This window comes from Sphingomonas sp. (assembly GCF_017745215.1).
Lineage (GTDB): Bacteria > Pseudomonadota > Alphaproteobacteria > Sphingomonadales > Sphingomonadaceae > Sphingomonas.
Genome location: NZ_JAGHZV010000015.1, coordinates 1 through 54,631 on the forward strand (window position 1 = coordinate 1; position 54,631 = coordinate 54,631).

A 54,631-nucleotide genomic window follows, 5' to 3' on the forward strand; every position below is an offset into this window, starting at 1 on the left:
ACCAAAATGTTCGACAAGAAAACTGTATCGATCGAGTGGGGCGGCAAGACGCTGACTCTCGAAACGGGCAAGGTTGCCCGCCAGGCCGACGGCGCGGTGATCGCGACGTTGGGCGAGACCGTGGTGCTCTGCGCGGTCACGGCCGCCAAGAGCGTGAAGGAAGGCCAGGACTTCTTCCCGCTCACCGTCCACTATCAGGAGAAGTTCTCGGCCGCGGGCCGCATCCCCGGCGGCTTCTTCAAGCGCGAGCGCGGCGCGACCGAGAAGGAGACGCTCGTCTCCCGCCTCATCGACCGCCCGATCCGCCCGCTCTTCCCGGAGGGCTTCTACAACGAGATCAACGCGATCGCGCAGGTCCTCTCCTATGACGGCGAGAACGAGCCCGACATCCTCGCGATGGTCGCCGCTTCCGCCGCGCTCACCATCTCGGGCGTGCCCTTCATGGGCCCGATCGGCGCCGCGCGCGTCGGCTATGTCGACGGCGAGTATATCCTCAACCCGACCGACGAGCAGGTCGCCGCGGGCGATCTCGACCTCGTCGTCGCCGCCACCTACGACGCGGTGATGATGGTCGAATCCGAAGCCAAGGAGCTTTCGGAAGAGGTCATGCTCGGCGCGGTGCTGTTCGCGCACGACGCGTGCCGCGAAGTCGTCAAGGCGATCGTCAAGCTCGCCGAGCAGGCCGCCAAGGATCCCTGGGAGATCGCCGCGTCGGACGACAACGCCGCGCTCAAGGACAAGCTCAAGAAGCTGATCGGCAAGGACATCGCCGCCGCCTACAAGCTGACCGACAAGTCGGCCCGCTCGAACGCGCTCAACGAGGCTCGCGCCAAGGCGAAGGCCCAGTTCGTCGAGGACGGCCTGACCCCGCAGCAAGTGATGGCCGGCATCAAGCTCACCAAGAAGCTCGAGGCCGAGATCGTCCGCGGCGCCATCCTCAAGGACGGCAAGCGCATCGACGGCCGCACCACCAGGCAGATCCGTCCGATCGAGGCCGAGGTGCACTTCCTCCCCCGCGCGCACGGCTCGGCGCTGTTCACCCGCGGCGAGACCCAGACGATCGCCACCGCCACGCTCGGCACCAAGGACGCCGAGCAGATGATCGATGGCCTGAACGGGCTCAGCTACCAGCATTTCATGCTGCACTATAACTTCCCGCCCTATTCGGTCGGCGAAGTCGGCCGCTTCGGCGCGCCGGGCCGCCGCGAAGTCGGCCATGGCAAGCTGGCGTGGCGCGCGCTGCACCCGGTGCTGCCCACCAAGGAAGAGTTCCCCTACACGATCCGCCTGACCAGCGACATCACCGAGTCGAACGGCTCGTCGTCGATGGCGTCGGTGTGCGGCGGCAGCCTGGCGATGATGGACGCGGGCGTTCCGATCAAGCGCCCGGTCTCGGGCATCGCGATGGGCCTGATCCTCGAGGGCAAGGACTTCGCGGTCCTCAGCGACATCCTCGGCGACGAGGACCACCTCGGCGACATGGACTTCAAGGTGGCGGGCACGTCCGAAGGCATCACCACGATGCAGATGGACATCAAGATCGCCGGCATCACCAAGGAGATCTTCGAAGTCGCGCTGATGCAGGCCAAGGAAGGCCGCGCGCACATCCTCGGCGAGATGGCCAAGGCGCTCGACCACACCCGCGAGGAGCTCTCCGCCCACGCGCCGCGGATCGAGACGATCACGATCGACAAGACCAAGATCCGCGACGTCATCGGCACGGGCGGCAAGGTGATCCGCGAGATCGTCGCGACCACCGGCGCCAAGGTCGACATCGACGACGAGGGCGTGATCAAGATCTCGTCGTCGGACGTGAACCAGATCGAGGCCGCCAGGAAGTGGATCCTCGGCATCGTCGAGGAGCCCGAGGTCGGCAAGATCTACTCGGGCAAGGTGGTCAACCTCGTCGATTTCGGCGCGTTCGTGAACTTCATGGGCGGCCGCGACGGCCTCGTCCACGTCTCGGAGATCAAGAACGAGCGTGTCGAGAAGGTCTCGGACGTGCTGAGCGAAGGCCAGGAGGTCAAGGTCAAGGTCCTCGAGATCGACCAGCGCGGCAAGGTCCGCCTGTCGATGCGCGTGGTCGACCAGGAGACCGGTGCTGAGCTCGAGGACACCCGCCCCGCGCGCGAGCCGCGCGAAGGCGGCGACCGCGGCCCGCGCGGTGACCGTGGCGACCGCGGCGGCGACCGTCGTCGTGACGGCGGCCGCGGCGGCGATCGCGATCGTGGCCCGCGTCGCGAGGGCGGCGGTGGCGGTGATCGCGGCCCCCGCGGCGACCGCGGTCCGCGCCGCGAGCGCTCGGAAGGCGGCAAGGACGAAGGCGGCGAGGACATCGGCCTGCCCTCGTTCATCACCGAGAATTGATCGGCGGGATTCGCTAAAGGCTAAGGAAACGGGGTCCGGGAAACCGGACCCCGTTTTTGTTTGGGATTTAGCGCGGAAAAGGCGGCCGATAGAATTTTGCGAAACGTATGATATCCTCGACCAGAGGGAGATCTGTCTTGGATGGGTGGTGGTGGGCTATTTTGATTTATCTAGGAGCGGCCCTCCTAACGCTCATTCCTACCCTGAGAGCTCTATTTTCCGGCATTAAGCCCAATCCGGGTGGAGCATCCTTTGAGAAAGCCACCTTCTTCTCAGAGGAGAATCGCGACAAGCTTGCGCAACATTATTCGCGTTTGGCTGGAACGCTGGGCTTCTGGAAGGATCGGGCGGAGACTTATACGGCGTTTCACTATTATTGCGTCGTTTGGACGATCTTATCGGCGTGGGCGGTTCCGCTGGTAGGTTCCATGGCTCCCCAGGTAGAGGGTTCTCCCTCGAAGTGGTTGATCGTCATTATTTCCAGCCACGTTGCGCTGGCACTCAGTTTTCATCGCGGGCTAAAAGTGGCGGAAGGCATGAAGGCGTTTCGACACGGGGAGTCGGAGTTTTACGATCTGTATCGCCGCTTACTGGATCGACCGCATTTGTTCGGTAATTCCGAAGAAAGTCAGATGGATGCGTACTTTGCGGAAGTCGAGCGCATTCGCAGACTCGTTAGGCACGCTGAGACGGAAACCATACCTACGATCGACGATCTACGATCGACGAACAACCAGAAATCTTAGCAACGATCCCTAATTTCCGTGACTGTGAAACGGAGTGATGGCGAATTCAGCGCCGCCTCTATCACAGGAGTCAAATGCTAATCCGGCCCAATTCCTCTCTCGTGACGACGCCCCAGCCGACACATCCGACCGGGGGACCATCTCCACGTCACCCAATCGTCACCCCCACCACGCACCAAACACCCTCCTCGCGATCCAGCGTAACCGTCTCCACCGCGTCCGCCTTGTTCGCGAAGCTCGTGCGGAACTTCACCACCTCATAGCCGTGCGGCGGAGCCGGGAGGTTCTCCTGCCCGAGCAACGTCCGCGAGACCACCGCGCCCAGCGGCACGCGCACCTTCTCCGATGTCGTCGCCCACACCCGTGCCGTATTCAGCTTGCGGAACGCCGCACCCGTCGCGCGATAGCTTTCGTCCCAGCGGCCCTGGTCGACCAGCGCCAGCCATTGCAGCGCCGCATCGACCACCGCCGCGTCGGGCGCCGCGCGAGCGGCAGTGGCCGCCGGCTGGGGAACCGCGGCGATAGGGGGCACGGCAGTGAGCGCCAGCAGGCCGAGAAGAAGCGTCATGAGCAAACCTCCGATGAGGATCCAGGGACGGCGGTTACCCCGCCCCGCGCCGCCGATCGGCGCGGCTCCCTGATCCACGCCGGCGCGCGCCGCGGCTTCCCCGATTCGCATGTCCCCAAGCAATTCGGGGGTCGGTGCACCCAGGCCCAGGCCCGCTCCATCGCTCTCGGCCGCCAGCAGCAGCCGCGCCGCCTCGCGGCTGCTCGATACCGCCATCTTTCGCCGCGCGTCGCGGAGCCGCTCGTTGATCGTGTGGACCGAAAGGCCGAGGCTGCGCGCGATCGACTTGGCGTCGTGGCCGCGGACGATCAGGCGGAGCGTCTGCTTCTCCTTCTCGGTCAGCGCCCAGCCGGCTTCGTTCGCGCGTGTGCCCATGGGGCCAAGGCCTAGGCCCGGCGCCCCGCCCCGGCCACCCCGAAAAATTCGTACCCCGCCCGGCAGGCGAACCCCGCCAAACCGGCCCCATCCCCACCCCGGCGCTAACCCAGATTGCTTGCCACCGTGCGCCCGCGCGTCCACACATGGAAACAATGTCCGGGGCACCATCCGCAAGCGACGCCAGCTGGGTCGAGCGCCTCCCCATCGTGCCCCGCAATCCCTGGGTCGGGCCCGCGGCGACGCTGGCGATGCTGTTCCTCGCCTTCTGGCTCCGCGTGCTGCTGCTGCCGGTGATGCCGCGCGGGAGCATGGGGTTCGTCACCTTCTTTCCCGCGATCCTGCTGGTCACCTTCCTGCTCGGCGTGCGGCTGGGCGTGATCGCCGCGCTCGGCAGCGTCGCGATCGGCTGGGCCTTCTTCCTCACCGATCCGATGCGGCCGGGCCTGCTGCTCCCCGGCCTGCCCGCGGTGGTGCCCTTCGTCATCCTCGTGAGCCTGACGCTGCTGATTTTCCACCGCATCCAGCGCGCCAACGCCAAGCTGCTCGTCGAGCGCGAGCGCAGCCAGGCGCTTGCCGCGACGCGCGAGGCGCTGTTCCACGAGCTCCAGCACCGCGTGTCGAACAACCTCCAGGTCGCCGCCGGGCTGCTCGCGCTGCAGAAGAAGCACCTTGCCGACGAAGCCGCGCGCGCCGCGATCGACGAGGCGGCGCAGCGGCTCGGCGTGATCGGGCGGATCAGCCGCCAGCTCTACGCCTCGGACGGCGAGCCCAAGGGCATGCGCGACTTCCTGGTGCCGCTCTGCGCCGACGTCATCCAGATGAGCGGCGCGCGCAGCGTCGCGCTGATCGTCGAGGGCGACGAGACGCTGCGCCTGCCCCCCGACGCGGCGCTGCCGGTGGCGCTGATCGTCGCCGAATCGATCGCCAATGCGATCGAGCACGGCTTTGCCGGCAAGGACGGCGGCAGCATCACCGTGACGCTCGCGCATGCGGCCGATGGCGCGCTCGGCATCGACGTCGCCGACGACGGTAGCGGCCCGCCCGCGGGCTTCGAGCTGGCCGTGCACGCCGGGCTGGGACTCGGCATCGCGCGCACGCTGGCGGGGCAGCTCGGCGGCCGGTTCGAGCTGGTCCGCGGCGAGGCGCAGACGATCGCGCGGCTCACGCTCCCCACCTGAGCGATTTTTCTCGCCGTCCCTCTGGCGACGGTACGGCAGCGCACCAATATGCGGGAGCGCGGGCGATCGACCCGCAGCCTCACAGATCAGGGAAGACCCCCATGCCGAGCCAAGCCAAGGCCTATGCTGCGCAATCGGCCACCACGCCGTTCGCGCCGTTCAGCTTCGAGCGCCGCGACCTGCTGCCCGACGACGTCGCCATCGACATCCTCTATTGCGGCGTCTGCCATTCGGACCTGCACACCGCGCGCAGCGAATGGGAAGGCACGCAATTCCCCTGCGTCCCCGGCCACGAGATCGTCGGCCGCGTGACCGCGGTGGGCCGCAACGTGACCGGCTTCGCGGTCGGCGACCTTGCCGGCGTCGGCTGCATGGTCGACAGCTGCGGCCATTGCCCCTCCTGCGCGGTGAGCGAGGAGCAATATTGCGAGACCACCGGCTTCGTCGGCACCTACAACGGGCCCGATTCGGTGCTCGGCGGCTACACCTTTGGCGGCTATTCGAGCCACATCGTGGTGAAGGAGAGCTTCGTGCTCCGCATCCGCCACGACGAGGCCGACCTCGCCGGCGTCGCGCCGCTGCTCTGCGCGGGGATCACCACTTATTCACCGCTCAAGCACTGGGGGGCGGGGCCGGGCAAGAAGGTCGGCATCGTCGGGATCGGCGGGCTCGGCCACATGGGGATCAAGATCGCCGCGGCGATGGGCGCGCATGTCGTCGCCTTCACCACCTCGCCCGACAAGATCGAGGACGCCAAGAAGCTCGGCGCGCACGACGTGATCGTCTCGCGCAACGCGGACCAGATGGCCGCCCACGCCAACAGCTTCGACTTCATCCTCGACACGGTGGCGGCGAGCCACGACCTCGATGCGCTGACGGTGCTGCTCAGGCGCGACGGGACGCTCACGCTGGTCGGCGTGCCCGAGCATCCGCATCCCTCGCCCAACATCTTCCCGCTGGTGTTCCGCCGGCGCGCAATCGCGGGCTCGCTGATCGGCGGCATCGCCGAGACGCAGGAGATGCTCGATTTCTGCCACGAGCACGGCCTCGTCGCGGACATCGAGATGATCGCGATGCAGGAGATCGATGCGGCCTACGACCGGATGCTGAAGAGCGACGTGAAGTACCGCTTCGTGATCGACATGGCCTCGCTGGAGGGCTGACCGCCGGCCTCACCCCCCGTCATGCTGATCTGGGCGTGTACTCGAGGGGCGGGTTTGGCCGCTCAACCGTCATCCCGGCTTTCGCCGGGATGACGGTTAAATATGCTGGGGGCCCCGCTGCCCAGCACATGGCTGCAGAGCTGCGCTTCAGGCGTGTCGCCCGGTTCGAGCGCCGCGACGGTGACCCAGCCTTCGGCCCGCAGCTTCGCGCCCGTCTCGGGGGGCGTGCCGAACGGCAGGAACAGCCGCCGCCGCTCGCCGGTCGCCAGCCCCGCGTCGAGGATCGCGTCGACGAACAGCGAGAAGCCCACTGCCGGCTCCTCGCGGCCGTCCTCGTGGAGCACCGCATAGGTGCCGCCGCGGCCGATCTCGTCGCGCACGCCGGCGGCGAAGATCGAGAAGCCGAGCCAACTCTGGTATTCGAAGCCGTGCCGCTCGGTCGGGTCGAGCGTCAGCGCCGCCTCGCCCGCAAGCGTCGCCGCGACTTGCTCGAGCCCGTCGAGCCGGCTCGCGATCGCGCCGTCCGCGTCGATCGCGCGGAGCCGAGCGAGCGCGCTGCTGAACGGTCCGGCCGCTTCGATCAGCGGCAGGTAGCGCGCATCGATCGCCGCGACACCGCCGGCATCCTTGGCGTCGAGGCGCTCGCGCAGCAGCTCGAGCGCCTCGGGCGCGAGGCTGTCGCCCGCGATGAGGTCGACGAGGTCGGGCAGGGTGAAGTCGATCGCCACGCCCTCGACGCCTGCGGCGCCCAACGCCTCGACCGCGATCCGTACCACCTCGGTCGCCGCCGCGACGCTGTCGAGTCCGATCAGCTCGCAGCCGATCTGGCGCAGCGCGCGCTTGGGGCGAAGCTCCGAGGCGCGCAGCTTGAGCACCGGCCCGGCATAGGACAGCCGCACCGGGCGCGGGTGGTGCCCCATCCGCGTCGCTGCGATCCGGCCGATCTGCGCGGTGATGTCGGGCCGGATCGCGAGCGTGCGCTGCGAGTCCGGATCGACGAAGCGCACGGCGTCGTGCATCCGCGCCGCCTTCAGCCGCGTGGCGAGCTCGTCGGCGAATTCGGCGAGCGGGGGATCGGCGCGCTCATAGCCGTAGAGCCCGGCGACGCCGAGCACGCGTTCCTCCAGCCGCGCCGCCGCGTCGGCGAGCGGGGGCAGGCGATCGTGGAAGCCTTCGGGGAGCAGGCCGGTCATGCCTGGGGATCCTTGACGTAGAGGTTCATCGCGACCGAGATGCGGTCGCGAGTGCCACGGTGGGGGCTCACGCCGTGGCGCATGTAGCCGGGGAAGAGGATCAGGTCGCCGGGGGAGACCGTCAGCCGGTGCTCGACTTCCTGCGGCTGGCCGTCGGGGCCGAGCATGCGGAAGCCGGGGAAGGTCATCAGCGGCACCGGGAAGCGCGGATCCTCGAGGAACAGGTCGCCGCCGCTGTCGGGCTCGCCCGCATCGACGTAATAGACCGCCGCCCAGAGCACGCCGGGGTGCGCATGGCTCATGTTGAGCCCGCCGGGATGGAGCACGTTCGCCCACATCCGCGTCCACCAGTGAAGCTTGGCCGGGTCATGCCCGTCGAAGTGCGAGAGGCGCTTGGCGACGCGGATCGCGGCGTCGGCCAGGCGTGCGGCAGGCTCGCCGCCCCAGGCCAGCATGTCGGTCTTCGAATGCCAGCCGCCCACGTTCGAGCGGCCGATGCCCGGCTCGGCGGCCATCTGCGCGCGGATCGCCTCGCCGAGCGCCGTATTGAGCGCTGCGGCGTCGGCGACCTGGCCGTGGAGCACCGGGGTGTCGAACAGCCCGAGCCGCTCGGCGCGGACGCGCAGCATGTCGGGATTGGGCGGGGCGGAGGCCATGGCCGCCGCCTAACGTGGGAGGCGCGCGGAATCCACTGCCCGCGCGGAGTCTGTTCGGAAATGCGCCTCACGGCGCATGGCGGTGCCAGCCCGCTCCCCCTCCCGGCCACCCATAGAATACACTGGCGTTGGGTGGCCGGGAGGGGGAGCGGGCTGGCACCGCCCAAAACGCGCTCTTCCGCGCGTTTTCAAACCGGCTCTCAGAACTTCAACGCCATCGCGGTCTTCACGCCCGGGAGCGTGCGGACCTTGGCGATCAGCTCGGGGGTCACCGCATCGTCGAGCGAGAGCAGCAGCACCGCCTCGCCGCCCGCGGTGCGGCGGCCGAGGTGGAAGGTGCCGATGTTGACGCCCGCCTCGCCCAGCGTGGTGCCGAGCCGGCCGATGAAGCCCGGCGCATCCTCGTTGACGATGTAGAGCATGTCGCCGGCGAGATCGGCCTCGACCTTGATCCCGAACAGCTCCACGAGCCGCGGCTGGGCATTGCCGAACAGCGTGCCCGCCACCGAGCGGTCGCCGGCATCGGTCTTCACGGTCACGCGGACGAGCGTGTGATAGTCGCCCTCGCGGTCGTGGCGAACCTCGCGGACGTCGAGCCCGCGCTCCTTGGCGAGGAACGGCGCATTGACCATGTTCACCGTGTCCGAATGGACGCGCATCAGCCCGGCGAGCACCGCGCCGGTGATCGGCTTCTGGTTGAGCTCGGCGGCAGCGCCCTCGGTCTCGATCGCGATCTCGCTCAGCGCACCGTGGGCGAGCTGGCCGACGAGGCTGCCGAGCTTCTCGGCGAGCGCCATGTACGGCTTCAGCCGCGGCGCTTCCTCGGCCGAAAGGCTCGGCATGTTGAGCGCGTTGGTGACGCCGCCCGAGACGAGGAAATCGGCCATCTGCTCGGCGACCTGGATCGCGACGTTGACCTGCGCCTCGCTCGTCGACGCGCCGAGGTGCGGCGTCGAGATGAAGTTGGGGGTGCCGAACAACGGGCTCGCCTTGGCCGGCTCCTCGACGAACACGTCGAGCGCCGCGCCGGCGACATGACCGCTCTCGAGCCCTTCCTTCAGCGCTGCTTCGTCGATCAGCCCGCCGCGCGCGCAGTTGATGATGCGCACGCCCTTCCTGGTCTTGGCGAGATTCTCCTTCGAGAGGATGTTGCGTGTCTGGTCGGTCAGTGGCGTGTGGAGCGTGATGAAGTCGGCACGCGCGAGCAGCGCGTCGAGCTCGACCTTCTCGACGCCCATCTCGACCGCGCGCTCGGGGGTGAGGAAGGGATCATAGGCGATCACCTTCATCTTGAGGCCCAGCGCGCGGTCGGCGACGATCGAGCCGATGTTGCCCGCGCCGATCAGGCCGAGCGTCTTCGAGGTCAGCTCGACGCCCATGAAGCGGTTCTTCTCCCACTTGCCGGCCTGGGTCGAGGCATCGGCCTCGGGCAGCTGGCGAGCGAGCGCGAACATCAGCGCGATGGCGTGCTCGGCGGTGGTGATCGAATTGCCGAAGGGCGTATTCATCACCACCACGCCCTTGGCCGAAGCGGCAGGGATGTCGACATTGTCGACGCCGATGCCGGCGCGGCCGATCACCTTGAGGTTGGTCGCGGCCTCGAGGAGTTCCTTGGTCGCCTTGGTCGAGCTGCGAATCGCGAGGCCGTCGTAATTGCCGATGATCGCCTTGAGCTCGTCGGGCGTCTTGCCGGTGATCTCGTCCACTTCGACCCCGCGCGCGCGGAAGATCTCCGCGGCCTTGGGGTCCATCTTGTCGCTGATCAGTACCTTGGGCATTTGATGTTCCTCCACCCCGCCATCCCGGCGAACGCCGGGACTCGGGGTCAAAAAAAGCAATGTGCTGCGTGACTCTGGGGGCCGGCTTGCGCCGGGGTGACGATCAGGCTTGGCGGGCGGCCGAATAGGCCCAGTCGAGCCAGGGGCCGAGCGCCTCGATGTCGGCGGTGTCGACGGTCGCGCCGCACCAGATGCGCAGGCCCGGCGGGGCGTCGCGATAGCCGGCGACGTCGTAGGCGGCGTCCTCCTTCTCGAGCAACGACGCGAACTTCTTGATGAACGCCTCGTCGGCGCCCTCGACCGTGAGGCACACGCTGGTCTTCGAGCGGATGCCCGAATCGACCGCGAGATGGCCGAGCCAGTCGCGCTCCGCGACGATCTTGTCGAGCGCGGCGGCATTGGCGTTCGAGCGTGCGATCAGCCCGTGGAGGCCGCCGAGCCCCTTGGCCCATTCGAGCGCGAAGATCACATCCTCGACCGCGAGCATCGAAGGCGTGTTGATCGTCTCGCCCTTGAACACGCCCTCGGCGAGCGCGCCCTTGGAGACGAGGCGGAACACCTTGGGCAGCGGCCAGGCGGGGGTGTATTCGGTGAGCCGCTCGACCGCGCGGGGGCCGAGGATCAGCACGCCGTGCGCGCCTTCGCCGCCCAGCACCTTCTGCCAGGAGAAGGTGGCGACGTCGATCTTGTCCCACGGCAGGTCGTAGGCGAACACCGCGCTGGTCGCGTCGGCGAAGCACAGGCCCTCGCGGTCGGCCGGGATCCACTCGCCGTCGGGCACGCGCACGCCCGAGGTGGTGCCGTTCCAGGTGAACAGCACGTCGTCCGACCAGTCGACGGTGTCGAGGTCGGGGAGCCGGCCGTAATCGGCGCGGATCACCGTCGGCTCGAGCTTCAATTGCTTGACCGCGTCGGTCACCCAGCCTTCGCCGAAGCTTTCCCAGGCGAGCGTGGTCACGCCGCGCGCGCCGAGCATCGTCCACATCGCCATTTCGAAGGCGCCGGTGTCCGAGCCCGGCACGATGCCGATGCGGTGCGTGTCGGGCAGGCCGAGCATCTCGCGCATCAGGTCGATGGCATATTGGAGGCGGGCCTTGCCGATCTTCGACCGGTGCGAGCGGCCGAGTGATTGGCAAGCGAGCTTCGACGCATCCCAGCCCGGAGGCTTGGCACAGGGACCCGAGGAGAAGAAGGGGCGAGCCGGCCTGGTGGCGGGTTTGGCGGACACAGAGGTGGCGTCGGCGGCAGTCGTATCAGTCATTTAAGACTCTCCTTGCAGAGAGCACGCGCGGCGTTGGGACCGCGTGGCCCGCCGACGGCCCTAGCGGCGGTTGCGCGAAAGTCAATTGCGCGGATGCCCCGGCACCACGCACTAATGCTGCCGGGGTCGGGAGATCGAAGTCGATGTGGCGTAGCTGGCTTGTAGGTTTGGCGGTGGTCGTGGCGCTGGGGACCGGCGCCTTCGGGCTGACCCGCGTGGCGCGCAGCGTCGTCTTCCAGCCGCCGCGCGGGCACGCCGTGCCGGCATGGCCCGGCGAGGAGCCCCAGCTGGTGACCGCCACCACCGAGGACGGGCTCGAGCTCCAGGGCTATTATTGGCCGGCGACCACCAGCAACGACCTGCTCCTCGTCTTCCACGGAAATGCCGAGAGCCAGCAGGGCATGGCGCTCGCCGCCCAGCCCTTGCTCGCGGGCGGGCACGGGCTGCTGATCGCCTCGTACCGCGGCTATGGCGGCAATGCCGGCAAGCCGAGCGAGGAAGGGCTTTACGCCGATGGCGAGGCCTGGATGACGGTCGCGCGCCAGGCGATGCCGCCGGGCGGGCAGCTCTATCTCTTCGGCCATTCGCTGGGCGGCGCCGTCGCGCTCGAAATGGCCGAGCGGCACAGCGTCGACGGCGTCGCGACGCTCGGCACCTTCACCAGCGTGACCGACATGGCGCCGTGGTTCGCGCGGCCCTTCGTGCTCGACAAGTTCGACAATGCGAAGGCGATCGCCGGCATCCACAGCCCGATCGTGCTGTTCCACGGCACGCGCGACGAGACGATCCCCTTCGCCAGCGCCGCGAAGCTCCGGGCCGCCTCGGGCAACCGGGCGAAGGTCGTGCCGATCGAAGGCGGCGGGCACAATGTGCCGATGGACCGGGTCGCGCCGCTGCTCTGGAAGGAATTTCATTAGTCGCGGGTTCAGCGCGATGCTGCTAGCGGGACGCCATGCGACTGCGGCGTCTCCCGGCAGTGCTGCTGCCCCTGCTGCTCTCCGGCTGCCTGTTCGGAGGCGATGAGCAGCGGCCGACGCCCGCCCCAGCGCCGATCCGGCCGCGCGCTTCGGGCCCGGTGACGCTTCATCGCCCGACCCCGCCCGAGATCCAGGCCTGCTTCACCGACCTCGTCCGCGAGCAGGTCCGTTATTCGCCGCTCCCCGATCGCGATTACGGCGGCGGCTGCGTGGTGACCGATTCGGTCCAGCTGCTCGATATCGGCGTGCCGGTCGCGGGGCTGAAGGCGATGCGCTGCCCGCTCGCCGAGACCTTCACCGGCTGGGTGCGCTACGCGGTGGCGCCGGCGGCGCACCAGATCCTCGGCAGCGATCTCGTCAGGATCGAGAGCTTCGGCACCTATGCCTGCCGCGGCGTGATCGGCCGCGGCGAGGAAGGCGCCAGGACGATCTCCGAGCATGCGCTCGCCAATGCGGTCGACGTCGGCGCCTTCATCCTTGCCGACGGGCGGCGGATCAGCGTGACCACCGGCTGGCGCTCGGACGACCCGGCGGTGCGCGAGTTCTTCGAGGTGATCCACCGTTCGGCCTGCAAGCGCTTCAAGACCGTGCTCGGCCCCGACTACAACGCGGCGCACCACGATCACCTGCACCTCGACATGGGCAAGGGCCCCTTCTGCCGCTGAGGCATTCCATCGGGGCCCCGATTCGGCTAAGCGCGACGAAATGACAGACGAGACCCGCGTACCCTCGCGCGTCTTCCGCCCGGCCAAGCAGGATGCGGAGACCGCGAAGGACATCACCAGCTCCCCCCAGACCGAGCATCCGGCCTACCGCCTCGCCTTCCAGGACATGGACTTCCTGCTGCGCGAGGATCTTCGCCCGGTGCGTTTCCAGCTCGAATTGCTGAAGCCCCAGCTGCTGCTCGACGAGGCGCATATCGCCTCGACCTTCGTCTTCTACGGCTCGGCGCGCATCCCCGAGCCCGACAAGGCGGAGGCGCTGCGCGCGCTGGCCGACACCGACCAGTCGAAGCGGATCGCCGAGCGGCTGATCGCCAAGTCGAAATATTACGACGTCGCGCGCGAGCTCGCTGCGATGACGAGCAACTTCCCGCAGGACGCGAGCGGCAAGCGCCACTTCGTCGTCTGCTCGGGCGGCGGCCCTTCGATCATGGAAGCGGCGAACCGCGGCGCGGCCGACGTCGGTGCCGATTCGGTCGGCCTCAACATCGTCCTCCCGCACGAACAGGCCCCCAACCCCTATGTGACTCCGGGCCTGAGCATGCAGTTCCACTATTTCGCGCTCCGGAAGATGCACTTCCTGCTCCATGCCCGCGCGGTGGCGGTGTTCCCCGGCGGCTTCGGCACCTTCGACGAAGCATTCGAGCTGCTGACGCTGATCCAGACCGGCAAGGTCAGCCCGATCCCCGTGCTTTTCTACGGCAAGGAATTCTGGAGCCGCGTCGTCAACTTCGAGGCGCTGTGCGAGGAAGGCGTGATTTCGCCCCGCGACCTCGACCTTTTCCACTTCGTCGAGACGGCGCAGGAAGGGTGGGACATCGTCCAGGACTTCTGGCGCGACAAAACCCCGACGACGAGCGGGCGCCCGCGCAGTTGATCCGACGGACGGGCGCTCTCGGAGCCTGTTTGGAAATGCGCCTCAGGCGCAGGGCGCACCGCCCTGGAAACTCGCTCTTTCGCGAATTTCCAACCAGACTCTCAGATCGGCGCCCGGCATTTGCGCGTGACATAGACCCCACGCAGGAATCCGCGCCGCGCGATTCCCGCGTCGGTCGCCGAGTCGAGCTCGCGCTGGGCGGAGGCCGCGCCGCTGACTTCGCGGACGACGCCGCGGAAGGGGACGATCAGCCCCGCCACCGTGCCGCCGGTCACGCGGATGCGGCGGCTGCGCCTGGGGTCCGGATCGGGCATGAGGTCGGGGCCCAGCACGTCGTTCAGTTCGCGGATCGCCGCGGCGAGATCGTCGCACGAGCGCAGCCCGTCGAGGCCATAGGGGTCCTGCTGCGCGTCGAGCAGCAGCGGCGGGACGCGCGTCTTCACCGCGCCCACGTCGCGCGCGGGCTGCGCGGCGATGTCCTTCGCCTGTTCGACCGTCTGGCGGTCCTGCGCCGTGGCGGGGGTGCAGGCCAGCAGCCCCGCCGCGCCGATGATGATCAATCGTGCCATTGCGTCGCCCCCTCTCATTCGGCGGCGAGCAGGGTCTCCGCGCCGCCCAGGTCCACGCTCACCAGCCGGCTGACGCCGCGCTCGACCATCGTCACGCCGAACAGCCGGTGCATGCGGCTCATCGTCGCGGCATTGTGCGTCACGATCAAGTAACGCGTTCGGGTATCCTGGGTCATCACTTCGAGCAGGTCGCAGAAACGCTCGATGTTCGCATCGTCGAGCGGCGCGTCGACTTCGTCGAGCACGCAGATCGGCGCGGGATTGGTGAGGAACAAGGCGAAGATCAGCGCCACGGCGGTCAGCGCCTGTTCGCCGCCCGAGAGCAGGGTGAGCGACTGGAGCTTCTTCCCCGGCGGCTGCGCCATGATCTCGAGCCCCGCCTCGAGCGGATCGTCCGAATCGACGAGCGCGAGATGCGCCTGGCCGCCGTTGAACAGCGTCGTGAACAGCCGGCGGAAATGCTGGTCGACCGCTTCGAACGCCGCGAGCAGCCGCTGGCGGCCCTCGCGGTTGAGCGTGCCGATCGAGCCGCGCAGGCGATTCACCGCCTGCGACAGCTCGTCGCGCTCCTGCGCATTGGCTTCGCTCGCGCTGGTCAGCTCGGCGAGCTCGCTCTCGGCGACGAGGTTCACCGGGCCGATCCGCTCGCGCTCGGCCATCAGCCGCTCGTGCCCGGCCGATTCGTCCTGAGGGGTGCGGACCGATTCGGCGGCGAAGCCCGCGCGCTCGGGAAGCAGCGGCGGCGGGCATTCGAACCGCTCGCCCGAGAGCCGGCCCATCTCGACGCGGCGGAGGTCGTGGTTCTCGGCGCGCGCGACAGCGCCCGCGCGATGCTCGCGCGCTTGGCTGAGCGCCTCGCCGGTGGTGCGCACCGCTTCCTCGGTGCCGCGCAGCACGCGTTCGGCCTCGGCTTCGGCGGCCTGGGCCGTGGCCGAATCGACGCGTGCGGTCTCGCTCGTCGCTTCGGCCTCGGCGATCGCGCGGTCGAGCGCTTCGGGCTTGCCGGCGAGCGAATCGCTTTCCTCGGCGAGCGCGGCGGCGCGCGCCTCCATTTCGGTCGAGCGCCGTGCCGCTTCGCCCGCGCGCGACTTCCAGCTGCGGCTCTCGGCACCCGCGGCGGCGAGCCGCTCGCGCTGCTGGACGATCTCGCGCTCGAGCCCGCCGCGCTCGGCGCGCGCGGTGGCGACGGTGGCGCGGCGCTGGTCGGCCTGGACCGAGAGCTCGGCGACGCGCGCACGCGTCTCGCTGCCGTCGGGGAGCGCGGTCCTGGCGGCTTCGGCGCGCGACAGTTCGCCCGCCGCTTCGTCCTGCTCGGCGGCGACGCGGCCGCGCCGGGCTTCCAGATCGGCGCGCTGCGCTTCGAGCCGCTCGATCTGCGCGGCGGCGCGGTCCTCGGCGCGCGCGGCTTCGCGGCCAGTGTTCTCGGCATGGTCGAGCAGCTTGCGGCAGTCGCCGGCGTTGCGCCGTGCCTCGGCGATCGCTTCCTCGACTTCTGCGACGCCCGCATCGGCGCTCTCGACCGCGCGCACCGCCGCGGGCCGCGCCTTCTCGATCGCGCGGAGGCGATTGACGCGCTCGAGTCGCTCGGCCGCGGCGGCGCCGCCCGATCGCGCGACATAGCCGTCCCAGCGGCGCAGCACACCCGCGAGCGTCACCAGCCGCTGCCCGACCGCGAGCGGCTGTCCGCCGTCCGCCTCGGCGACGAGCACCTGCGCCAGTCGGCGAGCGAGCGCGGGCGGCGCCTCGACTCGGTCCGAAAGCCGAGTCGTGCCCGACGCCGCGGCGGGGTCGCCCGGCATCGCCTCGGCACCGGCCCAGTGCCGGTCGGCCGCCGGATCGAGCCCGGCCTCGAGATCGTCACCCAGCGCTGCGGCGAGCGCGCGCTCGTAGCCGGCGTCGACGCGCAGCTTGTCGAGCAGCCGATCCTTGCCGTCGGTGCGCGTCGCGCGGGTGAGCGCGGCAGCCTCGCTGTCGAGCTGGGCCAGCTCGGCATGCGCGAGCGCGCGCGCCGACTGCGCCTTGTCGCGCGAAGCGATCGCCGAACGCTCGGCGGCATCGGCGCGGGCGAGGCCCGTGCGCGCGGTCTCGCCCTGCCGCGCCGCCTGGGCCCGCGCCTCGGCCGCACGCGCCTTCTCGGCATGGAGCGGCGCCGGATCGGCGACGGCCCGGAGCTCGGCCTCGACGCGCGCGACTTCGCGCATCGCGCGCTCGACTCGCGTCCGCGCCGCCGCCAGCGCCGCTTCGGCGACGCGCGCCTCGGCTGCCTCGCTCGCCTGCGCCGCCAGCGCCTGGGCGAGCGCCACCTCGGCATCGCGCGCCAGCCGCTCGGCTTCGGCGAGCGCGGCGTCGAGCCCCGGCATCCGCCCGGTGCCCTCGGCGATCCGCGTATCGAGCGACGCGCTTTCCTCGGCGAGCCGCGCCAGCGCTTCGGCGGCGTCGCGCGCGAGCGCATCCTCGCGCCCGCGGTCGTCGGCGAGCCGCACTGCCGCTTCGTGCAATTCCCTGATCCGTCGCTCGACCCCGGCGCGGTCGCTGCGCAGCGTCGCCAGCCGGTGCATCGCTTCGCTCGCCCGGTCGCGCAGCGCCAGCGCTTCGGCGCGCAGCGTCGCGAGATGCTCGGCGGCGGCCTGCTGGCGCTCGGCGGCCTCGGCCTGCGAGGCGGTGCGTGCCGCGACCGTCATCTCGGCGGCCTGCGCTTCCTTGCGCGCCTCCTCGGCGGCGACGGCAGCGTCGCGCCAGCGCGCGAAGATCATCTTGCCCTCGGCAGTGCGAATCCTGTCCGAAAGCTCGCGGTAGCGCTCGGCCTGGCGCGCCTGGCGCTTCAAGGCGGCCGCCCGCGCGTCCTGGTCGGCGATCAGCTCGTCGAGCCGCTGGAGGTTGGTCTCGGTCGCGCGCAGCCGCGCCTCGGCGTCCTTGCGGCGGACGTGGAGACCGGCGATCCCCGCCGCTTCCTCGAGCATCGCGCGGCGCTCGCCGGGCTTGGCCTGGATGATCGCGCCGATCCGCCCCTGGCTGACCAGCGCGGGGCTATGCGCGCCCGTCGCCGAATCGGCGAAGAGCAGCGACACGTCCTTGGCGCGCACGTCGCGCCCGTTGATCCGGTAGGCCGAGCCCGCGCCGCGCTCGATCCGGCGGACAACTTCGACTTCCTCGCCGTCCTCGCCCGTCTCACCCCCCAATTCGGTGGTCAGGATCGAGACTTCGGCGAAGTCGCGCGCCGGCCGCGTCGCGGTGCCGGCGAAGATCACATCCTCCATGCCCGCGCCGCGCATCGACTTGGCGCTGTTCTCGCCCATCGCCCAGCGCAGCGCCTCGAGCAGGTTCGACTTGCCGCAGCCGTTCGGCCCGACGATACCGGTCAGCCCCGGCTCGATGCGCAGGTCGGCGGGATCGACGAAGCTCTTGAAGCCGGTCAGCCTCAGGCGCTTGATCTGCATCGTCGATCCCGGCCCTCGTCAGGCCCCGGTCAGCGCGCGCCCGCCGCCTGGAGGCGCGGCTCGAGCTGCTCCCAGGCGACGACGTCGTCGACCTTCTTGTCGTTGATGAAGAAGGTCGGCGTGCCGTTCACGCCCTTCTCGATGCCCTTGTTGATCCGGTCGTTGATCGTCTTCACCAGGGCCGGATCGGTGAGGCACTGGCGCGCCTTCTCCTCGGGCACGCCGCGCTGCTTGATGAAGTCGAGATAGCCCAGGCCCACGGCATAGGCGAGCGGCTGCTGCGTCTTCTGCAGCGACTGGACCTGCGCATAGACCTGCTCGATCTTGGCGTTGAGCTCGGTCTGCTGGGCGTACATCTGATCGAGCACGGGGAAGAAGGCCTCGGTCGACACGCAATTGCCGAGCAGCGAGGGCGCCGCGTCCTGCGGGTGGACCCAGAATTCGCGGAACTCGTAGCTCACCTTGCCGGTCGAGACGTATTTGGCGCGCAGCGGCTCGACGCCGGTGTTGGCGAAATGGCCGCAGACCGGGCAGGTGCGCGAGCCATATTCGAGCAACTTGATCGGCGCGTTGGGATTGCCCTGGATATAGCCGTCCGAGGTCTTGGACACGACGTCGAGCCAGGTCTTGCCGGCAGGCGGGGCGACCGCGGCGACGGGCGTGGCGCTGGTCACCGCGGCAGTGGAATTGCCGCTGCCGCCGCCATTGCATCCGGCGAGGAGCGTCAGCGGCAGCAGGAAGAGGGGGGCAACACGCATGGGTTCGTCACTCCAAAGAAAGGGGGTCAGGCGCCACTGGCCTTCAGCACCGGCTCGAGGTCGGCCCAGCTGAAGGCATCGAACTTGACGCCGTTGATCTCGAAGGTCGGGGTGGAGCGCACGCCCGACTCGGCCGCCTCGCGCACGCGGCGCTCGCGCTCGCCGAGCGCGGCCTGGCTGGCGAGGCACTGGTTGGCCTTGGCCGCGGGCACGCCGAACCTGGCCATCAGCTCGACATAGCCCAGCCGCCGCGCCCATTCGCCGGGCTGCTGGAGCTTGGGCAGCTTGGCGATCACCGTCGCCATCTGCTGGTTCGCACGCGCGTTGAAGCCGGCCTGGCCGGCGTACATGGCATCCAATAGCTTGAAGAAGCTCGCGGTCGGCACGCAATGGCCAAGCACCGAGAGGCCGGGGTCCTGCGGGTGCACCCAGAAGTCGCGATATTCGTAGCTCACCTTGCCGGTCGCGACATAGTTGGCACGCAACGCGGCGACGCCTTCATTGGCGAAGCGCCCGCAGGTCGGACAGCTGCGCGAGCCATATTCGACGAGCGCGAGCGGCGCATCGGGATTGCCCTGGCGGACGCCGCCCTGCGGCGTGATGGCGACCACGCCCAGCCAGTTGGTCTGCGGCGCCGCCGGCCTGGCGGGCGCCTTCGCATGCATCGCGAGCGCGGCGACGGGGAGCAGCAGCGCAGCGGCGGCGAAGCCGAGGATCCGGCGCATCAGCCGATCTTTCCGATCACCGGCAGGCCCTGCGCCGCGACGCCCTTGGCCAGCGCCTCGAGCACTTCGCGCAGCTCGGCGTCGGCGATGCCGCGCAGGCTCTCGCCCAGCTCCTCGGGCACCGGCGCGAGCTCGGGCTTGGCGGCCGGGCGGCCGGGGCGCGTCACCACGCCCTGGCGGATCTGCACCTTCGCCACGGCCTCATAGCCGAAGAACCGGTTGACCCGCTCGACGATCTCGGGGGCGATATGCTGCATCATCGGGGCATGCGCGCCCGCGACGACGAGGCTCAGCACGCCCTCGGCGCGCTTGCCCTGCGGGAATTTGATCGATTCGGGCGAGGAGACGCGCGCATAGCGTTCGCCGACGATCTCGCACCAGCGGCTCACCACCGAATGCTGGACGAAGCCGAACTTGCGGAAGGCGGCGCGGCCGACGTCGGGCAGCAGCTCGGAGACCGCGCGCGGGCGGTTCGAACGCTGCGGCTCGGGCTTGGGCCGGCGCGTGGTGGTGCGAGGGGGCTTCGTCATTCCAGGCAACCCATGCCATAGGCGGGGCGTGCCCGACAACATCGCCGACAAGCTTCTCCACTGGTATCACAGCCACGCCCGCAGCCTGCCCTGGCGCGCGCCGCCGGGCGAGCCCCCGCCCGACCCCTATCGCGTGTGGCTCTCCGAAGTGATGCTCCAGCAGACCCAGGTCGCGACGGTGAAACCCTATTTCGACAGATTCACCGCGCGCTGGCCGAGCTTCGCCGCGCTGGCCGCCGCCGACGACGCCGATGTGATGGCCGCCTGGGCGGGGCTCGGCTATTACGCCCGGGCGCGCAACATGCTCGCCTGTGCCCGCGCCGTCGCCTCGCTGGGAAGGCTCCCCGACAGCGAGGCGGGCCTGCGCGACCTGCCTGGGATCGGCGCCTATACCTCGGCCGCGATCGCCGCGATCGCCTTCTGCCAGCGCGCGGTGGTGGTCGACGGCAATGTCGAGCGCGTCGTCGCACGGCTGTTCGCGCTTGAGGAAGCACTGCCCGCCGCCAGGCCGCGGCTCCACGCGCTCGCCGATTCGATCACCCCCGACACTCGCGCCGGCGACTTCGCCCAGGCGATGATGGATCTCGGCGCGACGGTCTGCACGCCGCGCAACCCCGTCTGCCCGATGTGTCCGCTACGCACCGACTGCCGCGCCTTCGCCCAGGGCGATCCCGAGACCTATCCCAGGAAGTCGCCCAAACCCGTCCGCCCGCAGCGCTACGGCACGATCTTCTGGGCCGAGCGCCAGGGCCAGGTGCTGCTCGTCCGCCGGCCCGACAAGGGCATGCTCGGCGGGATGCGCGCGCTGCCGACCGGTCCCTGGACCGACGAGCCCCCCGGCCTCGCCGGCGCGCCGCTCGCCGCCGACTGGCAGCTGACCGACGCAAGCGTGAGCCACGGCTTCACCCATTTCAGCCTCGAATGCGCGCTTGCGGTCGCTCGCGTCGCGGGCCATGCACCGGCGGCGGAAGGCGAATGGTGGCCGGTCGCCGAGCTCGATTCGGCGGGGCTGCCAACGCTTTTCGCGAAAGCGGCACGGCAGGCGGAGAGGATCGCATGCGCATGAAATGGCTCGGAATTCCGGCACTCGGTCTGTTGCTCGTCACCGGAGTCGCCGCGCCCGCCAGGCCGCCCGAGCGCATCGCCGCCGCGAAGACGCAGGCGCTGGTCAGCGACTATGTCGCGACCGACAAGGTCCCCGGCATGGTCGTCGCGATCGGCAAGGGCGACGCGGACCCGGTCTTCGTCGCCGCCGGCAAGGTCGGGATTGCGCCCACCGCGCACGCCGCGGACCCCGACAGCCTGTGGCGCGTCTATTCGATGACCAAGCCGATCACCGGCATCGCCGCGATGATCCTGGTCCAGGACGGCAAGCTCAAGCTCGACCAGCCGATCTCGGACTTCATCCCCGCGTTCAAGACCATGCGCGTGCTCGACGATCCCGCCGGCACGACGCTCGCGAGCCGCCCGGCAACCCGGCCGATCACGGTGCGCAACCTGCTCACCCACACCGCGGGGCTGGGCTATACGATCATCACCAAGGGCCCGCTGCTCGACGAATACAACAAGCTCGGCATCAACCCCGCGCAGGTGAGCCGCGGGCTCGAGCCGTCGATGCGCTCGGCCCGGCCTGCGACGCTCGAGGCCTTCGCCAACCAGGTCGCGACGCTGCCGCTGATCGCCGAGCCGGGAGCCAAATGGAGCTATTCGATCGGGCTCGACGTACTCGGCCGGGTGATCGAAGTCGCGAGCGGCATGCCGTTCGACAAATTCCTGCAGACGCGGATTTTCGACCCGCTGAAGATGCGCTCGACCTATTTCACCGTGCCCGCGAGCGAGGTCGGCCGCTTCGCCGACAATTATTTCTACACCGGCAGCACGCGGATTCCGCTCGATCCGGCGGCAAGCTCGGTGTGGCTCGATCCGCCGAGCTTCCCCTATGGCGGCGCCGGGCTGATCATGTCGTCGCGCGACTATGACCGCTTCCTCCACATGCTCGCCAACTATGGCACGCTCGACGGCATGCAGGTCCTCAAGCCGGAGATCGCGAAGCTGGCGATGTCGAACCTGCTGCCCGAGGGAGCCGATACCAGCATCCTCAACGCGACGGTCGCGCTGGGCGGCAAGCTCGGCTTCGGTGCCGGCGGCTCGGTGTACGTCATCGGCGCGCCGGGCGTGGCGCGCGCGGGCACCTACGGCTGGGGCGGCGCGGCGAGCACCATCGCCTGGGTCGACGCTGCCAATGGCCTCCGCGGCAACGTGATGGTCAACTACATGCCGACCGAACATTGGCCGCTGCGTGCCGACCTCAACAAGGCGCTCGCCGCCGACCTGGGCCTGTGATCCGGGCGGCGCGGTGAAGGGCCCCTGGTTCACCGGCGCGACGATCGACCGCGCCGACAATGTCCGCGCCGACGATGCCGCGATCGCCGCCGCCAGGGCCGATCCGGCGGCGCGGCTGCTCCGCCTCGCCGGACTCGATCCGTTGCTCGACGATGCCGGGCTGCTCGTCTGGGACACGCTCGACGCGGCGGGGCCCGACGACGACCTGGTGTTCCTCGGCTTCGATTCGGGTTGCCCGCGTTTCGCCGTCGCGAACCGCACCGCGCCCGCCGTCACCGGCCGCAGCCTCGAGATCATGGGCCTAGTCGCGCGGATGCAGGCCGAGGAAGCGGCGCTCTACGCCGGCGCGCGCAGCCTGATCGACTGGCACATGCGCCACCGCTTCTGCGCGAACTGCGGCCATGCCACTGCGCCGTTCAAGGCCGGCTGGGCGCGCCGCTGCCCCAATTGCGGCGCGGAGCATTTCCCGCGCACCGATCCGGTGGTGATCATGCTCGCCGAATATGAGGGCCGCGCGCTCGTCGGTCGCGGCCGCGGCTGGCCCGAGCGGCGCTATTCGGCGCTCGCCGGCTTCGTCGAGCCCGGCGAATCGATCGAGGAAGCCGTCGCGCGCGAGACCTTCGAGGAAGCGGGCGTGCGCGTGCGCGACGTCCGCTACGTCGCGAGCCAGCCCTGGCCCTTCCCCTCGTCGCTGATGATCGGCTGCACCTCGACCGCCGACGGCGACGCGATCACCGTCGACACGAGCGAGCTCGAGGACGTGATCTGGGTGACGCGCGACGAAGTCCGCGCCTCGCTCGCGGGCGAGCCGGCGCCCTTCCTCGCGCCCCCGCGCTTCGCGATCGCGCGCACGCTGCTGAAGGCGTGGCTGGCGGAAGGCTGAGCGATCAGTCCTCGGCGAGCGGCCGCGTCGCCCAGCTCGCGTGGAGCGTCGGCACCGCCGAATAGAGCGTCAGCAGCACTACCGCGAGCGCGTTGAGCTCGACGATCAGCGTCGACAACGGCCAGCGGCCGAGCGCCGCCATCGCGATGAGCAGCCAGATGCCGCCCAGCGCGACTGCGCTCATCGTGGCGAAGGCGACGAGGAAGGCCCGCGTCCGCGCTGCCCGATCGAACTCGTCGACGCGCTCGGGCGTGCCCCAGGGCTTGATCGGGCCGAACAGTGGGAGAAAGCCGGCGATGGCGAGCCCGAGATAGACGAGGACCTGCCCGGCGAAGCCCCAGCCGGCGTTGGCGAGGCTGATCGTCCATCCGCCAAACGAGAGCGCGAGCGCGACGATCGGCAGCCAGCGAAGGTGTCGGCGGCGCACCTGCCCTCGCGCCATTGCGGGGAGGCCGGTATGCTCGGCAGCGGCGTCCAGTGCCGAAATCAGGCGATCATGCTTCATATGCGTCTCCATGCCGCTCAGGCGGCCTCGTTCGCCCGCCGCAGCGCGAGGCCGACCGGCGGAAAGGGGTCGAACGAGAAGACCAGCTCGACCGGCACGTCGAACAGCCGCGCGATCTTCATCCCCAGCTCGAGGCTGGGGCTGTAGTCGCCGCGTTCGAGATAGCCGATCGTCTGCGGGTTTACGCCTACTGCCTCGGCCAGCTCGCGCCGACTCATCCCGCGCTCGGCGCGGAACAGGGCAATACGATTGTGGATGGCGGGCATGTTGCGTCTATTCCGTTCGATCTATTGTATTTAGACAACATATCGTGGCGGGAGTCAACAGCTCGCGTGCCAACAGCCGCCGCCGGGATGACGGTAAGGGATTGAAAAGGGCTTAGCCCCGCTCGCGCGCCTGGGGATAGGTGCCGAGCAGCCGTACCCATTTGGTGTGGAACGCCAGCTCGTCGAGCGCGCGGTCGACCGCGAGATCGCCCGGCTTGCCGACGATATCGGCGTAGAACTCGGTCGCCGCGAAGGTGCCGCCGCGCTGGTAGCTCTCGAGCTTGGTCATGTTGACGCCGTTGGTCGCGAAGCCGCCGAGCGCCTTGTAGAGCGCCGCGGGCACGTTCTTCACTTCGAAGATGAAGGTCGTCACGAACGGCCCCACGCCCGCCAGCGGCGGCGCCTCTCGGGCGAGCACGACGAACCGCGTCATATTGTGCTCGGCGTCGGCGATGTCCTCGGCGAGCGGGCGGAGCCCGTAGAGCTCGCCCGCGCCCGGCGGGGCCAGCGCCGCCACGCTCGGGTCGCCGAGCTCGGCGACGACGGCGGCCGCGCCCGCGGTATCGGGATAGGCGACCGGCGAGATGCCGTGTCCCTTGAGCCAGATCCGACACTGGCCGAGCGCCTGGGGATGGCTCATCGCTTCCCTGACCTCGCCGAGGCTGCCGCTGCCGACCAGCGCGTAGCGGATCGGCAGGAAATGCTCGCCGGTGATCACCAGCCCCGATTCGGGCAGCAGGAAGTGGATGTCCGCCACGCGGCCGTGGAGCGAATTCTCGATCGGGATCAGCGCACAATCGGCGCTGCCTTCGCGGACGGCATCGATCGCATCCTCGAAGCTGAAGCAGGGGAGCGGCAGCCCGTCCGGAAAGGCCTGGGTCACGGCGATATGCGAGTTCGCGCCCGGCGCGCCCTGGAAGGCGACGGCGCGGCTGGGCTCGGCTTCGGCGGCGGCGATCATGCGGGCGACGATCGGGCGGGCAGGTGCGGCGAAATTCTCCATGCGGAGCGCGGGCTAGCGGCCCGAAGCGCCTCGGGCAAGCGGCGGCCTTGCGTTCGGGGCGAGGGCGGTTCTAAAGGGGCGGACTTTTTCGTGGGGCCTTCGACGATGAGCAAGACGAACACCTTTGTGGGTTGGGTGCTGGCAGGCGGTGTTGCGGCGTTGGGTCTGTCGATCGCCAGCGGCATGGTGTTCAAGGCCGAGCCTCCGGAGAAGTTCGGCTATCCGGTCGAGGCCGAGGAAGCGACCGAGGGTGGTGCGGTCGCCGTGGCGCCGCTCCCCGTCCGCCTCGCCGCGGCCGATCCGGCCAAGGGCGCCGAGAGCTTCAAGAAGTGCGCCGCCTGCCACACGATCGCGCAGGGCGCCGCCAACGGCATCGGCCCGAACCTCTGGGGCACGCTGGGCGAGCCGATCGGCCAGGGTAAGGGAGGCTTCGCCTTCTCCGATGCGCTCAAGGGCGTCGGCGGCAATTGGGACTTCGACAAGATGGACCATTGGCTGACCAAGCCGAGCAAGTTCGCCGCAGGCACCAAGATGACGTTCGCCGGCCTGCCCGATCCGCAGGAGCGCGCGAACGTGATCGCCTACCTCAACAGCCAGGGCTCCAACCTGGCCTATCCGGCGGTCGCTGCCGAGGCTGGTGCGCCGGCGGGCAACGAAGCCGCGGGCAATGCGACGGAAGGCAATGCCGCCGAGCCGGCTGCGGCCGGCAACGAGACGACTCCCAAGAAATAGGCCCGGCACGGCGATTTCCGGGAAGCCGGCTCAGCCGCTAGCCAAGGATTTGCCTGTAAAGCGCGATGTAGCGGTCGGCCATCGCGTCGACCGTGAAGCGCTGGGCCACCGCGGCGCGGCAGGCGGCGCGATCCAGCCCCTCGATGCGGGCGAGCGCGGCGATCGCTTCGCCGGTCGAGCCGACGAGCAGCCCGGTGACCCCGTCGTCGATCAGCTCGGGCATCGAGCCGCGGCGAATCGCGATAACCGGGGTGCCGCACGCCATCGCCTCGATCACCGAGAGGCCGAAGGGTTCGTCGAAGTTGATGAGGTGGAGCAGGACGTGCGCCTGGCCCAGCGCGCGGATGCGATCCTCGCCGCCGACGGGGCCGTGGTAGACGATCCGGTCGCCGTCGAGGTGCGGCGCGACCTCGCGGTCGAAATAGCCTGCGTCCTGGACGATGCCGTAGAGGTGGAGCCGCCGGCCGGTAGCCTGGGCGACGGCGATCGCCTCGGCGGCGCCCTTGTCGGGATGCATGCGGCCGAAGAACAGCAGATCGTCGGTGCCGCGGTCGTCGAACGCGAACTCGTCGAGGCGGATGCCGTGGTGGATCGTCGCTGCGTAGCGGAGGTTGGGGTGGCGATCGGCGTCGCTGATCGCGACATAATGCACCCGGTCTTCGAACGGCTTGTACATTGGCAGGATGCGCTCGGAGGAGAAGCCGTGGATCGTCGTGACCATCGGCGTATCGACCAGCGGCGCGAAGGCATGGGCGGGGAAATCGGCCTGGTTGTGGATGAGGTCGAAATCGCCGGCGCGCGCGAAGGCATGGCTGAGGTGGCGATATTCCCACACCTTGGCGTCGAGGCTGCGGTCCTCCTCATAGCCCTGGGGCACGACGCCATCGAGTGTGCCGGCGGTGAGCGAATCGCGCGTGGCGAACAGCGTGACGTCGATCCCGCGTGCGACCAGCGCTTCGGTGAGCAGGCTTGTCACCAGCTCCCAGGGGCCATAGTGGCGCGGCGGCGTGCGCCACGCGACGGGCGCGATCATCGCAACCTTCATCCGAGGATCACGCCCTCGTCCGGCGCAAGCACCAGCGCGTCGTGCTCGATCGTGAGCGGCCGATGCGCGGTGGAGAGGAGGAGCTTGTACCTTCCCTGCGGCAGCGCCAGCCGTTGCTCGCGGCCGCCGAGATTGAGCGCGACGAGCAGCCAGGCGCCCTGGTGGCGCCGCTCATAGGCGAGCACGTCGCCCTCGGCATCATAGGCGTGCCAGCTGCCGATCGACAGCGCGGGATGCGCGCGGCGCAGCGCGAGCAGCTCGCGGGTGAGCGTCCACATCGAGCCGGCGTCGGCGCGTTCGGCGACGACGTTGCGCGTCGCCCAATCGGGGTTGAGCGGCAGCCAGGGCGTGCCGGTGGTGAAGCCGGCCTGGGGCGAGGCGTCCCAAGGCATCGGGGTGCGCACCGGATCGCGGCCCATGCCGATCCCCGGCTCGTTGAGTTCGCGCGGGTCCTGGACCAGATCGGGCGGTATGGCGACGTCCTCCAGCCCGAGCTCGTCACCGTAATAGAGCGTGGGCGTGCCGCGCAGCGTCAGCAGCAGCACCATCGCGACGCGCGCCTGCTCGGGCCCGACGCGCGTCGCGACGCGCGGCCGGTCGTGGTTGCCGAGCACCCAGTTCGGCCAGCCGCCGGGTGGCAGCAGGCCTTCGTATTTCGCGATCCGGTGCGCGATCTTGCGCGCGTGCCAGTCGGCGCCGATCAGCTGGAAGTTGAAGGGCAGGTGGACGCCGGGCGCCGCCTCGGTGCCGTAATAGGAGACCAGCTTCTCCACCGGCAGGTAGATCTCGCCGACCAGGACGCGCGCGCCATAGTCGTCGGCGATTCGGCGCATGTCGCCGGCGATGCCATGGACCTCGGGCTGGTCGGTCGAATGGTGCTGGTGGACCTTCATGAACTCGGGCCAGCCTTCGCGCCATTCCTCGTTCACCGGATTGTCGGGGAAGCCGGCGTGCTTGATCATGTGCCACAGCACGTCGATCCGGAAGCCGTCGACGCCGCGCTCGAACCAGAAGCGCAGCACGTCGAGCATCGCCGCACGCACGGCGGGGTTGCGCCAGTTGAGGTCGGGCTGCTGCTTCAGGAATGCATGGTAATAATATTGCCCGGTGACGGGATCGAGCTCCCAGGCAGATCCGCCGAAGTCGCTGATCCAGTTGTTCGGCGGGCCGCCATCAGCGGCTGGATCGCGCCAGAGATACCAGTCGCGCTTCGGATTGTCCTTCGACGCGCGGCTCTCGACGAACCAGGGGTGCTCGTCCGACGTGTGGTTGGGCACCAGGTCGAGCAGCAGCATGAGGCCCTTGGCATGCGCCGCGGCGAGCAGCGAATCGAAGTCGGCGAGGCTGCCGAAGCGTGGATCGATCCCGCAATAATCGGCGACGTCATAGCCGAAGTCGGCTTGTGGACTGGGGAAGATCGGCGAGAGCCAGATCGCGTCGATCCCCAGCGCGACGAGATCATCGAGCCGCGCCTCGACGCCCTTCAAATCGCCGATCCCGTCGCCGTTCGAATCCTGGAAGGAGCGCGGATAGATCTGGTAGATCACCCCCGATTGCCACCAGAGCGGCTCGCTCATTGGAATCGCTCCTTCGCGATATAAGTGATCCGGCAGGCGAGGTCGGCCTCGCCCGACGCGACGATATAATGGTCGCCCGCATCCGCCACGCCGGTGGTGAAGACCACGGGGGTCGGCAAATAGAGCCGCTCGGCGATCGGCGCGGTGAGCGCGGGGTTGGCCTCGAGCAGCGGCACCCGGTCCTCGAGCCGCAGGATGCGCCACGGCTCGTCCTTGTCGAGCAGCGCCCAGAAGCTGCGGTAGATGCCCACCGCCTCGCGCTTTTCGACGCCGTGGTAGATCAGCATCCAGCCCTCGGGCGTGAGCACCGGCTGGCTGCCGCCGCCCATCCGCGCGGTGATCGTCGTGCCCTTGCGCGCGCGGATGCCGGGCGCGTCGAGCGGCTTCCAATGGAGCCCGTCAGGCGATTGCGCGAAGTGGATCGCGGGGCCGCCGAGCCATTCGCTTTCTTGCGGAGGGGCGAAATAGACTTCGCCGAGCGGCCGGGTGAGCGCCATATATTTGCCGCCCACCTTGCCCTCGAACAACAGCATGTCCTTGTTCTGATGGTCGAGCACCACGCCGAGCAGCTCATAGTCGAGCCCGTTCACCGATCGGTACATCGCGGTGCAATGCCGCTCGGCCGAGACGCCGCACACCGTCATCCACCAACTGCCGCCGACCAGGCTGATCCGCGCATCCTCGACGCCATAGTCGAGGAAGGAGGCCGAGGGCTCGATCGCCTTGTCATAGTGGACTTTCACGACCTGGCGCGCGTCGCGGCTGATCTCGACGGGCAGCAGCCAGGAGAGCGAGGTAAGCCCGAGCAGCGGCGGATGGCGACCCTTCAGCGCGAACTGGCGCGGGTCGCTCATCTCGACGCCCTCGAGCCGATGCCGGTCGAGCATATAGCCGTCGGGCGTCCAGCGGATCGTGCGGACATGATCGCCGTCGATCGGCTCGACGAGCGCTTCCGCCACGCGCACCATCAGCAGCAGATTGCCGTTCGGCAGCCGCGCCAGCCCCGGATTGAACGCGCCGAGCACGAAGGTCGGCTCGGCGATCGACCGGCGCAGCGGCGAGCGCGTCAGGTCGACGTCGTCGGGAGTGAAGATCAGCCTGTCGTCCGCGCTCATCCTTCCCCCAATCTGCCCAGGCCAACGGTGCGGAGCTCAACTCGTTCCGTTCTGCATCCGCTCGTGGTGGCGAATCACTTCGTCGATGATGAACCGCAGGAACTTCTCGCTGAACTCGGGGTCGAGCTCGGCCTGCTGCGCCAGCGCGCGCAACCGCGCGATCTGTGCTTCCTCACGCCCCGGATCGGCGGGCGGCAGGCCCGACCGCGCCTTGTAGGCGCCCACCGCCTGGGTAACCTTGAACCGTTCGGCGAGCATGAAGACGAGCGCCGCATCGATATTGTCGATGCTCTGTCGATAGCGGGTGAGTGTCTCGTCGGCCACGCGGGTCTCCCTAGGGTCGATTCCCTTTCGCTTGAGAGCCGCGACCATGCAAGCGTTGGGCTTGCCTTTGCGACGCTCAGAGGCCAAGGCCCTTGATGAGATGACCGCGACGATCCATCGCCTGGGCACGCGCCCCGAGCCTTCGCTGGACCCGATGCTGGCGCTCGTCGCGCACGACATGAACCTCGTGAACGCGGTGATCCTCGACCGGATGCAGTCGGACATCCCGCTGATCCCCGAGCTCGCTGGCCACCTCATCGCCGGCGGCGGCAAGCGGATGCGGCCGATGCTCACGCTCGCGAGCTCGCAACTGCTCGGCTATTCGGGCGCGCGCCACCATAGGTTGGCGGCGGCGGTCGAGTTCATCCACACCGCGACGCTGCTCCACGACGATGTCGTCGACAATTCGGACCTGCGCCGCGGTCGCCGCACCGCCAACAACATCTGGGGCAATCCCGCGAGCGTGCTCGTCGGCGACTTCCTGTTCAGCCGCTCGTTCGAGCTGATGGTCGAGGACGGCAGCCTCAAGGTGCTCAAGATCCTCTCGGGCGCGAGTGCGATCATCGCCGAGGGCGAGGTCAACCAGCTCACCGCCGCGCGCCGCATCGATCTCTCCGAGGAACGCTATCTCGAGATCATCGGCGCCAAGACCGCCGCGCTGTTCGCCGCCGCCTGCCGGATCGCCGCGGTGGTCGCCGAGCGCGGCGACGCCGACGAGCTTGCGCTCGATGCCTATGGCCGCAACCTCGGCATCGCCTTCCAGTTGGTCGACGACGCGATCGACTATGTCTCGAACGCCGAGACGATGGGCAAGGATGCCGGTGACGACTTCCGCGAGGGCAAGATGACGCTCCCCGTCATCCTCGCCTATGCGCGCGGCAACGAGGCCGAGCGAGCGTTCTGGAAGGGAGCCGTGTCCGGCCGCCGCACGCGCGACGAGGATTTCGCCGAGGCGATCCGCCTTGTCCAGTCGAGCCGGGCGGTCGACGACACGCTCGCCCGCGCGCGCCATTACGGCCAGCGCGCGGTCGACGCGCTCGGCGGCTTCGTCTCGGGCGCGGCCAAGGATGCGATGGTCGAGGCGGTCGAATTCGCGGTGGCGCGGGCCTATTGAGCGACGTCAGATCGCGGGCAACACCAGCCCTGCGATCTCGTCCGGCTTGCCGTCCTGGTCCTGGGTGACGAAGACGATCGCATCGATCGCTCCGCCCGCGGGCGTGAAGACCACCGCTTCGACATGGAACAGGGCAGTTTGGCTGGCAATATAGTCGCCCTTGCTGGGGACGCGTTCGAGTTTCTGGTTGGTCGCAGGGTTGTGCGGGAAGCGGATCTGAACATTCGCCATCGAACATCTCCGGAATGACTGCCGAATCCGAATTATCCGGCGTTAGGTTAGGGCAGTCGCGCATGATATAGAAGCGGCATCATCGATCATCGGGGGGATCGCGATGGTTGTTCTTGGCGTTTTCGTCCTGCTGCTCGTGCTGGGCCTGCTGTTCGCGCTGGCGCAGCAGGCACTGGCCGGAGTCGCCGAGGCCGGTCCGCAACCGCTCGAGGCGACGCGCTCGCTCGCCGATCTCATCGATGCCGGCGTGCCGGTCCATGTCGTCTATGTCCATGGCATGCGAGCCGAAGGCGTTGGCGCGGCGGATCGGCTGGCGGCATCGCTCGTCCGCGAACTGGGGTTCAGGCAGGACGGGGCGGTGAAGACCGAGCGGCTGGACCTCGGGGAATGGCCCGAAAATGCCCGTTTCGCCAACGAGCGCATCTGGAGCGAAGCGGAATGGCAGGCGAGCCGGCCGCTGCTCCGCCGCTTCCTCCTGGCGCGCGCCGACATGCGTGTGACGATCACCGAGGTCAATTGGTGGCCGCTGCTCTTCCCGCTCAAGTGCCGCTTCCTGCTGCTGCCCGAGCATGACCTGTCGGGCGACGACAAGCAGCACCTCGCACTGTGCGAATGCACCGAGCCGCCCTATTACGACTGGGTCGGCGAGAAGGGGCGCGAGACGCTGGCCAAGCGGCCGCGGGGCGGCGCGGCGGCGTTCCTGAACCGCCGGATCAAGCAGGAAATCCTGAACTGGGGTCTGTCGGATGCCGTGATCGCGCTCGGGCCGATGCGTCGCTATCTCCGCGAGACGATGAGCCAGGCGTTCGATCGCGTGCGCACCGCGGCCGGGGACGGCGACAGCTTCGTCGTGATGTCGGAGAGCCTCGGCAGCTTCGTCGTGATGGATTCCGCCGAGATCGAGTCGGTCGCCGACGTCCTCGGCCGGACCGATCACCTCTATTTCCTGGCCAACCAATTCTCGCTGCTCGAGCTTGGCCGGCTCCAGGGGATTGACGAGGTCCGGTCCGCGGCAGGTGGGGCCGAGCTCCGCTCGCTTGCCGCCGATGAGCCGCCGAGCCCGCTGGCGGCTTTGCAGCGATGGGCCGGCGGGTCAGCCCGGTCGCTCCGCACCGGCGATGGCGGCGCCCGGCCACGCCAGATCATCGCCTTCTCCGATCCCAGCGACATGCTGACCTATCCCGTGCCTGCGCTGGACGGCGTGACGATCGTCAATTTGTTCGTGCGCAACACGCCGCGATGGTTCGGACTGTTCGTGTTGCCGGGTGCCGCGCATACGGGCCACCTCGGGAACAGGAAGGTCCGGGCCGCCCTGATCGGACGGCCCAGGCGCTGAGCAGTCGGAGGCTTATTCCTCCTCTTCCGCTCCTTCCTCGTCCTCGTCTTCCTCGTCGTCGACCAGCGCCTCGTCGGCCGCTTCGAGCTGTTCCTCGATCGAATCGACGACTTCGTCGAGCTGGTCCGCGTCGGCGGTGAACTCGATCGTGTCGCCGTCCTCGTCCTCGAGCGTGATGAGGAAATCCTCGCCCGTGCGCGTGATGCTGAATTGTGCCAGAGCCTTTGGCATGCGTACCCTCCAATCGCTGAGCCGGTTCGTCCGGCAAACAAAGCGCAGCGCTTTTGGTTGCAGCCCGTGACGGCAAGATTACCGATCGAAGCGGTGCTGCCGGAAATCCGCGCCACGCTGGCCGCAGCGAGCAATGCCGTGCTGGTGGCACCTCCCGGCGCGGGCAAGACGACGGCGGTGGCGCCGGCGCTGCTCGGCGAGGGCTGGTGCGCCGGTGAGATCCTGCTCTTGTCCCCCCGCAGGCTCGCCGCGCGCGCGGCCGCCGAGCGGATGGCGGCGCTGGCGGGCGAGCCGGTGGGCAGGACCTATGGCTATGCGACGCGGATGGACACGCGCCGATCGGCGGCGACGCGCGTGACGGTGGTGACCGAAGGCATCTTCGTGAACCGCATCCAGGCCGATCCCGAGCTGTCGGGCGTCTCGGCGGTGTTGTTCGATGAAGTCCATGAGCGCAGCCTCGATTCGGACTTCGGCCTCGCGCTCGCGCTCGACGCGCAGGCGGCGCTCAGGCCCGAGCTGCGGCTGGTGGCGATGTCGGCGACGCTCGACGGCGCGCGCTTCGCGGCGCTGATGGGAGACGCGCCGGTGATCGAGAGCGAGGGGCGGAGCTATCCTTTGGAGCTGCGCCACCTCGGCCGCGCGGCGGAGGCGCGGATCGAGGAGTCGATGGCGGCCGCGGTGCGCCAGGCGCTGCGCGAGGCGGAGGGCGGGGTGCTCGCCTTCCTCCCCGGCGTCGCCGAGATCGAGCGGACCGCCGGGCGGCTCGAGGGGCTGGGCGGCGTCGTGCTCCACCGGCTCCACGGCAGCCTCGACCCTGCCGCCCAGCGCGCCGCGATCGCGCCCGATCCGCAAGGGCGGCGCAAGCTGGTGCTCGCGACCTCGATCGCCGAGACCTCGCTGACGCTCGACGGCATCCGCGTCGTGGTCGATTCGGGGCTCGCGCGGCGCCCGCGCTACGATCGCGCGGCAGGGATGACGCGGCTGGTCACCGAGCGCGCGAGCCAGGCGGCGGTGACGCAGCGCGCCGGCCGTGCCGCGCGCCAGGGGCCGGGCGTCGCCTATCGGCTGTGGGAAGCCGCGGCGACTGCCGGGCTGCCGCGCTTCGACCCGCCCGAAATCCTCGAGGCGGATCTTTCGGCGCTGACGCTCGACTGCGCGCTGTGGGGCGTGAGCGACCCGCGCGAGCTGCGCTGGCTCGATGCGCCGCCCGCAGCCGCGGTCGCCGAGGCGCGGGCGCGGCTCATGGCGCTGGAGGCGGTCGACGCCGACGGTCGCCCGACGCAGCACGGCAAGGCGATCGCCGGCCTGCCGCTGCCGCCGCGGCTCGGGCATATGCTGGTGCGCGCGGGCGAGCTGGGGCTGGCGGAGACGGCGGCCCAGGTCGCGGTGCTGCTCGGCGAGCGCGGGCTGGGCGGCAGCGACGCCGACCTCGAACTGCGTCTCCGCCGCTGGCGCAGCGAGCGCGGCCAGCGCGCGGAGGGTGGGCGCAAGCTCGCCGAGCGCTGGGCGAGGCTCGCGCCGGCGCAAGCCAAGCCGACGCCCGATGGCGATGCCGTGGCGATCGCCGTCGCGCTCGCCTTCCCCGATCGCGTGGCGAAGCGGCGTGACGCCAGCGGCGAGACCTGGGCCTCGACCGGCGGTCGCGGATTCAGGCTCGACGCGACCTCGGCGCTCGCACGCGCCGAATGGCTCGCGGTCGCCGAGACGCAGGGCATGGCCGCAGGCGCGCGCATCCTCTCGGCGGCGCAGATCGATGCGGCGAGCGTCGAGTGGCTCTTCGCCGATCGCATCGAGACGCGTCGCTCGGTCCGCTTCGATCCCGCGACTGGCCGGATCGAAGCCCTTCGAGAACGCCGTCTCGGCGCGATCCGCCTGTCTTCGGGGCATGATTCGCAGGCGAACCCGGCGGAGATCGAAGCCGCGCTGCTCGACGCGGTGCGCGAGCATGGCCTCGCCATCCTTCCCTGGGGCGACGGCGGCGATACGCTCCGCATCCGCGCTCGCTATGCCGGGATCGACGCGCTGTCGGATGAGGCACTGCTCGCCGAGCTCGACGACTGGCTCGCCCCCGTGCTCGCGGGCAAGCGCCGGCTCGACGCGATCGAGCCCGGCGCGCTCGCCCAGGCGCTGCACAACCGGCTGGGCTGGGACGAGACCAGGGCGCTCGACCGCATCGCTCCCGCCCGCTTCGAGACGCCGGCGGGCTCCAGCCATTCGATCGACTATGCCGCCGAGGGCGGGCCCACCGTCGAGGTGCGCGTGCAGGCGCTGTTCGGGCTCGCCGAGCATCCGACCGTCGGCGGCGTGCCGCTGGTGCTCAGCCTCACGTCGCCCGCCGGCCGCCCGATCCAGACGACGCGCGACTTGCCGGGCTTCTGGAAAGGAAGCTGGGCCGAGGTCGCCAAGGAGATGCGCGGCCGCTATCCCAGGCACCCCTGGCCCGACGATCCCGCCGCCGCCGGCCCGACGCTCCGTACGAAAAAGGCAGATGCGCGCGCCGCGGGGCCGCGCTAAGGAGCGAACCCATGAAGACCGCCCGCATCTACCAGCGCCCCAAGAATGCGATGCAGTCCGGCCGCGCGCGGACCGATCGCTGGATCCTCGAATATGAGCCTGCCGAGCGGCAGCGCGCCGATCCGCTGACCGGCTGGGCCGGCTCGGGCGACACGCGCGCGCAGCTGCGGCTGGGCTTCCCTACGGTCGAGGCCGCGACCGCTTATGCCGAGCGTGAGGGCATCGCCTATCACGTGATCGCGGCGCCGACACGCAAGCTCAAGCTCCAGGCCTACGCCGACAATTTCCGCTGAGGCGAAGCGCTCGCGGCTCGGGCAGTCGACGTCCCGAGTCGGGGCATTTCAGCGGTATCCAAATACCGAAGAGTCACAAGAGTCACGACCCGTCGCGGCGATTCCGGTGTCTGCTCCCTGCCAGGTTCAAAGGGCGGCCGGATTGCTCCAGCCGCGCCAGCCAAGCAGCCGGAATCCTACATTGCAAGCCGCTCGCGGCTCGATCGGGCCTCAGCCCAGGATGCTCTCGGCGAGCAGCAGCAGGATCTTGACGTCGATCGCCAGCCCTTCGGCGCGCTTGGCGGCGACGAAGTCGACGATCCCCGCCAGCGGCACGCGGTGGACGGTGATGTTCTCGCCGTCGACGCCGCCGCCCTCGCCGATCCGCGTGAGGCCCTGCGCGCGGACCAGCGTGAAGCTCTCCGAGACGAGCCCCGGCGAGCTGTAGAATTCGCCGATCACGTCGATCCGCTCGGCGGCGTGGCCGGTCTCTTCCTCGAGCTCGCGCGCGGCGGCCTCTTCCACCGTGTCGCCGTCGTGCGTGTCGCCGATCAGCCCCGCGGGCAGCTCGAGGCAGTTCCGCCCCAGCGGCACGCGATATTGCTCGACGAGCAGGACGTGGTCCTCGTCATCGACCGCGACGATCACTGCGGCGCGAATGCCCCGCGCGCGAGCGACATATTCCCAGCGGCCCTGCTTGCGCACCTGGATCCACTTGCCGGCCCAGGGCGTCTCGACCGGCGCATCGGCGTCAGGCGCGTTCACAGCTCGATCAGCCGGTCGGGGAGTTCGTTCACATCGGCCGCGGTCTTGGGGAAGGTCTCGGCGAGCACGAGCGCGATTCGGCCGACCGCGCCGGCCATGCCGTCCGCCGCCTTGCCGCGCTTCAGGCCGTCGACGAGCACCGCCATCGCTTCGCCCCAGCGCTCGGGCGCGACCTGCGAATGGATCGCCTCGTCGGCGATGATCTCGGCGCGATGCTCGGCGAGGCTCACATAGAGGAGGATGCCGACGCGGCCCTGGGTGCGCTTCTCGGCGCTCGCCTTGAAGAACTGGAGCGCGCGGCGGCGCACGCGGCGCGTCTTGGTGCGGCCCGGCGTCACGAGCATCCTGAGGCGCAGCGGCGCAAGGAGGAGGCGGACCGCGAGGAAGATGATCGCCTGCGCCGCCATCAGCAGCACCAGCACTTCGGCGATCTCGACCTTCGCCAGCCAGCCGCCGTGGAACAGCGCGAGCTTGGCCTCGACCTGCGTCGGGAAGAGCGCATAGAGCCCCGCGACCAGCAGCATCGCCGCCACCGCCCAGTGGAGCATCACGTCGTGATAGGCATCGGACGATTGCGTGACGATCGTGACGATCTCGCCATCGGTGGTGCGCTCGGCCTCGGCCACCGCGTTGGTGACCTGCGCCTGCTGCTCGGGCGTGAAGTTGAGGAGTGCCATCGCCTGTCCCCTTACCAGCTGCCCGAGGCGCCGCCACCGCCGAACGACCCGCCGCCGCCCGAGAAGCCGCCGCCGCCTCCGCCGCCGCCCCAATCGCTCCCGCCGCCGCCCCAGGACGATCCGCCCCGGCTGCCGCTGTGCATCGCCGCGTCGATCGCGGTCCACAGCAGCACCTGGCCGAGCCCGCTGCCACCACCGCGATAGCGCCGCCCGCCGCGCCGTCCGAAGATTCCGCCGAGCACGAAGACGAGCACCATCACGGTCCAGAAGATGCCGACGATCAGCCCGGCGCCGTTGTTGCCGCGGTTCGCGCCGCTGCTGCGGCGGCTGTCGAGCTTGGCCTTGGCGCGCGCCTCGGCGGCTTCGAGCGGCAGCTTCATCTGCTCGGCGATCGCCTGCGCTCCCGCCACGATCCCGCCCGGCATGTCGCCGTCGCGGAACTTCGGCAGGATCACCGTCTGGATGATCTGGCTGGAGAGCGCGTCGGTCATGATCGGCTCGAGGCCGTAGCCGACCTCGATGCGGACCTTGCGCTCCTTGGGCGCGACGATGAGGATGATGCCGTTGTTCGCCTCGCCCTGGCCGATCTTCCAGGCGCGGCCGAGGCGGTAGCCGTAATCCTCGATCGGATAGTCCTGGAGATCGGGGATGGTGGCGACGACGAACTGGCGCCCGCTCGCCTTCTCGACATCCTCGGAAAGCTGGGTCAGCTGCGCCTTCTGCCCGGCATCGAGCAGGTTGGCGGCGTCGACCACCCGGCCGCTCAGCGGCGGGAAGCTCTGGGCCTGCACCGGCCCGGCCAGGCCGAGCGTGGCGAGCAGCAGCGCGAGCAGCAGCCGCGCGAAGGTCATGGGGTCGTCTCCGTGATCTGGGCGAGGATGGCGTCGGCGCCGCGGACGATGCCCGGCGCCATGCGGCGCGCGCGGAATTCGGGCAGCATGACCGTCTGGATGATGCGGTTCGCCTCGGCATCGGTGAGCGCGGCGTGCAGCCCGTCGCCCACCGCGATGCGGACCTGGCGTTCGTTGGGCGCGACGACGAGCAGCACGCCATCGTTCACGCCCTTGCGGCCGACGCCCCAGCGATTGCCGAGCGCGTCCGCGAACGCCGCGATGTCGTGGCCGCCGATCGACGGCACGGTCGCGATCACGAACTGGTGATGCGTCCCTCGCTCGAATGCCTCGAGCTTGGCGGTGAGCGCCGCAATGTCGGCGGGAGCAAGCAGCTTGGCCGCATCGTCGACATAGCCGTGCGGCGCGGGCGCAGGCGCCGCCGCGGCAGGCTGTTTCGCTGCCGCGGCGTCATTGCCCGCGGGCGCCGTGCCGCACGCGGCGAGCGGCGCCAGCGCGAGCAGCAGGGCGAACGCGCGGATCAGTTGCCGTTGCCGAAGTCGACCGTCGGCGCGACGTCCGCCCCGGCCTTGGCCTGGAAGGGCACCATCGGCTTGGCGCCGTAGAAGACCTTGGCACCGATCGCGTCGGGGAAGGTGCGGATCGTGGTGTTGTAGCTCTGGACCGCCGAATTATAGTCGCGGATCGCGATGTTGATCCGGTTCTCGGTGCCTTCCAGCTGGCTCATCAGGTTGGTGAAATTGGCCTGGCTCTTGAGCTCGGGATATTTCTCGACCGTGACGAGCAGCCGGCCGAGCGAGCCGCCGAGCTGGTCCTGCGCCGCCTGGAACTGCTGGACCTTGTTGGGATCGGTGAGGTCGTTGGCGCTCACTTGCACCGAGCTCGCCTTGGCGCGTGCCTCGGTCACGTCGGTGAGGATCTTGCCTTCCGAAGCCGCGGCGCCCTTGGCGGTGGCGACGAGGTTGGGGATCAGGTCGGCGCGGCGCTGATAGGCGGCCTGGACGTCGGCCCATTTCGCCTTGGCGTTTTCCTCCGCGGTGGGCACGCTGTTGAGGCCGCATGCCGAAAGCAGAGCGGCAGCGGCAAGCGCGATTGCGGCGCGAAACTTCATTGGGATACCCTCCAAATCCCGTGGAACGGGTGTCTTATATGGCGATTACACCTACGCCGAAAAGGGCATAGGCGAAGAATATGAAAGGGACGAGCGCAATGTTGAAGGACTTCAAGGCGTTCATCGCACGCGGCAACGTGCTGGACCTCGCGGTCGGCGTGATCATCGGCGGCGCCTTCGCCACCATCACCAAGTCGCTGACCGAGGATCTGCTGATGCCGTTGCTCGGCTGGCTGTTCGGCGGGTTCGACTTCTCGAGCCACTTCGTGCGGCTGGGCGCGATCCCGGCGAGCTACCACGGCAGCGCCAACGACTATGCCGCATTGAAGGCCGCGGGCGTGCCGCTGTTCGGCTATGGCCAGTTCCTGACCGCGGTGATCAACTTCGTGATCCTCGCCTTCATGGTCTTCCTGATCGTGCGCGGCCTGGCCAAGGTAAGCGCGCTCGCCGAGCATGAGCAACCTGCGGCCGAGGCGGCACCCGCGCCCGAGACCGACGAAGTGAAGCTGCTCCGCGAGATCCGCGACGCGCTGACCAGCCGGGGTTAGGCCGGATCGGCATTCGGAGCTGCACGCCGGCAATTCCGCCAACAACCCGTCACCCCGGCCTTGTGCCGGGGCCCACCGGGAGACGGGGGCCGGAATAGAGGTGCGAGTTCGGCCGGTGTGGCTGCGTGGGCCCCGGCACGAGGCCGGGGTGACGGCGTATGTGCTGAACCCCCACGCCGGACCGTGAGGTCGATAAGCCCTAAGCCGCCGCCAGATCCTCGGCGCCGGCATCGGCGAGGCTGGTGCCGTCGAGGATGCGCGCGGTCTCGTCGCGGACGCGCGCCATCGCGATGCGGATCTCGCAGCGCGCCTCGTCCTTGCAGTCCTTGCACGGGCGATAGGCGGTGCGGCTGACGCAGGGGACCAGCGCGAGCGGCCCTTCGATCACCCGGATGATCTCGCCCAGCGAGATCAGGTGCGTCGGGCGCGAGAGCTGGTAGCCGCCGGCCTTGCCGCGGTGGCTGATCAGCAGCCCGGCTTCGCGCAGGTCGGCGAGGATCAGCTCGAGGAACTTGCGCGGAACATTGGCTTCGGCGGCAATGCGGTTCATCGGCGTCGGCCGCGGCTCGTCGGCCTGGGTGGCGAGGAACAGCATGGCGCGAAGCGCATAGCGGGATCGCTGCGTCAACATCGTGCAATTTCCCATGCCAGTACAATGCGGCTGTGTGAAGGCCCGCGCGGGCTTTTCATCGGCGTCCGCGTCTCTATATAGGAACTCGCCGGGTTCGCCCGGCTATGGCGATAAATTGCGGCGTGCAATAGATGCAGCGGACCCGGGGGCAGTACCCGGCGGCTCCACCACAAGTGGTGGTGTATCTGGACACCGTTTCTGACGGGGCCGAACCAGGATCGACGTGTATTGAAAAGCGCTGTTTTTGCCCGGAATGGGACCACCGCAACGGCCCATATCACAAGTGCCAACGATAACGAGGCGCTCGCGATTGCGGCCTAACCACATGGCCTAACGGCCTAGGTTAGAACGACAAAAGCGCGGTTGGACCGCACCGGGCAACAGAAGCGGATTCCAGCGGCCACCAGGGGGGCCGGGCAACAGAACCCCCTGGACCTTCCGTATCCGTCATCTGGGATTCCCCCAAGGGCGCGCACCTGAAGTGCGAACCCGGGCAGGCAACGACCCGAATATCGCGCACGCCCGAAATCGGGCTTTGCTTCCCCGCGGCGAAAGCCGGCGAAGGGGAACGACGATGAGCAGGCAGTCTCACGCGATACTGGCACTGGCGGCCTTCGGGGCGATGGCCATGGCGACCTGGGCCGAGGGCACCCGCCCGCCGCGCCTGCCGCGCCCCGACGTCCGAGCGCCGCTGACCGCGCTCCACCCCATCGCCGGCGCCGGCCGCGGCGGCGAAGTGCATCACCTCGCCGCTGCTCACCTTCGCTAACTCTCATCGTCATCCCGGCGAAAAGCCGGGACCCGGGACCGAGCAGGACGTCGCTCGCTGCCCTGGGTCCCGGCTTTTCGCCGGGATGACGATCATGGTCCGTTCGCCAACGGGGTTGCAAGCTCCCCGGCCTGGATGTCGATAAACGCGCGGGCGACTGCAGCCTCGAACCGCCCGTCCTCCGCCACGCGCGACGGAAACACCTGCCGCAGCGCCAGCACCGCGCTCACCGGATCGCCCGAGGTCGTCGCCGCGGCGAGCACGTCGGCAAGCGGATCGGTGATCGTCTCGCCCGCCTCCGCCTTGCGGCGCAGGAACGCGATCCACGCCGCGATCGGCACGCCCAGGCGCTCCACCGGCCGGCCGGCGTCGAGCGCTTCGCCCACCGTGTCGAGCAGGCGGTAGGGGAGCTTCTGCGAGCCGTCCCAGGCGATCTGCGACAGGAGGTGCCGGATCGCCGGATTGCGGAAGCGGTCGAGCACCGCATCGGCATAGGCGGCGACGTCGAGCCCCTCGATCGCGCCGAGGCATGCGGCGATATCCTGGTGCACCAGCCGCGTCACGAAGCCGGCGAGCGCGGGATCGGACATCGCCTCGAACACCGTCTCGTGCCCCAGCGCCAGCCCGACATAGGCGAGCGTCGAATGCGCGCCGTTCAAGACACGCAGCTTGGCGCGCTCATAGGCGCGGACGTCGCCGGTGATCGTCACGCCGGCCGAGGCGAGGTCGGGCGCGCCGGGCAGCTCGCAGCGCTGGAGCACCCACTGGGTGAATGCCTCGCGCTGCACCGCCGCCTTGTCGGTCACGCCGAGCTCGGCCTCGACCTTGGCGAGGAAGGCGGCGTCGCTCGCCGGGGTGATCGAATCGACCATCGAATCGGGGAAGGCGACTTCGCCCGCGATCCAGTCGGCCAGCCCCCGCTCCCATTCGCCCGCCAGCGCGACGCAGGCGGCGCGGAGCTTGGTGCCGTTGCCGGTCATGTTGTCGCAGCAAAGCATCGCGAAGGGCGCCGTCCCCGCCTCGCGCCGCGCAGCGAGGCCGGCGACGATCCAGCCGATCACGCTTGCCGGCTCGGCCGGGCGGGCGCGGTCGTGGACGATGTCGGGATGCGCGAAGTCGAGCGTGCCGTCGCCGCCGAGGCAATAGCCCTTTTCGGTGACTGTGCTCGTCGCGAGCATCACCGCGGGGTCGGCGAGCAGCGTCGCCAGCCGCGCGCCCTCGCCCGGGCCGATGGCGTCCGAATGCGCGGCGACGATCCGCATCGACGGATCGCGGTCGATCACCGCGAGCGTGTAGAGCCCCTGCTGCGCCTTGAGCGCATCGGTGGCGCCGCCGCTGCGCAGCGAGACCGCGGCGATGCCCCAGCGCGGATCGGCGTCGAGCAGCCGGTCGATCGCAGCGGCCTGGTGCGCGCGGTGGAAGGCGCCGGGGCCGAAATGGACGATGCCGGTGCTGACCCCTGCCAGGTCATGGCCGGGGCGATGGATCGAGGCGGGAATCGAAGCGAGCGCGGCGCGGGAAAGCTTTGTCATCGCGGGCCCGTGAGCAACGGGCGCGGGGCAAAGTCAATCAGAGCCTGTTTGGAAATGCGCCTCGCGGCGCATGGCGGTGCTGGCCCGCATCGGGTGAACAGCGCCCCGCGCTGTTCACCCGATGCGGGCCAGCACCGCCTGGAAACTCGCTCTTCCGCGAGTTTCCAAACGGGCTCTCAGATCCGCGGCACATAGCCCGGGCGCGGCATCAGGAAGCGGACCTGGCGGTTGGGGAAGTCGATCTCGACGCGGCGGAAGCTGCGCAGCGCGTCCATCCCCAGCATGATCGCCGGCTTGCGCTCGAGCCCGAACTTGCGGAACGGCGCCACCTCGGCGAAGGCCACCGGCATCCAGTCGAACTTCACGCCGCCGATATTGATGTCGGGCACCAGCGTGTAATCCGCAGCCATCCTGGCGCCGGTGACGCTGGTGAGCTCGACCGTCTTGGGCGCGGCGGTGCGCGAGCGGACGCGGCGCTGGAAGGCCTGGTTGCCCATGGTGATCTGGCTGCCGGTGTCGAGCACGACCTGGATGCGCGTGTCGCCATAATGCGCGTCGGTGACGATCAGCTGGCCGAATTGGCTCTTCGCCGTCACCACGATCTCGCCCGGATCGTGCGAATAGGCGGGGCGGCGGCGCTCGCTCTTGCGCACGGTCATCACCCCGGTCTCGAAGTCGATCGTGACCATGTGCTTGCTGAGCGTGTCGATCCCGAGCAGCCCGGAGGCGCCCAGGTTGCGCGCCTCGAGCGCGGGCGCGACGATCGTGTGGCGGTCGCCGATCGACGTGATCGCCAGCTCGGGCACGATCACGGTGCTGACCGTGTTGGTGCCGGTCATCGAGACCATGCTCACCGGCTGGCCGGGCGCTAGCTGGAGCGTGCCGGCAAGCTCGCGCGAGACGACGGTGCGCTCGGCGCCGGTGTCGATGATGAAATTGTAAGGCCCCTGCCCGCCGACCGCGACGGGAACGGTGAGCCTTTGGTCGACTTCGCCGAGGCTGAGCGTGGTGCCTTCGACACCGCTCGGCGCCTGCGAGACGCCGTCGGGGTCCTGCGAAAGCCCATGGGCATCGGCGGCGGCGGCGAGCGGCAGCAGCAGGAACAGGAGCGGGCGTGCAACGCCGATCATGCGAATCACACTATCCTGTTTCATGCTGCGCAGCAATCTGCCGGACGTGAATCAGTCGAGCCGCATCGCTTCCGCCGCCAGGCTCTCGGCTTCGGCGAGCAGCGCATCCTCGGTGACGCCCTGCGCGACATTCTCGCGGCCGATCATGATCAGCACCGGCACCGCCATCGGGCTCACCCGCGGCAAGTCGATGTGCAGCATCGAGTCGGCGGCGGTGTCGAGCAGGTGGCCCAGGCGCCCGACGTCGGTCATCCGCGCGCGGGCATCGGCCCAGGCGGCGCGCAGCAGCAGGTGGTCGGGCTCGTACTTGCGCAGCACATCGTAGATCAGGTCGGTCGAGAAGGTGACCTGCTTGCCCGACTTGCGCTTGCCCGGGTGCTGGCGCTCGACCAGCCCGCCGATCACCGCGACTTCGCGGAAGGCGCGCTTGAGCAGCGCCGAACCCTGCACCCATTCGACGAACTCATGCTCGAGGATGTCGGGCGAGAACAGCGGCCGCGGGTCGCGGATCCGCTCGAGCCCGTAGCAGGCGAGCGCATAGTCGTTGGCGACGAAGCCCAGCGGCTTCAGCCCCATCGCCTCCATGCGGCGCGTGAGGAGCATGCCGAGCGACTGGTGCGCGTTCCAGCCCTCGAAGCTGTAGATCACCATGTGATGGCGCCCTTCGTGCGGGAAGGTCTCGACCAGCAGCTCGCCGGGCTTGGGCAGCGCCGAGCGATAGGCCTGCACCTCGAGCCATTCGCGCACGTCGTCGGGGAAGCGCGGCCATTCGCGGCGGTCGTGGAGGAAGCCGCGCACGCGCCGCGCGAGGTTCGCCGTGATCGCGAGCCGTGCCCCCATGTAGCTCGGGATTCGCGCCTGCTTGGCGGTGGCGCGGACGAGGATCTCGGCGGTGTCGACGCGCTCGACTTCGAGGCTCAGCCCGGCGAAGAAGAAGGTGTCGCCCGGCGAGAGCGAGGCGCCGAAGATCTCCTCGACCTTACCCAGCCTGCGGCCGTTCCTGAAGCGCACCTCGAGCATCGGCGCCTCGACGATGATCCCGGCGTTGAGGCGATGCTGCGCGATGAAGGCGGGGTGGCTGACGCGCCACAGCCCGTCCCCGCCCTTGGTCAGCCGCTTGAACTTGTCATAGGCGCGCAGCGCATAGCCGCCGTCGGCGATGAAGCCGAGCACGCGGTCGAACGCCTCGTCGGTGAGCGCCGAATAGGGGAATGCTGCGCGGATCTCGTGCAGCATCGCGTCGCGCTGGAAGGGCGCGGCGCAGGCGCAGCCCATGATGTGCTGCGCGAGCACGTCGAGCGCGCCGTGGCGGAAGACGTCGGGATCGAGCTCGCCTTCCTCGACGGCGTCGAGCGCGGCGCGGGCTTCCAGATATTCGAAGCGGTTGCCCGGCACGAGCACCGCCTCGCTCGGCTCGTCGAGCCGGTGGTTGGCGCGGCCGATGCGCTGGAGCAGCCGCGACGAGCCCTTGGGCGCGCCCATCTGGATCACGCAGTCGACGTCGCCCCAGTCGACCCCGAGGTCGAGGCTCGCAGTGGCGACGAGCGCGCGCAGCCGCCCGTCGGCCATCGCATGCTCGGCGCGCTCGCGGGCTTCCTGGCTGAGGCTGCCATGGTGGATGCCGATCGGCAGCCCGGCGTCATTGGCCTTCCACAAATCCTGGAAGATCAGCTCGGCGAGCCCGCGGGTGTTGCAGAAGATGATCGTCGTGCGGTGCGCCGCGATCTGCGCCATCACCTGCGGGATCGCATAGCGGCCCGAATGGCCCGACCAGGGAACCTTGTCCTCGGGGAGCAGGATCTCGATCACCGGGTCGGCGCCCTTCTCGCCCTGCACCATCGCGACGCGATCGAGGTCGCCATGCGGGGCAAGCCAGGCGCGATAGCCGTCGGGGTCCGCCACTGTCGCCGACAGCGCGACGCGGCGGAAGCCGGGCGCGAGCGCCTGGAGCCGCGCCAGCGCGAGCGACAGCAGATCGCCGCGCTTGCCGGTGGCGAAGGCGTGGACCTCGTCGACGATCACCGTCTTCAGGTCCGCGAACATCGTCAGGCTGTCCTCGTAGGAAAGCAGCAGGCTGAGCGATTCGGGGGTGGTGAGCAGAATCTCGGGCGGCCGCGCGCGCTGGCTCTTCTTCTTGTCCGACGAGGTGTCGCCGGTGCGCGCCTCGACACGGATCGGCAGGCCCATCTCCTCGATCGGCCTGAGCAGGTTGCGCTGGACGTCGACCGCGAGTGCTTTCAGCGGCGAGATGTAGAGCGTGTGGAGCCCGCGCCCTCCTTCCCCACTCGACGCCGCTTCGGCCAGCTCGACAAGGCTGGGGAGGAAGCCCGCGAGCGTCTTGCCCGCGCCGGTGGGCGCGACGAGCAGCGCGTGCTTCCCGGCGCGTGCGGCGGCGAGCATGTCGAGCTGGTGCCGCCGCGGCGCCCAGCCGCGCGCGGCGAACCATTGCGCGATCGCCGGCGGAAGCAACTGGGAACCGAGTGGCATCGCATCCATATAGGCAGCATGGCGAAGCTCGGCGACTGGATCGATGCGCAACCCCAGGGCATCCGCTTGCCCGCCGCCGAGGTGTGGATCGATCCCTCGCGCCCAGTGGAACGCGCGCTGATCACCCACGGCCATGCCGATCACGCGCGCGGCGGCCATGGCGAGGTCTGGGCCACCCCCGAGACGCTGGCGATCATGGAAGCGCGCTACGGCCCGCAGAACGGCCGGCCGATCGGCTATGGCGAGATGCTCGAGCTCGACGGCGCGATCGCCGCGCGCTTCGTCCCCGCGGGCCATGTCCTCGGCTCGGCGCAGATCGTGCTCGAGCATCGCGGCGAGCGGATCGTCGTCTCGGGCGATTACAAGCGTCGCCCGGATCCGACCTGCGCGCCGTTCGAGCCGGTGCCGTGCGACGTGTTCATCACCGAGGCGACCTTCGGTCTCCCCGTCTTCCGCCACCCCGACACGCACGACGAGCTCGACAAGCTGCTCGCCGCCCAGCGCGGCAACCCCGATCGCTGCGTGCTCGTCGGTGCCTATGCGCTCGGCAAGGCGCAACGCGTGATCCGCGAGCTGCGCGTGATGGGCTATGACGATCCCATCTACATCCACGGCGCGCTCCAGCGGCTCTGCGACCTCTATGCCGAGCATGGCGTCGACCTCGGCGAGCTCCGCCCCGCCACCGGCGTGGCCAAGGCCGAGCTTCAGGGGCGGATCATCCTCGCCCCGCCCTCGGCGCTCAACGACCGCTGGTCGCGGCGGCTGCCCGATCCGATCACCGCGATGGCTTCGGGCTGGATGCGCGTTCGCCAGCGCGCGCGGCAGCGGAATGTCGAGCTGCCGCTGATTCTCTCCGACCATGCCGACTGGGACGAGCTGACCAGCACGATCCGCGAGCTGGCCCCGCGCGAGATATGGGTGACGCACGGGCGCGAGGATGCGCTGGTCCATTGGTGCCGCATCCACCAGATCAAGGCGCGCGCGCTCGACCTTTCGGGCTTCGACGACGAGGATGACTGAAGCGGGGCGATTGGCGCTTTTCCCTCATGGATCCGAGGCGTAGCATGACGTCGAAGAGCAGGAGAGGCTCATGAGGATCACGCTTAAGCTGCTCGTCACGACAGCTGCGCTCACGCTGGGCGCGGGCGCAGCGCATGCCCAGGCGGGAGGCTCGACGTCCGCGCCTGCGCCGCCACCCAACGCCGGGCTGGTCGGCGAGAACTCGACGGTGCGCAACGGCGGCGATACCTATGACCGCGACATGGCCGCGGCGCGCGACGAAGCGGTGGCCAAGGCCCGGGCCGAAGCGCACGGCGGGAAGATCCGCTCGGCCCCGGCCAGGCCCGAGGACGTGACCGTCGGCGCCGAGGTCCGCGATTCGCATGGGCTTCGCATCGGCGTGATCGAGAGCGTGAGCCTGAGCGCGGCGGTGCTCCATGCCGACGGGGGCTCGGTGGCGGTGCCGCTCGAAGCGTTCGGCAAGGATTCGCAGGGGCTGCTGATCGGAATGAGCAAGGCGGACTTCGACAGGCTCGTCGCCGATGCTACCAAGCCGGCGAACTGAAGCGAGGCAAGGAACGATGCGAAACGGTCTCTGGATGCTGGCGGCGCTGCCCGCCCTTGTCGCCGCGGGCGCCGCGCCGGCGCAGGCGAGCCCGCAGGGTGACGCGCTCGGCCGCTGCCTCATCGCCAAGGCGACGAGCGCCGACAAGACGCTGCTGATCCAGTGGATGTTCACGGCGCTCGCGGCGAGTCCCAAGGTGGCGGCGATGTCCAGGGTCTCACCCGAGGAGCGCGGCCGCTTCTCCAAGGGCGCCGGCCAGCTGATGCAACGGCTGCTCACGGTCGATTGCCGCCCCGAGGCGATCGCGACGATCAAGGCCGACGGTGCCGGCGCGCTCGCCAAGAGCTTCGAGACGCTGGGCCAGGTGGCGATGCGCGAGTTCATGATCGACCCGCAGGTCGCGGTGGCGCTCGGCGGGCTCGCCCAGGGCGCCGACATGGGCGAGATCGCCAAGCTGCTGCTCGAGGCGCAGCTTCCCTAGGGACCGTCCTCCGACAGCAGCCAGGCCTCGGCCGCATCGATATCCTCGAAGACGCTCGCCGTGCGGCCCGCGAGCGTGCGCATCAGCTGCATCCGCGACAGTGCGCCGGTGACGACGAAGGCGAGCCGGCGCGAGCGATATTCGGGCGCGGCGAGGATCGTCTTGAATGCATCGACCACCTGTTGCGAGCGCACGTCCATGCCGCGCATGTCGTTGAGCGTGAGATGCTGGTTGGGCCCGCAGCGCAGCTTGGCGTGCGCGGCGGCGCGCGCGTCGAGGAAGGACTGGATCGTCGCATCGGTGAAGAAGCCGGACATGGCGATGCGCACGAGATTGCGCGGCACGTCGACCTCGATCCGAAAGCATCCCTCCATCGGGCGGGCATAGCCGAAGCACGGCTAAGAAAAGTTGAAGGCTAGCCCCGGCACTTGTGCCTAGCCTGATCGAGGAAATCGATCGGGTTGACAGTGGTTGACAACAATCATGGGAGAAAGCGCTGATCGCCTGAATCGATCAGTCGCTGGAAAATGGGCCGAGCGTTAGAAAGAGCGAGGTCGAGCGTCGCAGGCCAAATCCTACTTTGCAATCGGACTCGTGCTTACCCCACCCCCTCGAGCGCCTTCTGCCGGCGGCGCTGGACCGAGCTGCCGATCCCCATCGCTTCGCGATATTTGGCCACCGTACGCCGGGCGATGTCGAAGCCCTTGGCCTTGAGCATGTCGACCAGCGTGTCGTCGGACAGGATCGCCTTGGGATCCTCGGCAGCGATCAGCGAGCGGATCGCGCTCTTCACCGCTTCGGCCGAGACCGCGTCGCCGCCATCGGCCGACTGGATCGCCGAGGTGAAGAAATATTTCAGCTCGAACAGCCCCCGCGCGCAGCTGAGGTATTTGTTGCTGGTGACGCGGCTCACCGTCGATTCGTGCATCCCGATCGATTCGGCGACCTGGCGCAGCGTCATGGGCCTCAGGTGCGCGACGCCGCGGAGGAAGAACTCCTCCTGCTGCTTCACGATCTCGCTCGCCACCTTGATGATCGTGCGCTGGCGCTGGTCGAGCGCCTTGACCAGCCAGTTGGCGCTCGCGAGCATGTCCGACAGCCAGGCGCGGCTCGCCTTGTCCTGCGGTCCGCTGGTGACTTCGGCGTAATAGGCGCGGTTGACGAGCAGCCGGGGGAGCGTCGCGGCGTTGATCTCGACCGCCCAGCCCGCACCGCGGCGCGCGACGAAGATGTCGGGCGTGACCGCGAGCATCGGCTCGCCGCCATAGCGGCAGCCGGGCTTGGGGTCGTAGTTGCGCAGCTCGCGGATCATGTCCGCCAGGTCTTCGTCGTCGACGTCGCAGATGCGCCGGAGCCGCGGCAGGTCGCCGCGCGCGACGAGGTCGAGATTGTCGATCAGCCGCGCCATGCAAGGGTCGTAGCGGTCGGCTTCCCTGGCCTGGAGCGCGAGGCATTCGGCGAGGTTGCGCGCGCCGACGCCGGTGGGGTCGAAGCCATGGATGATGCCGAGCACCGCCTCGACCCGCGCGAGCGGCACGTTCAGCCGCGTGGCGACTTCGAGCAGCGTGACGGTGAGGTACCCCGCCTCGTCGATCTGGTCGATCAGGTGCGCGGCGATGAACAGGTCGGCGCCGTCGACGCTCGCGCCGGCCTGCGCCATCAGGTGATCGGCGAGGCTCAGCCCCGAATCGCCCATATTGTCGAAGTCGGGCCCGTCCTCCGAGCCGCCGCCGCTCGCACCGCTGACGCCCAGGCTGCCATCGAGCCCGCCGATCGAATCGGCATGGCTGTCGTGGTGGAAGGTCTCCGCGACGAAATCGACGTCGAGCGCCGCTTCGCCCGCCGCTTCGCCGCCGCCGCTCAGCAGCTCGCTGGCATCGGCGGGCCCATCGCGCGGGTTTTCGCGGACATCGTCGAAGTCGACATCGGGCTCCGGCTCGGGCGCAGCGTCGCGCTCCTCCCCGCCGCTCGAATCGAGCAGCGGGTTCTTCTCGATCTCCTCGGCGATGAACGCTTCGATCTCGAGGTTCGACAGCGCCAGCAGCTTGATCGCCTGCTGGAGCTGCGGCGTCATCACCAGCGACTGCGACTGGCGCAGGTCGAGGCGCGGCGCGAGGCTCATTGTTTAACGGAGGACGGCACCAGCCCGCTCCCCCACCCGGCCACCCATGGAATACTGGCGTTGGGTGGCCGGGTGGGAGAGCGGGCGGAGCCGCCCAAGGTTCCGACGATGCGCAGCATCGGTGGAATGGCGGTGGAGGGCGGTGCCGTCACGATGAGTCACAGCGAGAAGCCCTCGCCCAGGTACAGCCGGCGGACGTTCTCGTCGCGCACCAGCTCCTCGGGCGAGCCGGCGAAGAGCACGCGGCCGTCGTAGATGATGTAGCCGCGGTCGACGATGTCGAGCGTCTCGCGGACATTGTGATCGGTGATCAGCACGCCGATGCCGCGGTTCTTGAGCTCGATCACCAACTCGCGGATGTCCGAGATCGAGATCGGGTCGATGCCCGCGAAGGGCTCGTCGAGCAGCATGATCGTCGGGTTGGCCGCGAGCGCGCGCGCGATCTCGGCGCGACGGCGCTCGCCGCCCGACAGCGCCATCGCCGGCGCGTCGCGCAGCCGCGTGAGGCCGAACTCGTCGAGCAGCTGGTCGAGCCGGCGGCGGCGCGCGTCCTTGTCGGGCTCGGAGAGCTCGAGCACGGCGAGGATGTTCTTCTCGACGGTCAGCCCGCGGAAGATCGAGGTCTCCTGCGGGAGATAGCCGAGCCCGAGGATCGCGCGGCGGTACATCGGCAGCGGCGTGATGTCCTCGCCGTCGAGCATGATGCGGCCCGAATCGGGCTTCACCAGCCCCATCACCGAATAGAAGCAGGTCGTCTTGCCCGCGCCATTCGGCCCGAGCAGCCCGACGACTTCGCCGCGCCCGACCGAGACCGACACGTCGGTGAGCACCACGCGCTTGTCGTAGCTCTTGGCGATCGACACGACCGCAAGCCCCCTGTCGGGCGCCGGTGCGGGGTCCGCGAGCGGATGTTCGATCGTGGCGGCGTCTGTCATGGCGGGCCTTGTCTGCACAATTCGGGTTACGCGGGCCTTACCGCGGACGCGGTTTGGCAGGATTCATGCATGCGATGCCTGAATAAGCTGCCCGAATCGCTGGCGCAAGGGAAGCACCCCATAGGCGGCTTGCGGTACGCCGTTCGGATTGCGGGGTTATTGTTGCGGTGGCGGGGTGGGCGACGGGCTGGGCGCGGCGGTGTTGCGCTTGGGCACCGAGAATCGGCCGGTCACGCGGCCGCCGCTGCTGGTCGTCGTGCCGGGCACGCCGCTGCCGACGCCCGATCCGTCGATCGTCGCACGGCCGCTGTCGAGGTTGATCGAAAGCCGCCCGCCGTTCACGACATTGGCGCCCTGGCGCAGCGTCACGCCGCCGATCATCGTGATCACGCGCTTGTTGAGGTCGTAGACCGCATATTGCGAGCGCGCGCTCTGCTCGGGCCGGACCACCGTCACTCCGCCGGCGGCGTCGAGCCGGGAAACGTCGGGCGAGCCCTGCTGGAGATTGCCGGTGTAGCTCACCGTGACGCGATCGGCGGTGAGCGTCATTTCGGCCTGGACGATCTTGACGTTGCCGGTGAGCAGCACGCGATTGTCGCGGTCGAGCAGCTCGATGTGATCCGAGCCGAAATCGATCGGCGCGTCCGAATTGTGCGCAGACTGCGCCGCCACCGGTCCCGAAGCGGAGAGCCCCAGCAACAGCCCCAGGGGCAGGATGGCGAGCCTGTGCATCATCTAGCGCCTATTCGCCTTCCTCGGCTGGATACGCAAGCGTGCATTGCCGTCGAGCTTCACGATGCGCTTCTCCAGGTCCGCAGTCAGCTTGTTGCCGCTGAAAACGCCCATGGGGGTGCTCCCGTTCACCGGGCCGCTGCTTTCCATCTGGCGGGTGCGCAGGTCGACCGTCGAATCGCTGGTCTGGAGGCGATAGCCGTCGGCGGTCTGGAAGCGGATCGGGCCGTCGACCGCGAGCTTGCGCGTATCCAGGTCGTAGCGGCCGCTGTCGGCGTCGATCCGACCAGGGCCTTCCTCGAGCGCGATCTCGGCGGAGAGCTGCTTCAGCTGGACGATCGGCTCGGCCGAGCTCTTCTGCACCGCCGAGCCGGCGTGGAGCTGGAAGGCGCGGCCCTTCGAATCCTCGCCGCGGTAGATCGCCGATTCGGCCTGGAGCCGCGCGCTGGCGACGTCGACCTTGTTCTTGTCGAGCACGAAGCTGACTTCGCCCGCGGTGTAGAGCGGCGAGACGACGAGGAACGCGCCGAGCACGCCGATCCCCATCGGCAGCAGCCATTGCAGCGTGCGCACGATCCGGTCGTGCCCGCTGCCCGGATGCGCCCAGGCCCTTCGTTGCGACTGGAGGCGCTGGGCGATCTCAGACAAGGCGGGCGCTCCGGATCATGCTCAGATGTGCGCGAAGATGTCGGTGTCGGGCCAGCCCGCGAGGTCGAGCTCGGCGCGCCAGGGCAGGAAGTCGAAGCACGCCTGCGCGATATCGGTGCGCCCTTCGCGCTCGAGGCGGCGGTCCAGCTCTTCCTTCATCGCATGCAGGTAACGCACGTCGGACGCGGCGTATTCGCGCTGCGCCTCGGAGAGCTCGGGACCGCCCCAGTCCGACGACTGCTGCGCCTTGGAGAGCTCCTGGCCGAGCAGCTCGCGGACGAGGTCCTTGAGGCCGTGGCGATCGGTATAGGTCCGCACGAGCCGCGACGCGGTCTTGGTGCAATAGACCGGTGCGGCGGTGACGCCGAGGTAGAAGCGGATCGCCGCCAGGTCGAAGCGCGCGAAATGGTAGAGCTTCACGCGCTCGGGATCGGCGAGCAGCATGCGCAAATTGGGCGCGGCATAGCTGGATTGCGGGCCGAAGCGGACGAGATGCTCGTCGCCCTTGCCGTTGGAGAGCTGCACGACGCACAGCCGGTCGCGCATCGTGACCAGGCCCATCGTCTCAGTGTCGACGGCAATCGATTCGCCGGGGGCGAAGAGACCCTCGGGAATGTCTTCTTCATGGAAATGAACTGTCATCGCCGCCGCCTAGCTCTGTTCGGCGCGCGGCTCAAACCCTAATCGGCCCTTGGCGGGACATGCGGCGGCTCGGCCCGATGCTTGCCGCGGCTCCGGCGGGCGAGGATGTTGAGGATCTCCACCCCCGCCGAGAAGGCCATGGCGGTGTAGATATAGCCCTTGGGCACGTGCACGCCGAAGCCGTCGGCGATCAGCACCGCGCCGATCATCAGCAGGAAGCCGAGCGCCAGCATCACCACCGTCGGGTTGCGGTTGATGAAGTTGGCGAGCGGATCGGCGGCGAACAGCATCACCGCCACCGCGGCGATCACCGCGACCACCATCACCGGCAGGTGATCGGTCATGCCGACCGCGGTGAGGATCGAATCGATCGAGAAGACCATGTCGAGCAGCAGGATCTGGACGATCGCCGCGCCGAAGGTCATCGCGACATGGCCCTTCTTGTCGAGCGTCTCGCCCGAGGCTTCCGAATCGACATTGTGGTGGATCTCGGTCGTCGCCTTCCAGACGAGGAACAGGCCGCCCGCGATCAGGATCAGGTCGCGCGCCGAAAAGGCGGTGTCGAACGCAGTCTCGCCATGCTCGCCGGGCATCGAGAGCCCCAGGTCGAACAGCGGCTGGGTGAGCTGGGTCAGCCAGGCGATCGTCGAGAGCAGCGCGAGCCGCAGGATCAGCGCCAGGCTGATGCCGATTCGGCGCACGCGGGTGCGCTGCGCCTCGGGCAGCTTGTTCGAAAGAATCGAGATGAAGATGAGGTTGTCGATGCCGAGCACCACCTCCATCACGATCAATGTCGCGAGCGCGGCCCAGGCGGCCGGGCTGGTCAAGAGCGTCAAAATGGCGTCCATGCGCAGGCTGTGCCCTGCCCGACTGGTGCTTTCAAGCCGCACGACTCGCGTTTATCGTCGCTTTCAAGCGAATTTCGGTCGCGGCGTGTCCGATTTTGGGCTATGAACCGAGTCTCGCGGCTCTTTTGATGAGCCCGAAGGCCTGCGTTCTTCGTCCGGCGCTTGGGTTTCGATTGGTTACAAGGGGCGAACCGGGAAGACGAACAGGGCAATGAGTTTCGATAGAGGGCGCCGCGGCGAGCGCGGCGGACGCGGCAGGGACAAGCGCGACGGTTTCGGCGACGACAGCAGCAGCTACAGCGGCGGCGGTTTCGGTGATCGCGGCGGCTTCGGCGGTGGCGATCGCTTCGGTGGTGGCGGTGATCGCTTCGGCGGCGGCGGCGGCTATGGTGGCGGTGGCGGTGGCTATCGCGGCGGTGGTGGCGGCGGCTTCGGCGGTGGCGGTGGTTTCCGCGGCGGCGGCGGCGGTGGCGGCATGCCCCCGCAGGTGGTCGGCGAGGCGACGGGCGTCGTCAAATTCTTCAACGGCCAGAAGGGCTTCGGCTTCATCGTCCGCGACGATGGCGGCGAGGACGTCTTCGTGCATATCTCGGCGGTCGAGCAGGCGGGCCTCACCGGCTTGGCCGAAGGCCAGCCGCTGGGCTTCACGCTCGTCGATCGCGGCGGCCGCATCTCGGCGACCGATCTGAAGATCGACGGTGAGCCGATGCCCGTCGAGGACCGCGGTCCGCCGCGCGACCGCGATGCCGGCCCGGGCGGCGGCAGCCGCGGCGGCCCGCAGCGT

At 69.3% G+C, this 54,631-nt stretch carries 56 protein-coding genes and 1 other RNA gene (1 of these 57 cut by a window edge); 22 read left to right on the forward strand and 35 right to left on the reverse strand.

Translation table 11 applies throughout. The features are described from left to right. The first annotated feature begins 6 nt into the window (after window positions 1-6). Window positions 7-2,367 carry a polyribonucleotide nucleotidyltransferase gene (gene pnp / locus J7495_RS14815; protein ID WP_294057566.1) on the forward strand — a complete coding sequence of 787 codons (2,361 nt, stop codon included), beginning with the start codon at window positions 7-9 and terminating at the stop codon, window positions 2,365-2,367. A 137-nt stretch (window positions 2,368-2,504) separates the two neighbouring features. Next, window positions 2,505-3,113 carry a hypothetical protein gene (locus J7495_RS14820; protein WP_294057449.1) on the forward strand — a complete coding sequence of 203 codons (609 nt, stop codon included), beginning with the start codon at window positions 2,505-2,507 and terminating at the stop codon, window positions 3,111-3,113. Window positions 3,114-3,261: 148 nt separating this feature from the next. Here J7495_RS14820 and J7495_RS14825 read toward each other — a convergent pair whose 3' ends face one another. Then, the gene (locus tag J7495_RS14825) at window positions 3,262-4,056 is read right to left on the reverse strand and encodes a DUF4019 domain-containing protein (RefSeq protein WP_294057451.1); all 795 of its coding nucleotides are present in this window, start codon (window positions 4,054-4,056) and stop codon (window positions 3,262-3,264) included. 155 nt (window positions 4,057-4,211) lie between these two features. Here J7495_RS14825 and J7495_RS14830 point away from each other — a divergent pair, with 155 nt between their 5' ends. Continuing rightward, window positions 4,212-5,237, forward strand: coding sequence for a histidine kinase dimerization/phosphoacceptor domain -containing protein (locus tag J7495_RS14830; RefSeq protein WP_294057452.1), 1,026 nt, complete (start codon window positions 4,212-4,214; stop codon window positions 5,235-5,237). Between the two features lie 101 nt (window positions 5,238-5,338). Next, window positions 5,339-6,400: an NAD(P)-dependent alcohol dehydrogenase gene (locus J7495_RS14835; protein WP_294057453.1), complete on the forward strand. Its 1,062-nt coding sequence runs from the start codon at window positions 5,339-5,341 to the stop codon at window positions 6,398-6,400. Between the two features lie 62 nt (window positions 6,401-6,462). Here J7495_RS14835 and J7495_RS14840 read toward each other — a convergent pair whose 3' ends face one another. From J7495_RS14840 to J7495_RS14855, 4 genes are all read right to left on the reverse strand, one after another. Continuing rightward, entirely contained in the window at window positions 6,463-7,593 is a 1,131-nt protein-coding gene (locus J7495_RS14840; protein WP_294057454.1) for an ATP phosphoribosyltransferase regulatory subunit, read from the reverse strand. Continuing rightward, entirely contained in the window at window positions 7,590-8,249 is a 660-nt protein-coding gene (locus J7495_RS14845; protein WP_294057455.1) for a TIGR02466 family protein, read from the reverse strand. Before J7495_RS14845 ends, J7495_RS14840 begins: the two co-directional genes overlap by 4 nt. A 200-nt stretch (window positions 8,250-8,449) precedes the next feature. Then, window positions 8,450-10,027, reverse strand: coding sequence for a phosphoglycerate dehydrogenase (gene serA, locus J7495_RS14850; RefSeq protein ID WP_294057457.1), 1,578 nt, complete (start codon window positions 10,025-10,027; stop codon window positions 8,450-8,452). Between the two features lie 103 nt (window positions 10,028-10,130). After that, window positions 10,131-11,288 carry a phosphoserine transaminase gene (locus tag J7495_RS14855; protein WP_294057459.1) on the reverse strand — a complete coding sequence of 386 codons (1,158 nt, stop codon included), beginning with the start codon at window positions 11,286-11,288 and terminating at the stop codon, window positions 10,131-10,133. A 143-nt stretch (window positions 11,289-11,431) separates the two neighbouring features. Here J7495_RS14855 and J7495_RS14860 point away from each other — a divergent pair, with 143 nt between their 5' ends. Genes J7495_RS14860 through J7495_RS14870 form a run of 3 tightly spaced genes read left to right on the forward strand, consistent with a single transcriptional unit; the run spans window position 11,432 to window position 13,864 of the window. Next, window positions 11,432-12,205 carry an alpha/beta hydrolase gene (locus J7495_RS14860; protein WP_294057461.1) on the forward strand — a complete coding sequence of 258 codons (774 nt, stop codon included), beginning with the start codon at window positions 11,432-11,434 and terminating at the stop codon, window positions 12,203-12,205. A 35-nt stretch (window positions 12,206-12,240) separates the two neighbouring features. Next, window positions 12,241-12,930, forward strand: a complete 690-nt coding sequence (locus J7495_RS14865) for an extensin family protein (protein WP_294057462.1) — start codon at window positions 12,241-12,243, stop codon at window positions 12,928-12,930. 40 nt (window positions 12,931-12,970) lie between these two features. Next, window positions 12,971-13,864, forward strand: coding sequence for an LOG family protein (locus J7495_RS14870; RefSeq protein WP_294057463.1), 894 nt, complete (start codon window positions 12,971-12,973; stop codon window positions 13,862-13,864). A 101-nt stretch (window positions 13,865-13,965) separates the two neighbouring features. Here J7495_RS14870 and J7495_RS14875 read toward each other — a convergent pair whose 3' ends face one another. The 5 genes from J7495_RS14875 to J7495_RS14895 are packed head-to-tail and all read right to left on the reverse strand — an operon-like array spanning window position 13,966 to window position 19,883. After that, window positions 13,966-14,433 (reverse strand): hypothetical protein, encoded by a 468-nt coding sequence (locus J7495_RS14875; protein ID WP_294057464.1) that lies wholly within the window; start codon window positions 14,431-14,433, stop codon window positions 13,966-13,968. Between the two features lie 14 nt (window positions 14,434-14,447). Continuing rightward, the gene (gene smc / locus J7495_RS14880; RefSeq protein ID WP_294057466.1) at window positions 14,448-17,870 is read right to left on the reverse strand and encodes a chromosome segregation protein SMC; all 3,423 of its coding nucleotides are present in this window, start codon (window positions 17,868-17,870) and stop codon (window positions 14,448-14,450) included. Window positions 17,871-17,899: 29 nt separating this feature from the next. After that, window positions 17,900-18,628, reverse strand: coding sequence for a thioredoxin domain-containing protein (locus tag J7495_RS14885; RefSeq protein WP_294057467.1), 729 nt, complete (start codon window positions 18,626-18,628; stop codon window positions 17,900-17,902). Between the two features lie 26 nt (window positions 18,629-18,654). After that, the gene (locus tag J7495_RS14890) at window positions 18,655-19,353 is read right to left on the reverse strand and encodes a thioredoxin domain-containing protein (protein ID WP_294057469.1); all 699 of its coding nucleotides are present in this window, start codon (window positions 19,351-19,353) and stop codon (window positions 18,655-18,657) included. Next, entirely contained in the window at window positions 19,353-19,883 is a 531-nt protein-coding gene (locus tag J7495_RS14895) for a DciA family protein (protein WP_294057470.1), read from the reverse strand. Before J7495_RS14895 ends, J7495_RS14890 begins: the two co-directional genes overlap by 1 nt. A gap of 28 nt (window positions 19,884-19,911) precedes the next feature. Here J7495_RS14895 and J7495_RS14900 point away from each other — a divergent pair, with 28 nt between their 5' ends. The 3 genes from J7495_RS14900 to nudC are packed head-to-tail and all read left to right on the forward strand — an operon-like array spanning window position 19,912 to window position 23,109. Then, on the forward strand, window positions 19,912-20,949 hold the full coding sequence (locus tag J7495_RS14900; protein ID WP_294057472.1) for an A/G-specific adenine glycosylase: 1,038 nt from the start codon (window positions 19,912-19,914) through the stop codon (window positions 20,947-20,949). Further along, window positions 20,940-22,226 (forward strand): serine hydrolase domain-containing protein, encoded by a 1,287-nt coding sequence (locus J7495_RS14905; RefSeq protein WP_294057474.1) that lies wholly within the window; start codon window positions 20,940-20,942, stop codon window positions 22,224-22,226. Before J7495_RS14900 ends, J7495_RS14905 begins: the two co-directional genes overlap by 10 nt. Before the next feature lie 13 nt (window positions 22,227-22,239). After that, the gene (gene nudC / locus J7495_RS14910) at window positions 22,240-23,109 is read left to right on the forward strand and encodes an NAD(+) diphosphatase (RefSeq protein ID WP_294057567.1); all 870 of its coding nucleotides are present in this window, start codon (window positions 22,240-22,242) and stop codon (window positions 23,107-23,109) included. Between the two features lie 4 nt (window positions 23,110-23,113). Here nudC and J7495_RS14915 read toward each other — a convergent pair whose 3' ends face one another. From J7495_RS14915 to J7495_RS14925, 3 genes are all read right to left on the reverse strand, one after another. Next, entirely contained in the window at window positions 23,114-23,614 is a 501-nt protein-coding gene (locus J7495_RS14915; protein ID WP_294057475.1) for a hypothetical protein, read from the reverse strand. 17 nt (window positions 23,615-23,631) lie between these two features. Continuing rightward, window positions 23,632-23,880 carry a helix-turn-helix transcriptional regulator gene (locus tag J7495_RS14920; RefSeq protein WP_294057476.1) on the reverse strand — a complete coding sequence of 83 codons (249 nt, stop codon included), beginning with the start codon at window positions 23,878-23,880 and terminating at the stop codon, window positions 23,632-23,634. 112 nt (window positions 23,881-23,992) lie between these two features. Further along, window positions 23,993-24,883 carry a prephenate dehydratase gene (locus tag J7495_RS14925; RefSeq protein WP_294057477.1) on the reverse strand — a complete coding sequence of 297 codons (891 nt, stop codon included), beginning with the start codon at window positions 24,881-24,883 and terminating at the stop codon, window positions 23,993-23,995. Between the two features lie 105 nt (window positions 24,884-24,988). Here J7495_RS14925 and J7495_RS14930 point away from each other — a divergent pair, with 105 nt between their 5' ends. Then, the gene (locus J7495_RS14930) at window positions 24,989-25,615 is read left to right on the forward strand and encodes a cytochrome c family protein (RefSeq protein WP_294057479.1); all 627 of its coding nucleotides are present in this window, start codon (window positions 24,989-24,991) and stop codon (window positions 25,613-25,615) included. Window positions 25,616-25,652: 37 nt separating this feature from the next. Here J7495_RS14930 and J7495_RS14935 read toward each other — a convergent pair whose 3' ends face one another. The 4 genes from J7495_RS14935 to J7495_RS14950 are packed head-to-tail and all read right to left on the reverse strand — an operon-like array spanning window position 25,653 to window position 29,676. Next, window positions 25,653-26,660, reverse strand: coding sequence for a glycosyltransferase family 4 protein (locus tag J7495_RS14935; RefSeq protein WP_294057481.1), 1,008 nt, complete (start codon window positions 26,658-26,660; stop codon window positions 25,653-25,655). Further along, a complete protein-coding gene (locus J7495_RS14940) occupies window positions 26,657-28,237 on the reverse strand; it encodes an alpha-amylase family glycosyl hydrolase (RefSeq protein WP_294057483.1) in 1,581 nt (526 codons plus the stop codon). Before J7495_RS14940 ends, J7495_RS14935 begins: the two co-directional genes overlap by 4 nt. Further along, on the reverse strand, window positions 28,234-29,352 hold the full coding sequence (locus J7495_RS14945) for a glycosidase (protein WP_294057484.1): 1,119 nt from the start codon (window positions 29,350-29,352) through the stop codon (window positions 28,234-28,236). Before J7495_RS14945 ends, J7495_RS14940 begins: the two co-directional genes overlap by 4 nt. 36 nt (window positions 29,353-29,388) lie before the next feature. Continuing rightward, window positions 29,389-29,676 (reverse strand): chorismate mutase, encoded by a 288-nt coding sequence (locus tag J7495_RS14950; RefSeq protein WP_294057485.1) that lies wholly within the window; start codon window positions 29,674-29,676, stop codon window positions 29,389-29,391. Window positions 29,677-29,776: 100 nt separating this feature from the next. Here J7495_RS14950 and J7495_RS14955 point away from each other — a divergent pair, with 100 nt between their 5' ends. Further along, window positions 29,777-30,790 carry a polyprenyl synthetase family protein gene (locus J7495_RS14955; RefSeq protein ID WP_294057486.1) on the forward strand — a complete coding sequence of 338 codons (1,014 nt, stop codon included), beginning with the start codon at window positions 29,777-29,779 and terminating at the stop codon, window positions 30,788-30,790. Between the two features lie 6 nt (window positions 30,791-30,796). Here the strand turns inward: J7495_RS14955 and J7495_RS14960 are convergent, their stop codons facing one another. Next, window positions 30,797-31,021, reverse strand: coding sequence for a hypothetical protein (locus J7495_RS14960; protein WP_294057487.1), 225 nt, complete (start codon window positions 31,019-31,021; stop codon window positions 30,797-30,799). A gap of 103 nt (window positions 31,022-31,124) precedes the next feature. On the opposite strand from J7495_RS14960, the gene J7495_RS14965 reads away from it, so the two are divergent. Beyond that, window positions 31,125-32,357 carry a hypothetical protein gene (locus J7495_RS14965; RefSeq protein ID WP_294057488.1) on the forward strand — a complete coding sequence of 411 codons (1,233 nt, stop codon included), beginning with the start codon at window positions 31,125-31,127 and terminating at the stop codon, window positions 32,355-32,357. A 12-nt stretch (window positions 32,358-32,369) separates the two neighbouring features. On the opposite strand, the gene J7495_RS14970 is transcribed toward J7495_RS14965, so the two are convergent. Further along, window positions 32,370-32,588, reverse strand: a complete 219-nt coding sequence (locus J7495_RS14970; RefSeq protein ID WP_294057489.1) for a hypothetical protein — start codon at window positions 32,586-32,588, stop codon at window positions 32,370-32,372. Between the two features lie 66 nt (window positions 32,589-32,654). On the opposite strand from J7495_RS14970, the gene hrpB reads away from it, so the two are divergent. Beyond that, window positions 32,655-35,102, forward strand: a complete 2,448-nt coding sequence (gene hrpB / locus J7495_RS14975; RefSeq protein ID WP_294057491.1) for an ATP-dependent helicase HrpB — start codon at window positions 32,655-32,657, stop codon at window positions 35,100-35,102. Between the two features lie 11 nt (window positions 35,103-35,113). Then, entirely contained in the window at window positions 35,114-35,395 is a 282-nt protein-coding gene (locus tag J7495_RS14980; protein ID WP_294057492.1) for an ETC complex I subunit, read from the forward strand. 210 nt (window positions 35,396-35,605) lie between these two features. On the opposite strand, the gene J7495_RS14985 is transcribed toward J7495_RS14980, so the two are convergent. Genes J7495_RS14985 through J7495_RS15005 form a run of 5 tightly spaced genes read right to left on the reverse strand, consistent with a single transcriptional unit; the run spans window position 35,606 to window position 38,778 of the window. Then, window positions 35,606-36,139, reverse strand: coding sequence for an NUDIX hydrolase (locus tag J7495_RS14985; RefSeq protein WP_294057493.1), 534 nt, complete (start codon window positions 36,137-36,139; stop codon window positions 35,606-35,608). Continuing rightward, window positions 36,136-36,816 carry a hypothetical protein gene (locus J7495_RS14990; RefSeq protein ID WP_294057494.1) on the reverse strand — a complete coding sequence of 227 codons (681 nt, stop codon included), beginning with the start codon at window positions 36,814-36,816 and terminating at the stop codon, window positions 36,136-36,138. Before J7495_RS14990 ends, J7495_RS14985 begins: the two co-directional genes overlap by 4 nt. An 11-nt stretch (window positions 36,817-36,827) precedes the next feature. Continuing rightward, window positions 36,828-37,667 (reverse strand): YgcG family protein, encoded by an 840-nt coding sequence (locus J7495_RS14995; protein WP_294057495.1) that lies wholly within the window; start codon window positions 37,665-37,667, stop codon window positions 36,828-36,830. After that, window positions 37,664-38,191 carry a TPM domain-containing protein gene (locus J7495_RS15000; protein ID WP_366811250.1) on the reverse strand — a complete coding sequence of 176 codons (528 nt, stop codon included), beginning with the start codon at window positions 38,189-38,191 and terminating at the stop codon, window positions 37,664-37,666. The genes J7495_RS14995 and J7495_RS15000 overlap by 4 nt, the downstream gene beginning before the upstream one ends. Then, complete coding sequence (locus J7495_RS15005) at window positions 38,188-38,778, reverse strand: LemA family protein (protein ID WP_294057496.1); 591 nt, start codon at window positions 38,776-38,778, stop codon at window positions 38,188-38,190. The genes J7495_RS15000 and J7495_RS15005 overlap by 4 nt, the downstream gene beginning before the upstream one ends. Window positions 38,779-38,876: 98 nt before the next feature. Here J7495_RS15005 and mscL point away from each other — a divergent pair, with 98 nt between their 5' ends. Beyond that, window positions 38,877-39,326, forward strand: coding sequence for a large conductance mechanosensitive channel protein MscL (gene mscL / locus J7495_RS15010; RefSeq protein WP_294057497.1), 450 nt, complete (start codon window positions 38,877-38,879; stop codon window positions 39,324-39,326). Window positions 39,327-39,525: 199 nt separating this feature from the next. Here the strand turns inward: mscL and J7495_RS15015 are convergent, their stop codons facing one another. After that, the gene (locus J7495_RS15015; RefSeq protein ID WP_294057498.1) at window positions 39,526-39,957 is read right to left on the reverse strand and encodes an Rrf2 family transcriptional regulator; all 432 of its coding nucleotides are present in this window, start codon (window positions 39,955-39,957) and stop codon (window positions 39,526-39,528) included. Window positions 39,958-40,005: 48 nt separating this feature from the next. On the opposite strand from J7495_RS15015, the gene ssrA reads away from it, so the two are divergent. Then, window positions 40,006-40,353, forward strand: a transfer-messenger RNA (tmRNA) gene (gene ssrA, locus J7495_RS15020). A 178-nt stretch (window positions 40,354-40,531) separates the two neighbouring features. Next, window positions 40,532-40,726 (forward strand): hypothetical protein, encoded by a 195-nt coding sequence (locus J7495_RS15025; RefSeq protein ID WP_294057500.1) that lies wholly within the window; start codon window positions 40,532-40,534, stop codon window positions 40,724-40,726. A 92-nt stretch (window positions 40,727-40,818) separates the two neighbouring features. Here J7495_RS15025 and J7495_RS15030 read toward each other — a convergent pair whose 3' ends face one another. The 3 genes from J7495_RS15030 to J7495_RS15040 all read right to left on the reverse strand — a co-directional run bounded on the left by J7495_RS15030 (window position 40,819) and on the right by J7495_RS15040 (window position 45,875). Further along, on the reverse strand, window positions 40,819-42,258 hold the full coding sequence (locus tag J7495_RS15030) for a mannitol dehydrogenase family protein (RefSeq protein ID WP_294057501.1): 1,440 nt from the start codon (window positions 42,256-42,258) through the stop codon (window positions 40,819-40,821). Window positions 42,259-42,434: 176 nt separating this feature from the next. Then, window positions 42,435-43,388, reverse strand: coding sequence for an aspartyl protease family protein (locus tag J7495_RS15035; RefSeq protein WP_294057503.1), 954 nt, complete (start codon window positions 43,386-43,388; stop codon window positions 42,435-42,437). 51 nt (window positions 43,389-43,439) lie between these two features. Then, the gene (locus J7495_RS15040) at window positions 43,440-45,875 is read right to left on the reverse strand and encodes a ligase-associated DNA damage response DEXH box helicase (RefSeq protein ID WP_294057504.1); all 2,436 of its coding nucleotides are present in this window, start codon (window positions 45,873-45,875) and stop codon (window positions 43,440-43,442) included. A gap of 18 nt (window positions 45,876-45,893) precedes the next feature. Here J7495_RS15040 and J7495_RS15045 point away from each other — a divergent pair, with 18 nt between their 5' ends. The 3 genes from J7495_RS15045 (at window position 45,894) to J7495_RS15055 (ending at window position 47,920) form a co-directional block, all read left to right on the forward strand. Beyond that, window positions 45,894-46,895 (forward strand): ligase-associated DNA damage response exonuclease, encoded by a 1,002-nt coding sequence (locus tag J7495_RS15045; RefSeq protein WP_294057506.1) that lies wholly within the window; start codon window positions 45,894-45,896, stop codon window positions 46,893-46,895. 70 nt (window positions 46,896-46,965) lie between these two features. Beyond that, the gene (locus J7495_RS15050) at window positions 46,966-47,439 is read left to right on the forward strand and encodes a hypothetical protein (RefSeq protein ID WP_294057508.1); all 474 of its coding nucleotides are present in this window, start codon (window positions 46,966-46,968) and stop codon (window positions 47,437-47,439) included. 16 nt (window positions 47,440-47,455) lie between these two features. Further along, entirely contained in the window at window positions 47,456-47,920 is a 465-nt protein-coding gene (locus J7495_RS15055; protein WP_294057509.1) for a hypothetical protein, read from the forward strand. Here J7495_RS15055 and J7495_RS15060 read toward each other — a convergent pair. The 7 genes from J7495_RS15060 to J7495_RS15090 form a co-directional block, all read right to left on the reverse strand. Further along, window positions 47,917-48,294: a hypothetical protein gene (locus J7495_RS15060; protein WP_294057510.1), complete on the reverse strand. Its 378-nt coding sequence runs from the start codon at window positions 48,292-48,294 to the stop codon at window positions 47,917-47,919. The genes J7495_RS15055 and J7495_RS15060 overlap by 4 nt on opposite strands. A 224-nt stretch (window positions 48,295-48,518) precedes the next feature. Then, window positions 48,519-50,042, reverse strand: coding sequence for an RNA polymerase factor sigma-54 (rpoN, locus tag J7495_RS15065; RefSeq protein WP_294057511.1), 1,524 nt, complete (start codon window positions 50,040-50,042; stop codon window positions 48,519-48,521). A 158-nt stretch (window positions 50,043-50,200) separates the two neighbouring features. Next, window positions 50,201-50,977 carry an LPS export ABC transporter ATP-binding protein gene (gene lptB, locus J7495_RS15070; protein ID WP_294057512.1) on the reverse strand — a complete coding sequence of 259 codons (777 nt, stop codon included), beginning with the start codon at window positions 50,975-50,977 and terminating at the stop codon, window positions 50,201-50,203. A 156-nt stretch (window positions 50,978-51,133) separates the two neighbouring features. Then, entirely contained in the window at window positions 51,134-51,709 is a 576-nt protein-coding gene (locus J7495_RS15075; RefSeq protein ID WP_294057570.1) for an LptA/OstA family protein, read from the reverse strand. Between the two features lie 3 nt (window positions 51,710-51,712). After that, window positions 51,713-52,357, reverse strand: a complete 645-nt coding sequence (gene lptC, locus J7495_RS15080; protein ID WP_294057514.1) for an LPS export ABC transporter periplasmic protein LptC — start codon at window positions 52,355-52,357, stop codon at window positions 51,713-51,715. Between the two features lie 21 nt (window positions 52,358-52,378). Then, window positions 52,379-52,999, reverse strand: coding sequence for a ribonuclease D (locus J7495_RS15085; protein ID WP_294057515.1), 621 nt, complete (start codon window positions 52,997-52,999; stop codon window positions 52,379-52,381). A 38-nt stretch (window positions 53,000-53,037) separates the two neighbouring features. Beyond that, window positions 53,038-53,847: a TerC family protein gene (locus tag J7495_RS15090; RefSeq protein WP_294057517.1), complete on the reverse strand. Its 810-nt coding sequence runs from the start codon at window positions 53,845-53,847 to the stop codon at window positions 53,038-53,040. A 211-nt stretch (window positions 53,848-54,058) separates the two neighbouring features. On the opposite strand from J7495_RS15090, the gene J7495_RS15095 reads away from it, so the two are divergent. After that, on the forward strand, window positions 54,059-54,631 hold the 5' portion of the coding sequence (locus J7495_RS15095; RefSeq protein ID WP_294057518.1) for a cold-shock protein. Its footprint extends 225 nt past the window's final position; the window shows 573 of its 798 coding nt (coding positions 1-573); it begins with the start codon at window positions 54,059-54,061; its stop codon lies off the right edge, out of view.

Coding starts and splice junctions, on each gene's coding strand:
- pnp (WP_294057566.1), top strand. CDS start 7: ATGTTCGACAAGAAAACTGTATCGATCGAGTGGGGCGGCAAGACGCTG.
- J7495_RS14825 (WP_294057451.1), bottom strand. CDS start 4,056: ATGGGCACACGCGCGAACGAAGCCGGCTGGGCGCTGACCGAGAAGGAG.
- J7495_RS14830 (WP_294057452.1), top strand. CDS start 4,212: ATGTCCGGGGCACCATCCGCAAGCGACGCCAGCTGGGTCGAGCGCCTC.
- J7495_RS14835 (WP_294057453.1), top strand. CDS start 5,339: ATGCCGAGCCAAGCCAAGGCCTATGCTGCGCAATCGGCCACCACGCCG.
- J7495_RS14840 (WP_294057454.1), bottom strand. CDS start 7,593: ATGACCGGCCTGCTCCCCGAAGGCTTCCACGATCGCCTGCCCCCGCTC.
- J7495_RS14845 (WP_294057455.1), bottom strand. CDS start 8,249: ATGGCCTCCGCCCCGCCCAATCCCGACATGCTGCGCGTCCGCGCCGAG.
- serA (WP_294057457.1), bottom strand. CDS start 10,027: ATGCCCAAGGTACTGATCAGCGACAAGATGGACCCCAAGGCCGCGGAG.
- J7495_RS14855 (WP_294057459.1), bottom strand. CDS start 11,288: ATGACTGATACGACTGCCGCCGACGCCACCTCTGTGTCCGCCAAACCC.
- J7495_RS14860 (WP_294057461.1), top strand. CDS start 11,432: ATGTGGCGTAGCTGGCTTGTAGGTTTGGCGGTGGTCGTGGCGCTGGGG.
- J7495_RS14865 (WP_294057462.1), top strand. CDS start 12,241: ATGCGACTGCGGCGTCTCCCGGCAGTGCTGCTGCCCCTGCTGCTCTCC.
- J7495_RS14870 (WP_294057463.1), top strand. CDS start 12,971: ATGACAGACGAGACCCGCGTACCCTCGCGCGTCTTCCGCCCGGCCAAG.
- J7495_RS14875 (WP_294057464.1), bottom strand. CDS start 14,433: ATGGCACGATTGATCATCATCGGCGCGGCGGGGCTGCTGGCCTGCACC.
- smc (WP_294057466.1), bottom strand. CDS start 17,870: ATGCAGATCAAGCGCCTGAGGCTGACCGGCTTCAAGAGCTTCGTCGAT.
- J7495_RS14885 (WP_294057467.1), bottom strand. CDS start 18,628: ATGCGTGTTGCCCCCCTCTTCCTGCTGCCGCTGACGCTCCTCGCCGGA.
- J7495_RS14890 (WP_294057469.1), bottom strand. CDS start 19,353: ATGCGCCGGATCCTCGGCTTCGCCGCCGCTGCGCTGCTGCTCCCCGTC.
- J7495_RS14895 (WP_294057470.1), bottom strand. CDS start 19,883: ATGACGAAGCCCCCTCGCACCACCACGCGCCGGCCCAAGCCCGAGCCG.
- J7495_RS14905 (WP_294057474.1), top strand. CDS start 20,940: ATGCGCATGAAATGGCTCGGAATTCCGGCACTCGGTCTGTTGCTCGTC.
- J7495_RS14915 (WP_294057475.1), bottom strand. CDS start 23,614: ATGAAGCATGATCGCCTGATTTCGGCACTGGACGCCGCTGCCGAGCAT.
- J7495_RS14920 (WP_294057476.1), bottom strand. CDS start 23,880: ATGCCCGCCATCCACAATCGTATTGCCCTGTTCCGCGCCGAGCGCGGG.
- J7495_RS14925 (WP_294057477.1), bottom strand. CDS start 24,883: ATGGAGAATTTCGCCGCACCTGCCCGCCCGATCGTCGCCCGCATGATC.
- J7495_RS14930 (WP_294057479.1), top strand. CDS start 24,989: ATGAGCAAGACGAACACCTTTGTGGGTTGGGTGCTGGCAGGCGGTGTT.
- J7495_RS14935 (WP_294057481.1), bottom strand. CDS start 26,660: ATGAAGGTTGCGATGATCGCGCCCGTCGCGTGGCGCACGCCGCCGCGC.
- J7495_RS14940 (WP_294057483.1), bottom strand. CDS start 28,237: ATGAGCGAGCCGCTCTGGTGGCAATCGGGGGTGATCTACCAGATCTAT.
- J7495_RS14945 (WP_294057484.1), bottom strand. CDS start 29,352: ATGAGCGCGGACGACAGGCTGATCTTCACTCCCGACGACGTCGACCTG.
- J7495_RS14955 (WP_294057486.1), top strand. CDS start 29,777: ATGACCGCGACGATCCATCGCCTGGGCACGCGCCCCGAGCCTTCGCTG.
- J7495_RS14960 (WP_294057487.1), bottom strand. CDS start 31,021: ATGGCGAATGTTCAGATCCGCTTCCCGCACAACCCTGCGACCAACCAG.
- J7495_RS14965 (WP_294057488.1), top strand. CDS start 31,125: ATGGTTGTTCTTGGCGTTTTCGTCCTGCTGCTCGTGCTGGGCCTGCTG.
- J7495_RS14970 (WP_294057489.1), bottom strand. CDS start 32,588: ATGCCAAAGGCTCTGGCACAATTCAGCATCACGCGCACGGGCGAGGAT.
- J7495_RS14980 (WP_294057492.1), top strand. CDS start 35,114: ATGAAGACCGCCCGCATCTACCAGCGCCCCAAGAATGCGATGCAGTCC.
- J7495_RS14990 (WP_294057494.1), bottom strand. CDS start 36,816: ATGGCACTCCTCAACTTCACGCCCGAGCAGCAGGCGCAGGTCACCAAC.
- J7495_RS14995 (WP_294057495.1), bottom strand. CDS start 37,667: ATGACCTTCGCGCGGCTGCTGCTCGCGCTGCTGCTCGCCACGCTCGGC.
- J7495_RS15005 (WP_294057496.1), bottom strand. CDS start 38,778: ATGAAGTTTCGCGCCGCAATCGCGCTTGCCGCTGCCGCTCTGCTTTCG.
- mscL (WP_294057497.1), top strand. CDS start 38,877: ATGTTGAAGGACTTCAAGGCGTTCATCGCACGCGGCAACGTGCTGGAC.
- J7495_RS15015 (WP_294057498.1), bottom strand. CDS start 39,957: ATGTTGACGCAGCGATCCCGCTATGCGCTTCGCGCCATGCTGTTCCTC.
- J7495_RS15025 (WP_294057500.1), top strand. CDS start 40,532: ATGAGCAGGCAGTCTCACGCGATACTGGCACTGGCGGCCTTCGGGGCG.
- J7495_RS15030 (WP_294057501.1), bottom strand. CDS start 42,258: ATGACAAAGCTTTCCCGCGCCGCGCTCGCTTCGATTCCCGCCTCGATC.
- J7495_RS15035 (WP_294057503.1), bottom strand. CDS start 43,388: ATGATCGGCGTTGCACGCCCGCTCCTGTTCCTGCTGCTGCCGCTCGCC.
- J7495_RS15040 (WP_294057504.1), bottom strand. CDS start 45,875: ATGCCACTCGGTTCCCAGTTGCTTCCGCCGGCGATCGCGCAATGGTTC.
- J7495_RS15045 (WP_294057506.1), top strand. CDS start 45,894: ATGGCGAAGCTCGGCGACTGGATCGATGCGCAACCCCAGGGCATCCGC.
- J7495_RS15050 (WP_294057508.1), top strand. CDS start 46,966: ATGAGGATCACGCTTAAGCTGCTCGTCACGACAGCTGCGCTCACGCTG.
- J7495_RS15055 (WP_294057509.1), top strand. CDS start 47,456: ATGCGAAACGGTCTCTGGATGCTGGCGGCGCTGCCCGCCCTTGTCGCC.
- J7495_RS15060 (WP_294057510.1), bottom strand. CDS start 48,294: ATGGAGGGATGCTTTCGGATCGAGGTCGACGTGCCGCGCAATCTCGTG.
- rpoN (WP_294057511.1), bottom strand. CDS start 50,042: ATGAGCCTCGCGCCGCGCCTCGACCTGCGCCAGTCGCAGTCGCTGGTG.
- lptB (WP_294057512.1), bottom strand. CDS start 50,977: ATGACAGACGCCGCCACGATCGAACATCCGCTCGCGGACCCCGCACCG.
- J7495_RS15075 (WP_294057570.1), bottom strand. CDS start 51,709: ATGCACAGGCTCGCCATCCTGCCCCTGGGGCTGTTGCTGGGGCTCTCC.
- J7495_RS15085 (WP_294057515.1), bottom strand. CDS start 52,999: ATGACAGTTCATTTCCATGAAGAAGACATTCCCGAGGGTCTCTTCGCC.
- J7495_RS15090 (WP_294057517.1), bottom strand. CDS start 53,847: ATGGACGCCATTTTGACGCTCTTGACCAGCCCGGCCGCCTGGGCCGCG.